At 41.1% G+C, this 57671-nt stretch carries 50 protein-coding genes and 1 tRNA gene (1 of these 51 running past the window's edge); 11 read left to right on the forward strand and 40 right to left on the reverse strand.

Annotated features, from left to right (window positions below; genetic code table 11):
- From G563_RS0111065 to G563_RS0111090, 6 genes are all read right to left on the reverse strand, one after another.
- Window positions 1-258, reverse strand: a 258-nt coding sequence (locus G563_RS0111065; RefSeq protein WP_037326525.1) for an IS1182 family transposase, incomplete at its 3' end; no start/stop codon positions are given.
- 69 nt (window positions 259-327) lie between these two features.
- Window positions 328-729 carry an Hsp20/alpha crystallin family protein gene (locus tag G563_RS0111070; protein ID WP_028665377.1) on the reverse strand — a complete coding sequence of 134 codons (402 nt, stop codon included), beginning with the start codon at window positions 727-729 and terminating at the stop codon, window positions 328-330.
- Between the two features lie 17 nt (window positions 730-746).
- A complete protein-coding gene (locus G563_RS0111075; protein ID WP_028665378.1) occupies window positions 747-938 on the reverse strand; it encodes a hypothetical protein in 192 nt (63 codons plus the stop codon).
- A gap of 35 nt (window positions 939-973) precedes the next feature.
- Window positions 974-1231, reverse strand: coding sequence for a hypothetical protein (locus G563_RS34395; RefSeq protein WP_037326528.1), 258 nt, complete (start codon window positions 1229-1231; stop codon window positions 974-976).
- A gap of 133 nt (window positions 1232-1364) precedes the next feature.
- Window positions 1365-1691, reverse strand: a complete 327-nt coding sequence (locus tag G563_RS0111085) for an HMG-box domain-containing protein (RefSeq protein ID WP_028665379.1) — start codon at window positions 1689-1691, stop codon at window positions 1365-1367.
- 12 nt (window positions 1692-1703) lie between these two features.
- Window positions 1704-2252, reverse strand: a complete 549-nt coding sequence (locus G563_RS0111090; protein ID WP_028665380.1) for an RNA polymerase sigma factor — start codon at window positions 2250-2252, stop codon at window positions 1704-1706.
- Between the two features lie 324 nt (window positions 2253-2576).
- On the opposite strand from G563_RS0111090, the gene hsdR reads away from it, so the two are divergent.
- Window positions 2577-4970, forward strand: a complete 2394-nt coding sequence (gene hsdR, locus G563_RS0111095; protein ID WP_028665381.1) for an EcoAI/FtnUII family type I restriction enzme subunit R — start codon at window positions 2577-2579, stop codon at window positions 4968-4970.
- 6 nt (window positions 4971-4976) lie between these two features.
- Window positions 4977-6473 (forward strand): class I SAM-dependent DNA methyltransferase, encoded by a 1497-nt coding sequence (locus G563_RS0111100; RefSeq protein ID WP_028665382.1) that lies wholly within the window; start codon window positions 4977-4979, stop codon window positions 6471-6473.
- Window positions 6474-6481: 8 nt separating this feature from the next.
- On the opposite strand, the gene G563_RS0111105 is transcribed toward G563_RS0111100, so the two are convergent.
- Both G563_RS0111105 and G563_RS38000 read right to left on the reverse strand, forming a co-directional pair.
- Window positions 6482-6889, reverse strand: coding sequence for a type II toxin-antitoxin system VapC family toxin (locus G563_RS0111105; protein WP_028665383.1), 408 nt, complete (start codon window positions 6887-6889; stop codon window positions 6482-6484).
- Complete coding sequence (locus tag G563_RS38000) at window positions 6886-7038, reverse strand: hypothetical protein (RefSeq protein WP_157585234.1); 153 nt, start codon at window positions 7036-7038, stop codon at window positions 6886-6888. Before G563_RS38000 ends, G563_RS0111105 begins: the two co-directional genes overlap by 4 nt.
- Before the next feature lie 85 nt (window positions 7039-7123).
- Between G563_RS38000 and G563_RS36910 the strand changes: the two genes are divergently transcribed.
- Window positions 7124-8794: a restriction endonuclease subunit S gene (locus G563_RS36910; protein ID WP_051210908.1), complete on the forward strand. Its 1671-nt coding sequence runs from the start codon at window positions 7124-7126 to the stop codon at window positions 8792-8794.
- A gap of 296 nt (window positions 8795-9090) precedes the next feature.
- On the opposite strand, the gene G563_RS0111120 is transcribed toward G563_RS36910, so the two are convergent.
- Window positions 9091-11394: a TonB-dependent receptor gene (locus tag G563_RS0111120; protein WP_229598487.1), complete on the reverse strand. Its 2304-nt coding sequence runs from the start codon at window positions 11392-11394 to the stop codon at window positions 9091-9093.
- 114 nt (window positions 11395-11508) lie between these two features.
- Complete coding sequence (locus tag G563_RS39060) at window positions 11509-12294, reverse strand: LuxR C-terminal-related transcriptional regulator (protein ID WP_051210909.1); 786 nt, start codon at window positions 12292-12294, stop codon at window positions 11509-11511.
- 328 nt (window positions 12295-12622) lie between these two features.
- Here G563_RS39060 and G563_RS0111130 point away from each other — a divergent pair, with 328 nt between their 5' ends.
- The 3 genes from G563_RS0111130 (at window position 12623) to G563_RS0111140 (ending at window position 15747) form a co-directional block, all read left to right on the forward strand.
- A complete protein-coding gene (locus G563_RS0111130) occupies window positions 12623-13108 on the forward strand; it encodes a phage integrase SAM-like domain-containing protein (protein WP_028665386.1) in 486 nt (161 codons plus the stop codon).
- Between the two features lies 1 nt (window position 13109).
- A complete protein-coding gene (locus G563_RS0111135) occupies window positions 13110-13691 on the forward strand; it encodes a type I restriction enzyme endonuclease domain-containing protein (protein ID WP_037326531.1) in 582 nt (193 codons plus the stop codon).
- A 469-nt stretch (window positions 13692-14160) separates the two neighbouring features.
- Window positions 14161-15747, forward strand: a complete 1587-nt coding sequence (locus tag G563_RS0111140; protein WP_169579746.1) for a Kelch repeat-containing protein — start codon at window positions 14161-14163, stop codon at window positions 15745-15747.
- 5 nt (window positions 15748-15752) lie between these two features.
- Here G563_RS0111140 and G563_RS0111145 read toward each other — a convergent pair whose 3' ends face one another.
- The 6 genes from G563_RS0111145 to G563_RS0111170 are packed head-to-tail and all read right to left on the reverse strand — an operon-like array spanning window position 15753 to window position 23656.
- On the reverse strand, window positions 15753-16316 hold the full coding sequence (locus tag G563_RS0111145) for a retropepsin-like aspartic protease family protein (RefSeq protein ID WP_028665389.1): 564 nt from the start codon (window positions 16314-16316) through the stop codon (window positions 15753-15755).
- A 6-nt stretch (window positions 16317-16322) separates the two neighbouring features.
- Entirely contained in the window at window positions 16323-17159 is an 837-nt protein-coding gene (locus G563_RS0111150) for a hypothetical protein (protein WP_028665390.1), read from the reverse strand.
- 5 nt (window positions 17160-17164) lie between these two features.
- Window positions 17165-20461 (reverse strand): acetate and sugar kinases/Hsc70/actin family protein, encoded by a 3297-nt coding sequence (locus tag G563_RS0111155; protein WP_157585240.1) that lies wholly within the window; start codon window positions 20459-20461, stop codon window positions 17165-17167.
- Window positions 20458-21927, reverse strand: a complete 1470-nt coding sequence (locus G563_RS0111160; protein WP_028665392.1) for a hypothetical protein — start codon at window positions 21925-21927, stop codon at window positions 20458-20460. The genes G563_RS0111155 and G563_RS0111160 overlap by 4 nt, the downstream gene beginning before the upstream one ends.
- A 10-nt stretch (window positions 21928-21937) precedes the next feature.
- Window positions 21938-22354, reverse strand: a complete 417-nt coding sequence (locus G563_RS0111165; RefSeq protein WP_028665393.1) for a hypothetical protein — start codon at window positions 22352-22354, stop codon at window positions 21938-21940.
- 15 nt (window positions 22355-22369) lie between these two features.
- Window positions 22370-23656, reverse strand: a complete 1287-nt coding sequence (locus tag G563_RS0111170) for a hypothetical protein (protein ID WP_028665394.1) — start codon at window positions 23654-23656, stop codon at window positions 22370-22372.
- Between the two features lie 143 nt (window positions 23657-23799).
- Between G563_RS0111170 and G563_RS0111175 the strand changes: the two genes are divergently transcribed.
- The gene (locus tag G563_RS0111175; protein ID WP_028665395.1) at window positions 23800-24729 is read left to right on the forward strand and encodes a hypothetical protein; all 930 of its coding nucleotides are present in this window, start codon (window positions 23800-23802) and stop codon (window positions 24727-24729) included.
- Window positions 24730-24746: 17 nt separating this feature from the next.
- Entirely contained in the window at window positions 24747-27068 is a 2322-nt protein-coding gene (locus G563_RS0111180) for a hypothetical protein (protein WP_157585242.1), read from the forward strand.
- A gap of 547 nt (window positions 27069-27615) precedes the next feature.
- Here the strand turns inward: G563_RS0111180 and G563_RS0111185 are convergent.
- The 4 genes from G563_RS0111185 to G563_RS0111200 form a co-directional block, all read right to left on the reverse strand.
- Window positions 27616-27689: transfer RNA gene (locus tag G563_RS0111185), tRNA-Ala, on the reverse strand.
- A gap of 206 nt (window positions 27690-27895) precedes the next feature.
- Window positions 27896-29281 carry a leucine-rich repeat domain-containing protein gene (locus tag G563_RS34405; protein WP_051210911.1) on the reverse strand — a complete coding sequence of 462 codons (1386 nt, stop codon included), beginning with the start codon at window positions 29279-29281 and terminating at the stop codon, window positions 27896-27898.
- Window positions 29282-29680: 399 nt separating this feature from the next.
- Complete coding sequence (locus G563_RS0111195) at window positions 29681-30694, reverse strand: sugar kinase (RefSeq protein WP_028665397.1); 1014 nt, start codon at window positions 30692-30694, stop codon at window positions 29681-29683.
- A 6-nt stretch (window positions 30695-30700) separates the two neighbouring features.
- Window positions 30701-31573 carry a hypothetical protein gene (locus tag G563_RS0111200; protein ID WP_211235265.1) on the reverse strand — a complete coding sequence of 291 codons (873 nt, stop codon included), beginning with the start codon at window positions 31571-31573 and terminating at the stop codon, window positions 30701-30703.
- 208 nt (window positions 31574-31781) lie between these two features.
- On the opposite strand from G563_RS0111200, the gene G563_RS0111205 reads away from it, so the two are divergent.
- Window positions 31782-32417 (forward strand): peroxiredoxin, encoded by a 636-nt coding sequence (locus G563_RS0111205; RefSeq protein WP_028665399.1) that lies wholly within the window; start codon window positions 31782-31784, stop codon window positions 32415-32417.
- Between the two features lie 93 nt (window positions 32418-32510).
- Here G563_RS0111205 and G563_RS0111210 read toward each other — a convergent pair whose 3' ends face one another.
- The 5 genes from G563_RS0111210 to G563_RS0111230 all read right to left on the reverse strand — a co-directional run bounded on the left by G563_RS0111210 (window position 32511) and on the right by G563_RS0111230 (window position 39064).
- Window positions 32511-33515, reverse strand: coding sequence for a PorP/SprF family type IX secretion system membrane protein (locus tag G563_RS0111210; protein WP_037326537.1), 1005 nt, complete (start codon window positions 33513-33515; stop codon window positions 32511-32513).
- Window positions 33516-33527: 12 nt separating this feature from the next.
- Window positions 33528-36932 carry a PKD domain-containing protein gene (locus G563_RS0111215; protein WP_157585244.1) on the reverse strand — a complete coding sequence of 1135 codons (3405 nt, stop codon included), beginning with the start codon at window positions 36930-36932 and terminating at the stop codon, window positions 33528-33530.
- Window positions 36933-37110: 178 nt separating this feature from the next.
- Window positions 37111-37614 carry a hypothetical protein gene (locus G563_RS0111220; RefSeq protein ID WP_028665402.1) on the reverse strand — a complete coding sequence of 168 codons (504 nt, stop codon included), beginning with the start codon at window positions 37612-37614 and terminating at the stop codon, window positions 37111-37113.
- 63 nt (window positions 37615-37677) lie between these two features.
- Complete coding sequence (locus tag G563_RS34410) at window positions 37678-38022, reverse strand: LytR/AlgR family response regulator transcription factor (protein ID WP_169579747.1); 345 nt, start codon at window positions 38020-38022, stop codon at window positions 37678-37680.
- Between the two features lie 604 nt (window positions 38023-38626).
- Window positions 38627-39064 carry a hypothetical protein gene (locus tag G563_RS0111230; RefSeq protein WP_028665404.1) on the reverse strand — a complete coding sequence of 146 codons (438 nt, stop codon included), beginning with the start codon at window positions 39062-39064 and terminating at the stop codon, window positions 38627-38629.
- Window positions 39065-39311: 247 nt separating this feature from the next.
- On the opposite strand from G563_RS0111230, the gene G563_RS36915 reads away from it, so the two are divergent.
- Window positions 39312-40121: an FHA domain-containing protein gene (locus G563_RS36915; RefSeq protein WP_028665405.1), complete on the forward strand. Its 810-nt coding sequence runs from the start codon at window positions 39312-39314 to the stop codon at window positions 40119-40121.
- Between the two features lie 39 nt (window positions 40122-40160).
- Here the strand turns inward: G563_RS36915 and G563_RS0111240 are convergent, their stop codons facing one another.
- From G563_RS0111240 to G563_RS36925, 11 genes are all read right to left on the reverse strand, one after another.
- Entirely contained in the window at window positions 40161-40598 is a 438-nt protein-coding gene (locus G563_RS0111240; RefSeq protein ID WP_028665406.1) for a hypothetical protein, read from the reverse strand.
- A gap of 12 nt (window positions 40599-40610) precedes the next feature.
- Complete coding sequence (locus G563_RS0111245) at window positions 40611-41564, reverse strand: hypothetical protein (protein WP_037326540.1); 954 nt, start codon at window positions 41562-41564, stop codon at window positions 40611-40613.
- Between the two features lie 31 nt (window positions 41565-41595).
- A complete protein-coding gene (locus G563_RS0111250) occupies window positions 41596-42090 on the reverse strand; it encodes a hypothetical protein (RefSeq protein ID WP_028665408.1) in 495 nt (164 codons plus the stop codon).
- Window positions 42091-42111: 21 nt separating this feature from the next.
- A complete protein-coding gene (locus tag G563_RS0111255) occupies window positions 42112-43059 on the reverse strand; it encodes a hypothetical protein (protein WP_157585246.1) in 948 nt (315 codons plus the stop codon).
- Window positions 43060-43077: 18 nt separating this feature from the next.
- Complete coding sequence (locus G563_RS0111260; RefSeq protein WP_157585248.1) at window positions 43078-43533, reverse strand: hypothetical protein; 456 nt, start codon at window positions 43531-43533, stop codon at window positions 43078-43080.
- 20 nt (window positions 43534-43553) lie between these two features.
- The gene (locus G563_RS0111265; protein ID WP_037326543.1) at window positions 43554-45164 is read right to left on the reverse strand and encodes a serine/threonine-protein kinase; all 1611 of its coding nucleotides are present in this window, start codon (window positions 45162-45164) and stop codon (window positions 43554-43556) included.
- A gap of 2 nt (window positions 45165-45166) precedes the next feature.
- Complete coding sequence (locus G563_RS36920) at window positions 45167-46582, reverse strand: Stp1/IreP family PP2C-type Ser/Thr phosphatase (RefSeq protein ID WP_084650835.1); 1416 nt, start codon at window positions 46580-46582, stop codon at window positions 45167-45169.
- The gene (locus G563_RS0111275) at window positions 46548-47498 is read right to left on the reverse strand and encodes a hypothetical protein (protein WP_157585250.1); all 951 of its coding nucleotides are present in this window, start codon (window positions 47496-47498) and stop codon (window positions 46548-46550) included. Before G563_RS0111275 ends, G563_RS36920 begins: the two co-directional genes overlap by 35 nt.
- A gap of 25 nt (window positions 47499-47523) precedes the next feature.
- A complete protein-coding gene (locus G563_RS34425; RefSeq protein ID WP_037326546.1) occupies window positions 47524-49029 on the reverse strand; it encodes an FHA domain-containing protein in 1506 nt (501 codons plus the stop codon).
- Between the two features lie 88 nt (window positions 49030-49117).
- Window positions 49118-50434, reverse strand: a complete 1317-nt coding sequence (locus G563_RS0111285; protein WP_051210913.1) for an FHA domain-containing serine/threonine-protein kinase — start codon at window positions 50432-50434, stop codon at window positions 49118-49120.
- A 47-nt stretch (window positions 50435-50481) separates the two neighbouring features.
- Window positions 50482-51351 (reverse strand): hypothetical protein, encoded by an 870-nt coding sequence (locus G563_RS36925; protein ID WP_028665414.1) that lies wholly within the window; start codon window positions 51349-51351, stop codon window positions 50482-50484.
- 315 nt (window positions 51352-51666) lie between these two features.
- Here G563_RS36925 and G563_RS0111300 point away from each other — a divergent pair, with 315 nt between their 5' ends.
- On the forward strand, window positions 51667-53586 hold the full coding sequence (locus G563_RS0111300) for a sensor histidine kinase (RefSeq protein ID WP_037326550.1): 1920 nt from the start codon (window positions 51667-51669) through the stop codon (window positions 53584-53586).
- Here G563_RS0111300 and G563_RS0111305 read toward each other — a convergent pair.
- The 4 genes from G563_RS0111305 to G563_RS0111320 form a co-directional block, all read right to left on the reverse strand.
- Window positions 53528-54229, reverse strand: a complete 702-nt coding sequence (locus G563_RS0111305) for a response regulator (protein WP_028665416.1) — start codon at window positions 54227-54229, stop codon at window positions 53528-53530. The two genes, G563_RS0111300 and G563_RS0111305, sit on opposite strands and share 59 nt — an antisense overlap.
- A gap of 202 nt (window positions 54230-54431) precedes the next feature.
- Window positions 54432-54983 (reverse strand): hypothetical protein, encoded by a 552-nt coding sequence (locus tag G563_RS0111310; protein ID WP_157585252.1) that lies wholly within the window; start codon window positions 54981-54983, stop codon window positions 54432-54434.
- 135 nt (window positions 54984-55118) lie between these two features.
- The gene (locus tag G563_RS0111315) at window positions 55119-56525 is read right to left on the reverse strand and encodes a matrixin family metalloprotease (RefSeq protein WP_084650836.1); all 1407 of its coding nucleotides are present in this window, start codon (window positions 56523-56525) and stop codon (window positions 55119-55121) included.
- A gap of 18 nt (window positions 56526-56543) precedes the next feature.
- On the reverse strand, window positions 56544-57671 hold the 3' portion of the coding sequence (locus G563_RS0111320; RefSeq protein WP_028665419.1) for a M48 family metalloprotease. It continues 384 nt past the right edge of the window; the window shows 1128 of its 1512 coding nt (coding positions 385-1512); its start codon lies off the right edge, out of view; the stop codon is at window positions 56544-56546.

A 57671-nucleotide genomic window follows, 5' to 3' on the forward strand; every position in this document is an offset into this window, starting at 1 on the left:
TTCTAATTGCCTCGATGAGTAAATATTGCTCAAATAACCATAGATCAACACTTTTAAAAGCATTCTTGGATGGAAACTTGAGGTGCCCCCACCTTTATAGTTCTGCTCTAATTGGCTTAGTTCCAGCTTGTCTATGACCGAACTTACTACTCGAACTGGATGATTTTTATCTATCAATTCGTCTAAACTCGGTGGCAGAAGGCTTATTTGGTTGGGCGTATAGGGCTTAAATACCACCCGATTTCTTGAGTGTTTCATAGCCCTAATTTACAAAAAAATCTGCCCACAAAAAAGAGGCTGTCCCTTTTGAGACAGCCTCTTTTTTTACTAAGCTACAAAAATCTCCTGCGTGGGCTGTTCCGAACCGGGGATGATGGGCAAAGTCACCTGCAAAATCCCTTTTTGATATTCGGCTTTGATATTGGCGGTATCGACGGTCTCGTCGATCCAAAAGCTTCTTTCAAAAGACGCTTTCCTAAACTCATTACGAATCCAATTTTTGTTTTCGTCGTCGTTTACAGCCTGATACGAAATCGTCAACTCGTTGCCTTTGAGATTGATTTTGAAATCTTCTTTGGCGCGGTCGGGAGCGATAACGTAGATTTCGTAGCTATTGTCGGTTTTTGAGACGTTGACGGGGACCCGGAAATTTCCTCCGGCGTGTCGTCTGCCATAATGGCCAAATCCCATTCCGGGATGTCCGTGGCCACATCTTCCATGATGATGCATATTGTTAGGTTGTTTGGTTACTTATTAGATGGATTTTCGGTTTGTGGCTTATCGGCTTGTCCTCGCTCTTGATGAGGGGACTTGTGATGCTGACAAGCATGTGGGCCTTTGTGGTGATGCCACCCGTGATGCCCTACGGTAAAGCGCAAAGCTGCCGCAGTAATGAGCGCGACTGTCACGCCCAAAACCAATTTGGTTCGTCTTTTCATGAAATGATTTCTAAAATGTAGGGGTGGTAGTAGACTTAAATTTTAATTGTAGGACGTTGGTATTCGTCTCTCAACCCTTCTTTGCGGTACTGCTCTGTTAGATCTTCATAAGGAACGTAGTAGGGTTGGTAAGAGCGCCCCCAACGACGGCGGCGGCGACCTAAAAACAACCGAAACATCAAGCCCGCAAACAAGAAGAACAAAAAGGCTTTCAACAATAAAAATGGTAACATAAAAAGGAAAAAACCGCCGAGGAGACCTGCTCCAATTACTCTCAAAATTTGTGTAAACATAGCTGTAAATTGTTTTAAGTGATTTTTTGAAAAAGTACAAATGGGTGTACATAAAGGATGACGGATGAAAGAGAAAATTACTTTAAACTTTTTTGAAAAATTTTGTTTTTTCTCATTTCGTAATTGTAAAAGCCTAACGACCACAGCGTTTGCGCCATTCTTCTTTGAATTTGGTACGTTCTTCATCGCTCATATTCGCCCATTTTTCGCGCCAAGGATTTCTCTTTTGGAAATGCTGTGAGTTTCGTGAACCAAACCTTCTACCAAAATTGCCAAATAAAATACGGCACAGCACTAGTAGCCCTACCGCTTGCCAAAACGAAATAAAACTTACGCCTAGCAATGCGGGCAGGATGGCATTCCAGAGCCATTGCACTACTCCTCCAAGTGCGAGGACAGCAATGATGGCAAATGCTGGAAACATCCAAAAGCGACGGCGGTAGTTGGGATAACGATTCATATTTTTTTGCATTTAACTGTTAATCAAATCTACATATAAACTTTCCAGCCGTTGGCGGAGGTGTTGCACCGCGTAGCGCTTGCGCGAAATCAACGTTTTGATGTTTTCGCCAGTGCGGTCAGCAATCTGCTGAAAAGTCTGGTCTTCAAGTTCATTCCAGACAAACACTTGGCGTTGGTTTTCGGGAAGTTCGTCGAGAGCTTCGAAGAGTTGTTGCCAAAATATTTCGCGCAGGTAGTCGGTTTCGGGCGTGCCGTCGTCGGCTAGCAAAAGGTCTTTGAAATAAAATTCGCCTTCATCATCTTCATATCCATAATCTTCGAGGCGTTCGGGTTTTTGTTTGCGATAGCCATCGACGATACGATTACGGGCCACTCGGTAGAGCCAACTCCCCATTTGTTCGATGGCTTCAATCTCCGGCTGACTACTCAACTGATACCATACATCTTGCATGATGTCTTCGGCATCTTCGTCGCTACTTACGCGTTGACGAATGAAGCCAAACAACTGCTTGCTGTATTTTTTGATGGTTTGTACGATATTGTTTTTTGATGCTGCCAAAGCCAAAATAAAATGGATTATTTCTACAGACGCATAGCTACGGAAATTACTTTAAAAAAAGATAAAAAAAATAATGGAGGAAGCGAGTCCGTCATCTTGAAGCTATTTCTGTAGATAAAATTTCCTGACAATCTTACATCGTGACGAAAGATTATCAAGTGTTTGTCAAATTTTGGAATAAAGTTCATGATTCTATTACCGTCGGATAAATAAAAGTATGATTTCATTTATAACTATAGGTAAAAGACTAAATTGCAATTCTTTATACATTCCTTCCGCTTCTAAACTATATGTTAATTAAACCCCGAAGATTAGTGTATTCTAATGGATAAAAAAAACCTCTCCGAACGAGATATTTGTACTAAATATATTACGCCCGCCATTGAAAAAGCAGGTTGGGATAAAATGACCCAATTTCTAGAAGAAGTGTTTTTTACCGACGGAAAGATTTATGTCCGTGGAACACTTACGGCACGTGGCGAAAGAAAACGCGCTGACTACATTCTTTACTATAAGTCAAATATCCCGATTGCGGTTATTGAAGCCAAAGATAACAAACACTCCGTGCGAGCTGGGATGCAACAAGCGTTGAATTATGCGCAAATCCTGGACATTCCTTGCGTTTTTAGCAGCAATGGAGATGGCTTCCTATTTCATGACCGTACCGCAACGAATGAACAAATCGAAACGGAACTGGATATGGATAGTTTTCCGACTCCTCAACAACTTTGGGAGAAGTACAAAAAATACAAAGGCATCGACACCATAGATGCCGAAAAAATTGCCTCACAAGACTATTATTTCGACGGTAGTGGGCGCAAGCCAAGGTATTATCAACAAATAGCCATCAATCGGACGGTGGAAGCTATCGCGTTGGGGCAGAAACGTATTTTGCTCGTGATGGCTACTGGTACTGGCAAAACGTACACGGCTTTTCAGATTATTTATAGACTTTGGAAAAGTGCTACCAAAAAACGTATTCTTTTTCTTGCCGACCGAAATGCCTTGATTGACCAAACGCGCCGGGGTGACTTTAAACATTTCAAAGATAAAATGACGGTTGTGAAACACCGTCAGATTGATAAAAGTTACGAAATCTATCTTGCACTGTACCAGGGACTTTCAGGGGCTGACGAGGCTGCCAATGTCTATAAACAGTTTTCGCCTGATTTTTTTGACTTGATCGTCATCGACGAGTGCCACCGTGGAAGTGCCAAAGAGGATAGTTCGTGGCGCGAAATCCTGACCTATTTTAAAAACGCTACGCATATCGGCCTTACGGCTACCCCCAAGGAGAGCAAAGAAACTAGTAATATCGAATACTTCGGCGAACCAGTCTATACTTATTCGCTCAAACAAGGCATTGACGACGGTTTTTTGGCACCGTATCGCGTCATACGTGTGACGCTCAATGTCGATGCCGAAGGGTGGCGACCCGAGCAGGGCAAAACCGATAAAGCCGGAAACTTGGTGGAAGACCGCATGTATAATCGAACGGATTATGACCGAAACTTGGCCATTGATGAGCGTACGGATACCGTAGCTCGAAAATTGACCGAGTTTTTGAAAGGCTATGACCGCTTTGCCAAAACCATCATTTTTTGTGAAGATATTGATCATGCCGAACGAATGCGGTCGGCTGTTGCCCGTCACAATGCCGACTTGATGACCCAAAACTATAAGTATGTGATGCAAATCACGGGTGATAATGAAGAAGGTAAGCGTGAGTTGGATAATTTTATTGACCCCGAACAACGGTACCCCGTCATTGCAACTACGTCAGAGCTCATGACGACGGGTGTAGATGCCCAAACCTGTAAAGTGATTGTGCTGGATGCCAATATCGGCTCCATGACCAAATTTAAGCAAATTATTGGCCGAGGAACGCGCATCAACGAAGCATTCAATAAGCTCTATTTTACCATACTTGACTTTCGGAATGCCACTGATTTGTTTGCCGATAAAGAGTTTGACGGAGAACCCATCCGAATCAAGCCCATCAGTGAAGAGGGAGATTTGAGCGGGATTATCAAGGAAGAAGAAACCAATGAGGCACCGCTCTTGGATGAAAGTTCAGGAGAGGAGATAATCATTCAAAAGCCTGTCATAAGATACCCCACAGCTTCGGGGGCTGGAGGCGAAGTACGGGAGCCTCGCCAAAAAATCTACGTCAACGGTGTAGATGTATCTATCTTGGTCAGTCGTGAATTGTACTTTGACCGCGACGGCAAACCCATCACCACTAGCCTCAAAGACCATACACGTACGATTATTCAAGGAAAATTTGCTTCATTGGATGATTTCCTTCACCGTTGGAACAGTGCTGAACGTAAGGAAGCTATCATCAACGAACTGCTCGAACAAGGTGTTATGGTAGAGGCATTGTACGAGGCAGTAGACCAAGAAGTGGATTTATTTGATTTAATTTGCCATGTGGCTTATGACCAGCCGCCCCTTAGTCGGAAAGAACGGGCCAACAACGTCAAGAAGCGGAATTATTTTACCAAGTATGGGCCACAGGCCAAAAAAGTACTGGAAACCCTGCTGGACAAATACGCCGATGAAGGCATTCAAAACATCGAAAGTATGGATATTTTGAAGGTAAAACCCCTGACCGATTTTGGTTCTCCCGTAGAAATCATTCGGGAGTTTGGCAATAAAGCTGAATACCTTAAGGCAATCAAAGAATTGGAAAACGAACTCTACAAATTAGCGTAACCTTTTATGAGTAATATTTCTGGGACGATTAAGAGCATCCGCGACATAATGTGGCAGGATACGGGCCTCAACGGCGATGCCCAACGGATTGAGCAACTGGGCTGGATGCTTTTTCTCAAAATTTTTTCTGACAAAGATTTAGAACTAGAGCTGTTGGATGACTCCTACACGTCGCCGATTCCGAAGGAGTATCATTGGGTAAGAGAAAAAGGCAATTGGGCGGGCGACGACGAGGGCATCACGGGCGATGAGCTACTGGAGTTTGTGGATCGTAAACTCTTCCCTGCCCTGCGCAACATCAATATCAGTACAGGAAACCGCCGCGCGTTGATTGTGCGTGAGGTGTTTGAAGGCAACAACAACTACATGAAGAGCGGTATCAACATCCGAAAAGTGTTGAACAAGCTCAACGAAATTGATTTTAACGTCGCCAAAGACCGACACGCCTTTGGTGAGCTGTACGAGGGGATTCTCAAAGAACTCCAAAGCGCGGGCAAAAGCGGTGAGTTTTATACGCCCCGCGCCATTACGCAATTCATTACGGATATCCTTGACCCCAAAATTGGCGAGAAGATACTCGACCCCGCCTGCGGAACGGGAGGCTACCTGACTTGTGCCATTGAGCACCTCAAAGCCCAAGCCAACAGCGTAGAAGAGCGCCAAAGCATTGCCGAAAACGTGCGCGGGTGGGAATACAAACCGCTGCCGTTTTTGTTGGCCACGACCAACCTGATTTTGCACGACATTGAGGTGCCCAACATCCGTTTTGGCGATGCACTCGACCAGCCTTTGAGCAATTTTACCGAAAAAGACCGCGTTCACGTGATTTTGGCCAACCCGCCGTTTGGAGGTATTGTGGCCAACGGCAACGAAAGCAATTTCCCCCAAAACTACCGTACCAAAGAAAGCGCTGACCTGTTTCTGATTTTGATGATTCATTTGCTCAAAACAAACGGACGTGCGGGCATTGTCTTGCCCGACGGCAGCCTCACGGGCGAGGGCGTAAAACAGCGCGTACGCGAACGCCTCCTGCGCGAGTGCAATCTCCACACCATCATTCGCTTGCCCAACAGCGTGTTTCAGCCGTACGCTACCGTGGCGACCAACTTGTTGTTTTTTGAGAAAAAAGACATTCATTCCCTGCCCTTTAGTGGCTCGGCAGAGCAGGCGGGTGCTGAGGGATTTGCTACGCAGGAAATCTGGTACTACGAACACCGCCTGCCCGAAGGTCAAAAATCGTATTCTAAAACCAAGACCATTCAAGCCAAAGAGTTTGACCCCATCAAAGCATGGTGGAACAACCGCACCGAAAGCGACGTGTGCTGGAAAGTAGACATCCAAACCATCATAGATCGTAACTTTGACTTAGACATCAAAAACCCCGTAAAACAGGAAGAAACCCACGAGTACAGCAGTGCCGAATTGATGCAGCTATTGCAAGCCTCGTTTGCGAAAAGTCAGGATTTGTTGGGACAGTTGAAAGGAGCGGTCGTCAATAATTAGGGGCTTAATTAGTCGAAGTCAAATAAGCGAATGGGATAAAGAGGGAAGTTCCTGTCGGTAGAAACCATCGTGAAACCTGTACTGGCAGCTTGCGCTATCAACATCCGATCATAGATGTCTTTATGGTCTTTGATAGGCTGAATTTCATAAAAGCGCTGGGAATGTTCAGCAGTAAGGTTCAAGACTACGATTTGGAGGCTTTGGACGGCTTCGTTGATAAAGGTAGAAAGGGGGACTTTTATTTTGAATATATGAGGCTTGGTATCCAACAAATAGGCCATTTCCCAAAAAGAAACCGAACTGACATATTTGATAGAACGCGGGTCTTCCAGAAGTTTGATTACCTTCTTTGGTAAAAGTTCAGGCTGTTGAAATCCCTTGATAAATACCTGAGTGTCAAGTAAGTAGTTTTTCATTTGCGCGGCTGATTATCAAAGACAGCATCGTAATCAATTTCAGCCAATTGTCTGCCCCCTCCCAATTTTATCTTGGGAAGAGTAGTTGATTTTTTAGATACTTTACCGTTATCAGCGGTTGGTTTGGTTTTTGAAATCGATGTTTTCATCTTTTATTTGGTGGTAAAGCCTTTCAACAAAGATAAATGAATTTTAGTTTTAAAGCATTTTAAGTAGTCATTGATATCAGCAATTATGAGTAGAGGAAGAAAAAAAGCTAAGTCAAGCGGATTAGATTGGGAAGGTTTGTTTCATAAATCACAAGGTGTTTATTTTCAATTCATTCTATCAGAATTGGGTAAAAAAGCTGATTTTACAATTACTAACGACACAGGAGCGGCACTACTGGAAAAAATTAAAGCAGAGAAAGCTCAACTCATAAAAGAAAAAAAACTTAAAGTAGAAAAAGGCTTTCCACCTATTAAACCCAATGAAATTCCATTTGAAATACCCAAAAATTGGATTTGGGTTAGACTTGGCGATATTTGTAACTTTGGAAGTAGTCCTAAAGCCGAACCAAAATATATTGAAGCTACGACTTGGGTACTTGATTTGGAAGATATAGAAAAAGATACTTCAAAGCTACTTAACAAAATAAGATTTGCCGAGCGAAACTCTTTAAGTTCTAAAAGTATATTTAAAAGTGGACAAATTCTGTATTCAAAATTAAGACCATATTTGGATAAAGTTATTATTGCAGATGAGGACGGAGTTTGTACAACAGAAATCCTGCCAATAGAATTTTATGGGGAATCAAATCCTTTTTTTAATTTACTTGCTCTTAAAAGAAAGGATTTTCTCGAATATGTGAATAGCGTAACTAAAGGAATGAAAATGCCGCGTCTTGGCACTAAAGAAGGCCAAATGTCTCTTTTTCCATTAGCTCCACTTTCTGAACAGAATAAAATTGCTCAATTCCTTCAAGATTTCTCCAATCAAAGCCTTATTGAGGGTAAAGAGTATTTCGATTCAGAAACTGAAAAAAAGGTCATAGAGCTACACGAATCTCAATTGGCAGGCAATCAACTCTCAACCGAACTCACCCACCAACTTGATTTAGTCAAACAACTCCGCCAAGCCTTTCTGCGCGAAGCCATGCAGGGCAAACTCACTCCCTCTCTCTCTCAGGAGAGTGGGCAGGTTGAAACGGGTCAGCAGCTTTTAGCCAAAATCAAAGCCGAAAAAGCCCAACTCATCGCCGCCAAAAAACTCAAAAAAGAAAAAGACCTGCCCCCCATCAAACCCGAAGAAATCCCGTTTGACATTCCTGAATATTGGACTTGGTGTCGGTTGGGAGAGATTGCTTATATAGCGAGTGGAAGTACGCCGAAACCAGAGGCTTTCGTCACAAATGGCATTCCATATCTGAAAATGTACAATTTAAGGGGGCAAAAGATTGATTTTGATTATAAGCCCCAATATATAAAGGAAGAGATTCATAATGGACAATTGAAACGTTCTAGGACTCAAATTGGGGATGTAATTATGAACATAGTTGGGCCTCCTCTTGGGAAGCTTGCACTCATTCCAGATTCATTACCTGAATGTAATTTTAACCAAGCCGCAGTACTAATCAGACCTTACAAATATCAAAATTTAAATAAATGGGTTTTCTGGTATCTAAATGAAATGTCAGAGATTAATTCAATTGTGACTAAAGGCGTTGCAGGCCAAGATAATATCTCTATTACGCAATCAAATAATATGAAGTTGCCTCTTCCCCCCCTTTCCGAACAGCAACGCATTGTAGAAAAGCTAGAGTCATTGATGCAAACCTGCGATGCGTTGGAGGCGAGCATCAAAGACGGGCAGCGCCAAAATGAGCAGCTTTTGCAGCAAGTGCTGCGGGAGGCGCTGAAAAAGTAAAGCCCGCAGTTCTCGGAGGTGTGTAAAAACGATGCCGATATTTTTGACATCACCGACACGTTTATCGAAAAGCTTTAGCAGACCAAAAGAACTCACCAAAGAAGAAATCAAGCTTCGCTTAGTGCCCTCAAAAATCTTGAAAGTTACTGAGGATGAGAGAGTGAAGATGTTTTATTGGCACGCCCTACCCGAAAATTGGGAACAAATGCCAAAGGAAGACGGGGTTTTTAGCACTTCACTTTCGTAGAAGCACCAAAACCCCGCTTTTGCAAAAAGGCTGTTATAGGTTCGGATTTTTAGAATTGTATTTTGTAGCTCAAATTAGGCAGGAGAACCGTCTCAACATCTTTGTCAACCCCTCCTGTTCTAAAATTGTATTGGTAGCCAAAGAAATCGGGCTGTTGGGTCAGATTTACTATTTTCAAAGCGATTTCTCTTGAGCTTTTTGCTTTGTTTTTTGTGTAGGCAAGCGTCAAATGCACATTCGTAATGGGGTCTGAATGAAGGGAATAGGCGCGGGTTTCATCATATACAATCGCCTTTTTGGCTTTTGTAGCTTCTTCATCAATGGGCGAAAATCTGTCTCCACCCTGAAACGTTAACCGACCATTGATGTTAAATGTGTTCTGCTTATTTTTACCGACTTTCCACTCTTTGCCGGCCAGTAAATTTACTACGTAGTTTCTATTAAACCTTGTATCTCGCCACACGTCATCACCTCCTTTGTATTTTGATTCAAAAATGGAGGTAGTAGCCATATAATAAAACCCATTCGAGATATACTTCTCCAAGGTTATGTCCAGACCATAATTTCTGCCTTGCCCTTCATTGATGAGTTTCTCGGCAAAAAACCAATCTGACTGAAAATTAACAGCAGAAAACGAAGTACCCGCCATGACAGGCACGTTGAATAGTTGTTGGAAATAAGGCTCAATTTTTAGGTGCATTAGAGCGGTGATATTCCAATCATAACTCAACACAAGGTGGTGAGCCTTAGTAAAATCCAGGTTTTTGTTTACCGCTTTCTCGTCGGTAGATAATGAGTTGTTATAATACATATACAAACTCTCTATTCGGCTATGTAGCCCATAAGCCAATCCCACCGTATGCTTTTCGCCTATGTTTTGGGCAAGCGCCATTCGTGGTTCTATGGAGTACCTGTTGTTCAGCGAAAAATATTGGGCCGTAGCACCCACATTCAGTTTTAATCCAGCAGTAAGAAATATAGAAGAGTTAGTGAATGCAGAAGACAGTACGCTGTTTCCGCTTGCGTTTACAATCTCTGTAGGGTTTTCCCCTACACTGGCTGCACGGTTCAGCAGTAGATTATAATTCAAGAATCTTACCCTTATCCCTGTTCTGTTTGTATGCTTATTTCCAAATCTTTTGTTTAAAAATGTGGATAGTGCATACTCCCAATTGGTATTCGAAATATTGCTAAAAGGCACTAATTGCTCCGACTGATTGAGAGCCTTCGTTTGCCAATCGGTCTCGTTGACTGTGGCGGATAGCGCCGTTTGTATATAGGCATTGTTTTTTAGAAAAATCTTATGGTTTACTCCCAAAGCGCCCGTCCTCATTCTGATTTTGTCTTCCTGACTATCATCATAATATTTCCGGTCTGTGCTCTCTTTTTTAGGATTGTTGTTGGCGCTATCTATAAATCCCAAACCCCAAACGGAAAACACACCTGCTTTTTTGGTTGGAAAATGGAGTTTGAACGACAAATCCTGATACGTAATAGACGACGCACCGTCGGGTAATACAGGAGCTAATAAACCCAGCGTCGAGTACCTGTAGTTGTACACATACGATGATTTTCCACCTTTTTTGAAAGGGCCTTCCTGAGACGACTCCAGCCCTATAAGCCCCAATTGAATGGTTCTTTCTGTTTTTTCGGTATTTCCTTTTCGCAAATTCATATCAAACACGCCTGAAAGCGCATTGCTATATTCGGCTGGAAAGGCTCCTGTCAAAAAATCGGAATTGGCCAGCATCTGAGCGCTAAGGGCGGTTAGGGTACCACCTCCGAACGAACGCAAATCATTGAAGTGATTGGGGCTTGGTATCTCTGTGCCTTCCATTCGCCATTGTAAATAGCGGGGCGCATTACCTCTCACCACGATACCATTGTTACTATTGTTGGAGGCTACCCCCGCAAAAGCCGAGGCTAGTCTTGCGGGGTCATCAAATCCCCCTGCATACCTCGACGCTTCTTCTACGCTTAGCATCCGCGCACTCACAAGGGCAAATGGATTCAATGATTTTTGTTTATTTACCGAAGGCGTTATGGTTACTTCGTCAAGCTGTATCCTACTTTCTTCCAGCCCAATAGCCAATTGTGTTTGTTTACCCGAAACGACAAGCACTTCGCGTACTATCCTTTTGTGATAGCCTATACACGACACTTCTATGTCATATCTGCCGGTAGGAACAGGAGCTACTACAAACGCCCCTAAACTATCTGTGACGGCCCCGATTAATGGCTGACTATTGACGATAGAAACAGTAGCAAACTGTATAGGTAGTGAGGTGGTTTGATCCGTAACTATACCACGTATAACCTGGTTTGATTGGGCCTTTACAAGATGAATGCTCAAGGTGAAGAGCAAGGAGCAGAAAAACTTTTGCATCATTTTAAATAGAATTTTGATGATGCAAAACTATCTGCCCAGCGAGCGGGATTCAATACTGATTATTCAGTATTTATTGGGCTATATGAGTCCGAATTTGGTAGCAAATATGATGGCTTCAATGGTGTTGTTAGCGCCAAGTTTTTCCAGAAGTCGTTGCCTGTGGGTATTGACCGTATGTACACTGATAAACAATTTATCCGAAATTTCTTTGCTCAACAAGCCCTGTTTGACAAGCCTTAGAATCTCCATTTCACGCTTGGTCAACTCCAAACTTGGTTTAGTTTCTACGCCTGAGGATATTATTTTACCTGTCCGAAAATTGTGGATTTGGCATTTCACGGAAGATTCCTCATCTTGATTCGGTGACAAATCGATCGTGCTCATCATAAGCCACATCTGACCCATTGCATCTAATTCTAGCAATTGATATTGATCAATCACCCGAACATACTTCCCACTAGAGTTAAGCATTCTGAATTCATATACCGCTTTGTGATTTAGCTTTTCATCACTCGACAATTCTTTGAATAACTTTAGCGTCGATAGTCCAAGCATTGCCAAGTTATATTTATCATCAGGATGTATTTTTGCTTCAAAAAATGCGTAATTGAGTTCCTCAAACTCTTCTCTACTGTAGCCTAACAAATGCGCATAATTCTTAGAAAAGAAAGCAATTTTGACTTCATTCAAATCAAATATCTGAATGGAAGAATTGGTCAATGCCGCCAACGTTTCCACCACAGGCTTATGTTTTTCGAGTTTTTGGTAGTCTATATTTTGAGGTTCAAATTGCAAGCTGCTCATATATTTCATTACTATTTCATATATGGCATTTCTTTGGTCAATACTTTCGTTATTTGTCATGCTTTGTTGGCTACAATTTTATGTAAAATGGTTGTATTTTCGGTCTCTTTTTAGGCTGACCGATGAGGGTTTGAAGCTTTGTATTCGGGTGGGGTTTTGAAGTATGTTTCCACACGTATAAAAGTCAAAAAGAGTACATGAGTTTAATTTAGTTTCTTTGTCCCTCGCCTTACCACAGATACAATGTTGGTGGCTTAATATTTTACTCAATAAATACTATTCTGTACTTTTTATCTTTAACCATTCTGAATATAAAGTTTCTTCTTGTACTTCAGTTGGGTTTCAAAGAGGATATTGTAGTCATCAGGGTATCTAGAAAATAACACAAATGGCAACTAAAAAAGTATACATTGACATGCGTCGCCCGCTCCAATTAGGCCAATACCCCCTTTACCTTCGCGTCACCAAAGATAGAAAATCCCGCTATGTGTCGTTAGGCTTTTCATGTAAAAAAGAATTATGGGATGAGGCTAACAACCTCCCCAAAAAACGCCACCCCCTCTATAAAGAAATTACGATTGCCATCGAAAAGGCAAAACTGGAAGCAAATCGGGAGATTCTCAACTTACATAACGGCGACCAAGACTTTTCTACGGAAGAACTCAAAAACAACCTGCTGGCCGATAAACGCAAAAGCAAGCTGACTGTTTTTGAATACTTTGATAGTTATGTAGGACAACTTAAAGCCAATGACAAAATCGGTTCGGCCAATATCTATCATTCCACTAAAAAAAGTATCATGGACTTTCGTAACGGGAGAGACATGGAGTTTTCGGACGTGACACCATCGACGAGTCCAGTCCAAACAGATTGATTTGAGTCGGCTGAATTTTGAGCAATTATGCCTTGAATTCCCCGAAAAGAAACAGAAGAACATTCAATTTGCCGACCTGTGGGAACGGTTGGAGATCAAGCTTAAACAGATGCTGGCTCAAAATAAAACAAGAGGGTCGTTTCTGGCCAACTTCCAACAGGTCATTGACGATTATAACTCGGGCAGTCTTTCCATTGAAGAAGCCTACGAAGCTCTCATCCGACAGGCGGAAGCCTTGAATGAAGAACAACAGCGTGCTGCCAAAAACGAAATGACGGAAGCGGAGCAGGAGTTGTTTGATTTGTTAAAGAAAGAAAAGCTCACCAAAGAAGAAGAAAAAAGCGTCAAGCTTGCCGCCCAGACCTTACTTGAAAAACTGTTTGACGCCAAAAACAAAATCCTGATTCAGGAATGGCACAAAGAAAAAACCACGCAGGAAAAGGTGAGATGGGAAATTCAGCAAATCCTCGGACAACACCTGCCCGAACCCGGCTATAACCGTTTGGTCTTTTCTCAAAAAGTGGATGTCACCTTTCAGCACTTCTATGGACTGGCGCAGATGGGACTGGGATTTGTGGCTTAAAAAAACAGGAATACTTATGAAAAGTAAAAGCGTTTCAACATAATTCAGGATGCACTGTGTATACGGAACAAAAAGCAATATATCATATGCCTTAACTACGGTTGGATAACTATTTCATTCATTTTTGTATGTCCGATTAAGAGTATCCAAATGTTATTACGTATCTTGCTGTGGAATCACCTATGAAAAATTTCTATTCCGTTCGTTCCTCCTCAACTTTATGACCTGGACTTCTAATAAGATTCTATTTCTTTTTTTTCTTTTAGCAATTAGCCTCATAAGCTGTGTTGAAAAATTTCCGTATTATCGGGGTGATACGTTAGTTATGAGTCAATCTATAGCGACACGGCCGACCATAAGCGGCTGCCAGGTAAGTTATAGTATCAATATAACAGGGGTGCAAAATGCGTCTGCCATCAATGGTTGGATACGCAGCAGCTTCAGCAGCTTCGCACAGGCGGGCACCTATTTGCAGTTTATAGAACGCACCGGCGGAAGTGTTGTCCTGAATGTAATTTTCAGAGAACAGGATGCTTTGCCCTATTCAACCACTCCCGGTGTATTTGCCTTCAGAAACTATACATTAGGCACACTCGAAGGCAACACCCTTACGCTCAACCGAGACTATGCATGGACCGAAGCGACCATCCGCAAGGCCGTCATGTATCATTTAGGTTTGTTTTTGGGAATGCCTCCTAATCAACAGGATGCGGCAAGTATCATGTCTCCGCTTCTAACTATAAACCCGTCAGCTACTGTCCTTACAACCGGTGATATTGCGAGTCTTAAAACATTGTATCCTCAGACGCTTCCCATTACAATAACGGGTCGCAATGCGGTTGTGAATCCCAGAGGAACCTTATTTACGGTCAGTTTACAAAATCCGCAAAAATTTCTCATAAAAGAGGTGGGTATTAGCTGGACTGATGAATTTGGAAATACAGGCACTGTCAACCGATCACTCAACGGGAGCATCGAGGTATTGTCTCAAACTTATCAGGTTCTCTCTCTGCAACCAAACCGTACCTATACCTGCCGTCCCTATATTCAAACGGAATGTCAGACCATCATGGGTAATGCCTTTGTTTTGCGTACTCCTTCTTCCGGTTCATGGAATAATTTAGGCAGTTTACCTTTCAGTGAGCGTAAAGGGAGTACTGTCATTACAACCCCTGAACTATGGGGAAGTGCCTATATAATCGGAGGAGAGTTGGCCGGTGGACAAACGACCAATGAAATGTGGCAATTTTCGGCTCAAACAAACAGTTGGCAAATCCGCAAAGCATTTCCCGGAGCTGTCCGAACCGGAGCGGTAGGGTTTGCAATAGGAACTAAGCTGTACTATGGATTGGGGAATGCACCCAATTTACTTGCTTCCCAATTGCGCGATTGGTGGGAATATGATACTTCAACGGATCTATGGACACAGAAAAAAGACTATCCCGGTACGTTACGTTCGATGGCCAGTGCTTTTTCGTATCAAAGCAACGGCTTGGTTACCTTGGGCATTACCTGGACACCGTCGGGGAGTAACAGTTTATTCGGTTCCTATAATCGAACGACCTACCGGTATACTGCCGGCAATGACACATGGAGCTATGTAGGGGATTCGCCCATCAATGTAGCCTTTCCCATCGGAAGTTTTCGACTAAAGGGAGCCGGATTTATATTATTAACCAATCGTGAATTTTGGCGATTGGATCTTCAATCTGCATCTTGGAATAGTTTGGCAAGTTTTCCAACTGACATAGTCATTAACCAAACTCAGCCAGTCGCAATTACCGCCGGTACTTCTGATGCCGTAGCCATCAATACGAATGGCTTTTTTGGATTATCTGCATTTATCAACAATGCCAATCCATCGTATTTGAAGAAATGGTGGCAATATTCCATGTTAAATAATACATGGACACAATTGCCGGGTTCAACGATTGACAATCGTCATAACTGTATCACCTTCTCTCTGGGTGAAAAAATTTATATACTCGGCGGGCAGCACACCACCCAAGGCGGTGGCCTTACTAATTTGAGGGATTGGTGGGAGTATAATCCGTAAGAATTTTATGGATTGAAAATAACCTGATGATTTGTATTGTCAATTGAGAAAGAACCAAACCTTTGTAACGCAGATTGACCTAATAAAAGAGGTGCCCTTTCATTATCTATAATTGAAGCTTCAACATTTTTTAGTTCAGATGGACCAATTTTGACCGTACGGAGTCTGATTTTCAAACCCACATTTATGCTACCATCAGCAGTTTGATAGGATTGTTCCCCAATAATATCCTCTCTCGCAATGCTTCCTTGTTTAATTAAAAATGCTGCTTCAATAGTGGAGATGGTAATATCAGACGCCCCTGTGTCAAAGATAAAATCCATTTTAACGCCATTAATTTCAACAGGAATTGTATTTACGCCTCCTTCGCTATTTAAAGGAATACTAAATCTTTCTGATATTAGGTTGGATTCAGGTTCTTGATTTTTAGTATTTTTTTGTTGTGTATCAGGTGCTTCTGCTTGATTGATATTAGAATTTTGTAAAGATGCACGTCGACCAGAGCCTGAGCAGTTCTTACAACTGCTAATACCTATCAGTAAGAGTAAATAAATTAATAATCGGAGCATTAAGTGTTATGTTTTACCCAGCCGAACCTTTGTTTTTTCTGTCACCTGCCATCCATTTGTGGTTTTTTTAGCCTTACCGGGCTTCTGTGAGTCTATATAATTAGCCTCAAAATTAAGCTCAGAAAATTCACAAACTGCTTCGAAAACAGGACTGTTATTAAGTATAGTATTTAGTGAATATGGAGTCATTAAAACACTGAATTTAGCTTCATGGGGCATATCGGTATTAACTATAAATTCAAACAATGACTTATTAAGTGTATTTTCTTGATGTTCAAATTCTGAATGAAAAAAATCTCCATCCGGACCGGCATAATATGTTCTGGATAGTGATGGTGTTGGTATAGATGCTTTCACTGCACTAATCCTTTCCAATGGAACTTCATCAGTAATTTTCAAAGGTAAATTACTTGTTGAAGTATTATTCGATATACCTGATTCAGTGTCATTGTTTATCTGATTGCTTAAAAGAGAATTTTCTTCTTCCAATTTACGGATGCGTTTCCGTAAATGATTGATTTTGGGAGTAAAAGATAAATAAGTAAATAAAATGGATATAATTATTGCAATGATTATAGCTCCGGCAAAAATAAAATACATTTTTTCTAACCTTTTTTCAAAGTCTTCCTTTACCAGGTCTACTACTTTGAGGTCAGCTTTGTCATTTTGAAGAGAATTTATAGCAGTATCTAATTTATTAATATCACTTCTAAAGTTATCACTTGATGACAAGGGCCTTTGTAGTTTACTATTGGAGTCTGGCTTTGCTGTTTTTAAGTTATTTTGTCCATACAGATATATGTTCCCAAAGTATATTCCCAATATTATGAATAATACGCGCATCAGATTTAAGGGTTTGTTTCGTTGACAATTCGATAAGCAATACGATTAATCATTCCTAATAATGGGTAGAAAAAAAGGGTTTCCTTTATTTCTTCATCAGGGCGATTTTTATCTATACCCATTTCGAGAAAATTTGATAAGTCATTGGTTTTATTGAATTCTTCTTTAATTAAAGCTAGAATAACAGGGTTGTCTAACCCTAACCACTCCCGTCCAACCTTTCTAATAAAATCATCAAAAAAGTTAGCAAATTTTGATACTGCCTGAATTACACCCTCTTTTTGTTTACTGACAATATCTTGATAGGTTATCTCTGTAATTAAATCTGTATCAATGCCTAGCAAGTTATTAATGGGCACTTCGGTCGCGTTAGCAAACAAAATTCCTTTAGCTGTAAGTAATTTTGGATTATCTTGATGCTTAATTTCAAAGTTATTTGAAGTGTTTTGAAATGCACATTTAGTAAATATTTCTCGAACTATCCGCTGGATGATGCTATCACTTCCAATAAGCTTGAGGATTAGAGATCCGTTTCCGCTGAAAGAGATATATCTGGGTGCATCTAATTGGTTGGCTTTCAAAAATTGAGCTAAATGATAAATTAAAGCAGTTATATGAAGGACGATTACATACCTCAGTTCATCTTTTTTAATTGCTTCAGAAATAAATGCTGTTTTATTAGGGTCTCTCTGAGTTAATTCTTCTGAATTTTCAATTGCAAAGAGAATATTCAAAATTTCAGAGGAACTCTTTGCTTTATCGGTCATTATAAAGGCCGTATTCAATTTTAAATCTTCAAAAGCTTTCTTGATCTTTTGCCGGTAACGTAATACGAAGCCATTGTTGTTAGGATTTCCTGCAAACCCATCTCCAAAAAGAGCAGATGCTGCAAATCGAAACGAAGTTGAATGAGTAGGCTTTGAATTGTCAAAATAAACAACATCTGTCGTCCCTCCGCCTATATCGACTGAAAGTACCTTTCCCATCAAATGTTCAAAGCGCTGTAAGTAATAGAAAGGTGCTATAGATTCTGTACAAGCTTGTATCTGAGAATTTCCAAAATATTTTGACCAGCGTTTCTTCCAAAAACCTTCCAACTGCCCCTGCTGATAAATGGACATACTAGTAGGGTATGACCACCGTAACGAGGCCGCAGCTAATGTCCCGCTATTAAGTAAGACTTTGTTGCGAAGCATGAAAACTAATTCTTCCAAAAACATCTCTGCTTGGGTATCCTGATTACTGTTCCATTTTAAGTCACTTTCAATGACGGTATGGATAGGCAGTGCTAACGTTACCTCCCGTCCATAGGCAAAAGGAATGCTACAGTTTCCCAGAGAGCGAAGTTGGTTGATATGTGTGCTGATTGGCCTTGCAACAACAGTGCGTTGGGGCAGCTGATAATGTTTATCCACCCCTAATTTCTCAGGTAAAAAAGTCCAGCCAAAACTGTTCGGTATTTCAAGTAATGACATTCCACTGAAATTGGTCCCTTTTGCGTGCAAATAGGCAATTTGGGTATCATAGTCACCAATATCGAAAGCGTGAGGATTTGGTTGCAGATTGGTTATATACTCAATATGTGTGTTAGTGGTACCAAAATCTACAGCAAAAGTATAATGAACCCCTCCCGTAACGTTGACCTTCTTAAAAATCGGGATAACAAATGCTTTGCCTTCTGTTAACCCCTCAAGAGATATTTCAAATAATCCGAAGCGCTTGTTTTCAAGGAGCTTAAACTCCACTGGTGCGGCGGCATCGACACGAATTAAATCATTGGGGCTCTGTATTATTTTTGCGTCATTGTTTGCAAAATTGATACGTAACGGATGGCTACTCGATTTACAAACAAGAGCTGCTCGATAAAAAGAAGACTTGTCTTCGCCTGTATCAAGCAAAGGTGCAACGGCCAAACTCATTGGCACCTCCATCATTCCTCCTTTACGGTAATCATTTGAAGGTTGTGAATTAAGTTGGTAAGTTCTCTTTAATTCAATCCTATTGGCAACATTGCTAATAGGAATCGAAAGAATTACTTCTACAATATCCCCTTCTTCTTTTATACTTAATAAAGGTTTTTGAGCAGCATCAAGTTCTTGAGGCTCAAAAAACTCAAAAAACAATTCAGTGAGAGGCAATAAGTAATCTTGCTTCCTACCTTTTAATACCTTAAACTGGATATCATTTGTTTTGAAAGGTAACCTGAAAAGGTAAGGCTGTAAAAAATCGTTAACTGTAAGGTAAGGATATTTTATTGCCGTTCCCGGAAGTAAACGGGTATCAAGCGGTATTGGATCGTGTGCGGGGACTGAAATACTTGGGTTCCACTTTGAAGTTGTTCCTGTATAGTTTAATGACAATGGAAATCCCTCCGCCAAAACCAAGGGCTTATTGCCTTCCCATTTAGTGGAAATGATAGCAAAATCACTATTAACATTAACAATAGGGTGGCGGTTTAAAATAGAAAATCCTAAAACCTCCAACCCATTAACCTGTGAAGTGTATTGCTGTGAGTAATAGCTTCTCTGATGGCTATTACTCATGATCTTATTCCACAAGACGTTATTGCCTGTTTGTAAATAAATTAATGTTTGGGTAAGATAACTGTCAAATTCTGCAAAGTGAGTGGAAAACTGTCCATTTTGTTTAATATTGTACTCATCCTTTAAAGCAAATAGATATTCAACAAATTCACTATCGCGACCAAATAATGGAACAAAATGGCTTTTACTCAACGGCTCATTATTACCACTCAGCTTAAACCTAAAACTTACCTCATTGTTAGTCGCCATAAATAATGTAACCGGCGATGTACTGCCTATTACCTGATAGTTATATTTGATAATCCAGATATTCTTAACTTTATGGAAATTAAAAGTTTCTGCATCTTGATTCCAGTAGAGCCTTAATGTATCCGATAATACCTTTTGACCTCCAAGTTGTAAATTATTAAATGAGTTTTCAGGGTGCCAAGGTATAAATTCTAATTGGTCTCCATAAGTACTATTATTAAATACCAACTCAGCAATATCCAAAGCATGAGAAACCAACCGATGGTACATCGTTGACCCTGCTAATGGCATTCCATTGACTCCTAATTTAGCAAAGGCTGCTCTTACCATTTCAAAAGCTGCAAAAGGACTTGGAATGGAAGTGACAACGCCCGTAATTTGCCCCGCTTGAGGATCTTCAATAGAATCAATTTGATTACTGCCGTAACGCCCTTGTATTTTTTCCCAATGTTTGACGGGTGGTAAATTCGTACTTAATCTGAAACTCTTCCCCATGTCGATAGATTTCAAAATATTTTTTCCTTAATGATTTCATTCAAAGCGGATGAAACTCCTTTAATGAATTTATTCGGAATTGAGTCTGCTCGGTAATTACTCGTTTGATTGTTAATTGCTTTAACAATATGGTTATCATCCTTTCCAGATAAAAATCCACGTCTTCCTTTAAATCCCTCTATACTATCGAAAATTTTATCAAATACAACTCCTTTGAATGGCTCAAAAGCAATTTGACTCTTTTTCATTTCATCAAGCCAAATACCGTATTCACTGGTTAGTTCTTTCAATACTTTGAAAAAGGGCATTTGTGAATAATCAATTTTAGATATTTTGGGTACTGTTGTAAAAAATACTTGGCTGAAAGCATCATCTCTCTTCAATTCATTTTCTAAGTACTGGTTCAATAACCAAAACTTAGTAAGTGGTTTGTTGATAATATCTTGAGTTTGACGAGAGAGGTGTGTAAGGTGGAGCGTTGGGGCTACATGTTCGATGCCAAATTCGCGATGGTCTTTATCAAGTACATCGCCATTACTGTTTTGTAGAAAATCAAATATGGATATTGCACTAACCAGTTCTACAAAATGAGCCTGATTTTTTTGAAAAGCACCTCCAGGATTATTTTCAAAAACGGATTGAGGCTCGTCGCCTATGTAATAGAGAGAGTTTAGGCCTCTTAAATTAGATTCATAATAACTTAATGCGGCTTTAGTTTTAGTAATAAATTGCTTTGAATCTATTGGACTTTGGGCATTGTTTGGTAAGTTAAAATAGGGTTGGACAGCAACAGCTCCTAATGTTGCCTGATTAATGTAATTAAAATTAGGCAAGTTAGGGTTTGCACTCCTTAGGTTTTTAACAAGTAGGGGGAAACCTGCCGCACCCGTTCCACCAAAGATTGAACTTACAATAAAAATACGATCTCCTTGATTGAAAGCGTTTGCAAATGACTGGAAAGCTGGCATTGAGGCAAACTGATTCAAGACAACTGCCCCCATATTAGGGTAACCTTGAAAACCAATCTCCAGATTTGTTTCCAAATTCTTTTTTGTATAAAGAACTTCTAAAAGCTCTTTTGTACCATCCCCTCCATGCGCTTTGACTGATAGTTGGTTGTAGCCAATAAACTGCCCAAAAGTACTCCCGTCAACGTTTGGAATAAGTAATTTATATCCTTCGAGTCCTTGCGATTTGGCTGTTCCAGATAAAGATGAAAGTTCACTTATAACTCCGTTAAAAAAACAATCATTAGTTAGATTAACATCCAATTCTTGTCTCACTGAACGATAGTGATCTAACAAATTCATGGTTTGTGCCACGTTTCCGTTCGCACCATCAGGGTCAATGATTAAAGGTATAATTTCATAGCGGTTACCTTGGCTGTCATTAGGCTGAACCCCAGCCGCCAATAGCATTGTAAGGGAACGTAAAACGCGAGCCCCAGTTCCACCAATAGCAAAAACAAATAAGCGTGGCATAAAATAATATTTAGTGTGGTGTGTTCCCTCCTGCGCCTTTTTTAGGTATTTTTCTCACAAAAGAAAATAAATAAAATAAAACCATGATAAAAATAGCGTTGATGAAGGATAGTTGAGTGAGGGCGGCAGTACTGTATATTACGGGAGGATTGAGACTATTAAAGTAAGAGTCAGCTTGAATAGTCATCATAAAATACCCGATAACTGCACAAACCAGCATTACTCCAGCCCAATGAAACCATCTGTTACAACGAGTATTAATCAAGCAAATACCATAATAGTATATACATACACCAACTAAAGTAAGAACTACCGTGTATATTCCTATCTCTGAATAAAATTCGTTATAAAGTATTGAAGAAAAATTACTTACATATGCAAGCCCCCAAAGCTCATAAATTGGCGCAAAAAAATCTCTAAAAATCATTGCGTTTTTTAATTTTTAATGGTGAATATTAACTTTAAAACTTGTCATTATAGCATCTCCATCAGGTAAAAAGGCACTGGTAAGACCATTGATTAAGTACTTAATTGCGTATGTCTTCCCTGATTGACTTGAGTTAGCTGCATCATCCGTATTGTAGCTTTCTACCCATGTTGGTTTTCGATATAGTAAATTTATGGTTAATTCACCATTACCAAAGGGTTTGAGAGATTGTATGTGAATCACATAGTTTGGATTAGCCACTTTAGATTTCAATTCAATTACGGCCCCTGAGTTAGCTGCTTTTGCATTGGCCTCGTTGTAAGGCTCCACCTTCACTACGTTAAACGGCCCTCCCTCCACCTTATAATTATTAATATCTCGCATGTAGGCATCAGGAATCAAACCTTTAGTAATCGTAGCAGGAATCGTAAATAGAATGGATTGGTTGCCATCTACTTCAATTTCAGGAAGCGCATTACGGTGCTTTACGCTAAAACGCCCGGAAGAATACAAGTTTGATGCTGTATAAATCGAGGTCACTGCTGGTTTTGCTGTCAAAACCAGCATTTCTCCATAACCAGGTAACGTAGTTGGCCTCACTTCAGCCATCAACTTTTCTACTAAACCTTTTTTCCCGATAAAAATAGCATAGTAAGGACGGTCGTTGTTGATTTTAATTCCACCGTCTGGAGGGTAAAACAACCCTTTAAAATCTGAATGTAAGGCAACCATAACAACCGTTAAATCAGATAGTTTCTTCTTTTTGTTGTTAAATAAGCCTCGTACATTTTCTACTTGTAGAGACAGATTTTTCCCAGAATAAATACAATCTGATAAAAATATCGAAACATCATTGTTCTGATGTTCACTCAAAATCGTCTCTAACATAACGTTTAAGTTTGTACCACTTCTATTTCCTACTTTCCAAAAAGGAATCTTTGGGTCTAATTGATTAATGAATGGAAGGACTCCAGAGAAAGTTTTGGGAAATATTTGGTCATTAATAAGGCTAACATTTAAGTTAGAACTGTTAAATGATGCATCAACCCCCCAAAGTAATTGGGTAAGTGCCTTCTTATATCTTGTATTTCCATCATGAATATACCCATCCATGCTGCCTGAATTCTCAAGGTAGAGTTTTACTTTGCTGGAAACTGGTGGTGCGGTCTCAACCTTTTTAGGAGGAGTAGATTTAGGTACGTCGGTGCTGGTACTTTCTCCAGATGGGCGTGAATAGCAGGCTGCCAACGTAAAAATGCAAAGCCATAATAAGGAAAAGGTAATAGATAATCTATTTTTCATTACAAACTAAACTTAGGAAATTTAGGGAAGGAATAAATTAAGTACACAATAAAGTTCTTTAAAAGATATAAAAATAGTTTTTATTAAAATTATTTTTCTGATTTTTACATTTCAACATTCATGCTTCTTTTAAGTACTTAGATATGCCATTTCAAGTAGGTGATTTCTTCGGTAAGTTCAGTTTAGTCAACAAAATAAATAGGGGTACAGGATTGGCAGATAGCGATCTATCTAGGTGGGAAGCAAATGACACCCAATCAGGTAAAACTGTTATTCTGGATATTGTTGAACAGAAGCCGGAATCTAATTGGTTTAGTACGTCTATGCCAGCCGAGATCGCTGAAATGGGATACGATCAGGTACTTGGGTGTTTTTTTTGGGTTTGGAAAGACAAGGATAAAGCGCAAGTAGAAGAAGTTAGAACTGGGGGCGTATCAATAGAAACCGCATTACAGGTGGTTGAATCGCTTAATCAAATACCCTTAACTCTGAATGAACAGTGGGGAAAGGAAGCCCCTAAACCTTACCTATTCAATGATTCGCATTTAGTAATCTTTTACCAAAAAGAACTCACTGTCCAAAACGATGAAAAAATCAACCAAAAAATCATGCAGGGGTGGATTGACCTTTACTCCCCAAAAGTTGTAAATCCACTACCTCCTCCGCCACCACTACCACCACCACCACCACCTCCGCCGCCGCCAGTATTAAAATGGCTACTTGTAATTTCTGGTGTTTTGCTTGCAGGCTTTTTGCTGAGGAAATGGGGTAGCACCCCACCACCAGACCCTTCTGTCAACTTTAATTTAGCTCTTGACAATGGAATAAGGGCTTACAAAAACAATCAAGATAAGCAGGCAGAAGCCTATTTTAGAGAAGCGGCTGAGTATGCTAAATCAATAAGACCTGCGCCTCCAAGGCTGGATAGCTTGGTACTTTCACTCAAAAAGGAAGCTAATGAGAAATGCGCTCAATTTAAAGCTGTACAAAGCCCTAGCTTATTTTATATCCCTAATCAATCCTACAAATTTGTTGAAATTTTAACCGGAGAGCCATGCCAAACTTGCAAATAAAAAGGTTATTGATATATATGATTATTTCGACATTTTCATATACTTCCTGGGGACAGTTATTTACAGATCGTAATTTATATGAGGTGCTTCGTGAAGTTGAAGCAAAATTGAATCAAGGTAAATTTGACGACGCCATCAAACTTTGTCAGATATACCCTAAAGAGCGGGTATTTAATGACTTGGCTCAAAATGCTAAGATATTAAAAAACCTTTATATAAAAGGAACAGAGTTATTAAGAAATAAAGACTATACCCGTTCCTATGAGTTATTTAATACTTATCGAAAATATTCGGGTAACAGCTTGAGGATATTTGACTTAGCGATTCAAAAGTCGTTAGAAGGTATTGGGAAGATAAAAGATACTCAAATTACCGTTGCTGAAAGAAGAATTTATGGCTTAGGCAAGGTAATAGAGGGGCGAAATCAACTGAACGCCCTTGATACAAGCCGTGCTGAAATTTCATTTCGTAGCGCCCGTGACAGGGCTGCTAAGTATGATCAACAAGTAGCCATTGAAACACAGAAAGGCTTAAAGCAAGTAGAAGGATTAAAATTGTGGGGAAGACGTTTAAGAGAGCTACAATCAAAGCCATTATCTCCAGAAGAGCGTATTTCCCTGCTTGAAGACTATAGAAAAGCTACAAGTAATGAAGTAAGTGTGAAAAGTCTTGAAGAAAAAATTGAATATCTAAAAACCTTATCACAGCCCGATACTGCTATAGCTCCAATCACTCCCTCACAAAAGATGTTGTATTTTGCTCAGAATTGCAAAACAGAATTATTAGTTGCTTATATCAAAGATAATGATGCAAAGATTCCAGTAGCGTCACAATTGAGTTCATCTTTGACCATGTATCACCAGACTGAATTAGATATTATTCAATTTAAGCAAGATCCTGGCAAAAGAGAATTTGCTAAGGCTGCTTATGAGAAACTAAAAGAGATAACTAATACAATTCATGAAAAATCGGTCGGATCAGCTCTAAATATCTGTGCACGTAAAGCTTACTGTGAGTACTTAATTGAAATTGCTGCAAAGTCTGAAAAAGCTGCCGACCAGAATAATAACTATAAGTCCTTATATGAAGATGCGCTACGAAATTTAACAATAGCCCTCAATCAAAAGGTGCCAGAGTATGAGCAGACACTGAAACAATCGCAAAGACGAATATCAGAGCGATTAGGGTGCGATACTTTTGTTAGAGATTTCAAGAGGTCTATAGTATCGGTACGTCGGTCATTATCAAACTGTCGTGTAAAAGAAGCTCAACAAAATTGGCAACAAGCTCTTGCAAAGTTGTCAGGATGTGAAGCAAATGGAGGAATTTTGAAGCTCTATATGGGTTTAAAAGACTCTATTTTAGTGGTTTTAGTTGCTGATAGTATTATGAGTCACAATGAGAAAGCAGCAAAAGAGCTTCTTTCAAAGCTTGAATGTAAGGAAGCTGAAAGTATCTATAAAAGGTTGTCAAGTTTAAAGACATGCAATCAAAATGAATTAAAGAAAATAATCTCTGAAGGATTAATTGCCTGTGAAGAATGTACCCGAAAAAAATGCTATATAACCAATAGGCAGGCAGCTGAAAAATTAGAGGCTAATTCGCTATGGAAAGACGCTTATTCTAATTATCAACAAGCCCTAAGTTGTGCTTCTGAAGCTGATAAAGAAGAGGTTATAGTGAAAATGAAGCTGATAGAATGCGAGGCCTTTCCTGAACGTTGTAAGAGTGAAACCACTTATTTCCGTCCCGAAATAATCGGGGCCTATTCGTTAATCAAGCCTACCTATACCATTGGAGACAAAACGCAGGAAATGACCATTTGGTATCATATAAGTGGGGGGCTTCAATTAAGCCTGATCAGTCATTCGTCTCCCGTTGATTTCTCTATTGGGGCGGAATATTTCCAAACCCAATTTCAATCGTTGGGAACGATCAAGGAGACCAAATATGTGCTGGAAGACTTTTCTTTGAAAGGAGTTAATGGATTTGCTGTGATGAAACTTCACAAGGGAATTACCGACCCTAATCGGTGGAGACCTTATGTAAAACTTGGAGTAGAAGCGATGGTGCCGCTTTCCTATCGTTATGAGCATTATGCAACGGGTAAAGTCATTGATAACAGGGAACAGTTAAATTCTCAATCTTTTTCAGGCATTGGAGGAATTGGGATTGAGCTTCAACGCAAGCACGTCGGTTGCTTTTTGGAATTGTTCGGCAGTTATAATTTTACCGGAATTTATAACGCCAATGCCACCAATCCATCCATAACCCTAAACAGTTCAATAAGTGCTAATATACATCGTGCGGGTGTACGGCTGGGTTTTAGATTTTGGTGATAGAAATACGTAATAGAAGGAAAGTGTAGAGTAAGCTGAATCGGACCCTGTCTATTATAGATGGGGCTCTTTGTGATTATATTATTTTGTTATGAAGAACGTTCTTTTGTTGGTTTTTGTATCGATTTTTCTATTTTGTGATACTTTTCAGCAAGTTTCTCCTATACAATCATCTACTTCGTATAAAAGAGTAGAGAAAACCCGAACCCGTGTTCAAGAAGCGAGAGTATATGTATGTTATAGCAAAAATGCGTATGCTTATCATGCCTATATGTGCTCTGGTTTTAAAAGATGTAAGGCGAGTAGAGGAGAAGTTAACATCTCACAAGCGAGGGCAATGGGTTATGTTCCTTGTAAAATATGTTATTGAATTGGAGAGAAGGTGGTGAAAACACAAAAGAAATTAAAGAATCAATAAATACACGGCCACAAAAATTAAATTTTCATTATTCCTAAGCCACTCAGGCAAATCAAAATTGTTTGAGCAATCTTTGAGCAAAAACAAAAAAGAGTTACGATTGTAGTCGTAACTCTTTGATAATGAGGGTGGAGAAGATGGGATTCGAACCCACGGCCTCTTGCATGCCATGCAAGCGCTCTAGCCAGCTGAGCTACATCCCCATGATTTCAAATTTACAAGTGCTCTAGTCAGCTGGAACGCAAGTCCGATGGAACGCCAGTCCGATGAGCTACATCCCCGTTGGATGTCCCTTGATTTGGGAGTGCAAAGATGAAATTCAATCATGACTTTTGCAAATGGATTCTAAAAAAGATTTTTAAAGCAACTTTGGCAAGGGGCTTGTCGGCAAGCCCCTTGCCAAGGAGAATTAATACGCCACTTGAATACGATTCTCTTCTAATGACTCTATGGTAGATTTTGAACGACTCAGTAACATGCTGTCATTGGCAAAAGGATTGTTTCTTAGATAAAGCTTTTTGAGTTGACGGAGTTGAAGGGTTTCGTTGGGGACTTCGCTCAGGTTGTTGTAGCTGAGGTCAAGTTCCTCTACTTTTCTCAATCGCCCGATTTGCTTAGGAAGTGTACTAAATTGATTGTAGCCTATGTCAAAAATTTTGGTTCGACGCAGCTTTTTGATACTAGTGGGTAAAGTGTGAAGGCGGTTGTGGTGAGCATACAGCGCCCGTAAACGCCTCAAACGACCAACGTGGGTGGGTAATTCGGAAAACTGATTGTGCGAAATCGCTAATTGTTGTAGTCGCCTCATGCGTGAGAGTGAAGCCGGTAAACTCGTGAGTTCATTATAATACAAATCCAGTACTTCCAAACGACGCAATTTGGAGATGCCGTCGGGGAGGCTTTTGAGCTCACACGAGTAGAGATTGAGGTCTTGCAGACGTCTCAATTTTTTTAAAACATCGGGATTAAGTCCCTCAAGTTTGTTGTAACCAAGCCATAGACTTGTCAAACGCCGACAGTGGCTCACTGCTTCTGGAATATCCGTAAAACGATTGTTTTGAATATTGAGAATTCGGAGGGTTTTATTAGAAGTAAGTTGTAAGCTGTTGTTGGTCAGCTGATTTTGATTAAGCCATATTTGTCGAAGCTTGGGTAGGCGAGCCAAGTCGATAGAAGCTGCTGTAAGCTCATTGCCGCTTAGGTTGAGTTCTTGTAGTTGGGTAAATCGGTAAATACACTCCGGGACTTGTTGGAGCTGTAGCTGATTGAGGGCTAAGATTTTGACGGTGTCGGGGCGAGTGGTAGCCTCGGCAAGCTCTAGGGTCGAAATCACCCCCTTTCCTTTCGTAATACTGCGGAATATACCTAATCGGATAAAATGATGAGAAACAAAAAAGTTTGAAAGTTTGAGTTCAGCTACATAAGCATCGGTAAGCACTTTTAATGAATCCAAAAAGCGGTTTTTGTTGGCTTCCGACACAGTGCCTTCGATGTTGTAAATCAGATAATTAATCTTTTTGTCTTCACTGACGTACATTTGATAGCCCATGAGAGCGTTTTCGCGTATCCCAAAGATTTTCTGACCAATAATCATTTGATTCTTCAAAAAAGCATCATCTCCTTTGCGGATAGTGGGAGGATTGCGGGCTACTTTTTTGGCTTTTGATTGCACTAAGCTATCCCAATATGCCCTCGTGAGTCCTTGCTGTTCGGCTTCTTGAGTCGACAAAATTGTCACTTGCGCGCTTACCCACGTAGTACACAAGACACCTAAAACTAAAAAAATGGCTTTCATGAGTTAATAAGTTTTGATTTGTTAACTACAATCTTAGGTTAAAAACTATATATATCAAAGTGTTTTATAAAATAAAATTATATATATATGTTTGAAGATGTATTTTTCTGGGTTTGTTGAATACTGATGATTGACAATCAGAGAGGAGAACTTTAAACTTACCAAGTTTGAAAGCATAATTAAGAGCAACTTGGCAAGTTTGAGAGCACAATTAAGAGCAACTTGCCAAGTTTGAAAGCATAATTAAGAGCAACTTGGCAAGTTTGAAAGCACAATTAAGAGCAACTTGGCAAGTTTGAAAGCATAATTAAGAGCAACTTGCCAAGTTTGAAAGCACAATTAAGAGCAACTTGGCAAGTTTGAAAGCACAATTAAGAGCAACTTGCCAAGTTTAAGGATTTATCGAGAGAGCTTGCCTGAAGTATCGCCTGAAGCCAGGCGTTCTACTTCTTCTACACTTACGAGATTGAAATCGCCTTCTACGGTATGTTTAAGAGCAGCGGCAGCGGTGGCAAAGTCGAGTGTACGTTGTATATCTTGTTTGAAATAATCATATCCATACAAAAAGCCTGCAATGAAGGCATCGCCACTACCGATACGGTCGACGATATGATGAATATCGTGCTCTACGGTTTTGTAATATTTCTGCCCGTCCCATGTTTTGCCTTTGAGGCGATTGTGGGAAGCGCTGATAGATTCACGTTTGGTATCTACGATGAGCTTAAGACTTGGGTAGCGTTCCATGACTTGCTTCATCGACGATACCCATTTATTTTTTTCTCCTTCGACAGGAAAAATCCCAAATAAGTCTTCGGCGTTGCTGTTACCGCATACAATCAGGTCACAGTATGAAACTAGTTCGGGCATGATTTCTTGGGGAGTTTTGCCCCATTGCCACAGACCTTTACGATAATTGACGTCAGCCGATATTTTGACCCCAAGCTGTCGGGCGGTTTTGACGGCTTCTAAGCAGGCTTGGGCGGCGCTTTCTGATAAAGCAGGCGTAATACCCGTAAAGTGAAACCAATCGGCTCCTTCAAGGATTTTGGGCCAGTCAAAATCAGAGGGTGATAGGGTACAAAAAGAATCATTGAGACGGTCGTAAATCACTTGGCTTGCGCGAGCTGTAGCGCCATTTTCGACGTAATATACCCCGAGGCGATCACCTCCAAACTGAATTTGTGAGGTGTTGAGACCATATTTGCGTAAGTACATGACAGCCGCCCGACCGAGGTCGCTATCAGGAAAACGGGTAACGTGTACGGCATCGATACCCCACTGAGCGGCGGCAATGCTGACATTGGCTTCTCCACCTGCATAGGTAATATCGAAACTGTGGGCTTGGCTAAAACGCGCAAAACCCGGCGGCGATAGCCGCATCATGATTTGACCGAAAGTAACAATTTTTTTCATATCCTCTTAAAGACGGGCGGGCGCTGCTTTTCCCCGTCGTTGTTTACGTTTTTTTAGATAATCATTCGCCCAGCGATAACCATCCATAAACAACGCACTTTCGAGCGTAAATCCTAAACTATAATAGGCACCGTTGTAATTGGTGGGTAGATTTTGTTGATAAATCGCGTAGCGATAGCCGCCTTGTATACTGAGCCCTACCCACCTAGTGGCTTTCCATTTGAGGTAAACGCCCGCCTGAGCAGGCATAAAGAAGTCGTTGCGTTTCCAAATCATCAAGTCGCTAAAGAGTTTGTTGCTCGTACTTTGAGTCGCCCCAATACCTAGCTCGACGGGCACACTCAAACGCCAGCGATGATTTTCGATGACATTGGGCCAATACATCAAGCTAAAATAATAGAGGTCTGTTTTGGTATAATAATTAAGATTGATAAGGCGAGAAGCATCTTTACGAAAATCAATGAGCCTTAAAAAAGAGTTGAAAGAAAGCCAATAATAGCCAAAAGTGACTTCGTGACGATTTTTGCCAAAAGCAATGCCTGTGTTGACTCCCCAGATATTGACGAGTTTTTTGTTGACAAAGGAGCTGCGGGCGTCCCAATTGACGGTATAGGTAAGTCTAGGGCGCACCTTGACCGTATCTCGGCGAGGATTAAAGATTTTGGTAATCTGACGAAGGTATTGCTTAAATTTTGAACTCGAATCGGCAGGAAGTGATTTGAACACCGCACTAGAGTCAGAAGCGATAATATTTGGGGAATTGGACAGTAAAATAGCCGACAAACTATCCTTTTCAAGACAATCAAAGCCATAAGCACTCTTGACAAAAATAAGACAGAGCAGAGAGAATAGGCGAAAAAAGCTGGCTTTTAGAGGCATTTTGGAATAATAACCACAAAATTTGTATAAAAACGTTTTTTATCAAAAGTTTCGTTTAAAAATGAAAAACTTGGAACAATTTTTTGTGCCCGATTGTATTACTTCTACAAGCGGCCTCTGAGAAGAGGCCTTCAATTATCGAAATTAAAATATATATTCGATAGAGTATAAATAAGTATTTTGTTTCACCAAAAATCGTCCCAATATTATGTCACTTAGATTAGGAGATATTGCCCCCAATTTCGATGCCGAAACTACCCAAGGTACGCTCAATTTCCACGAATGGTTAGGAGATTCATGGGGTTTGTTGTTTTCACACCCTGCCGATTTTACACCTGTATGTACGACAGAATTAGGCAAAACGGCTTTGTTGAAAGGAGAATTTGAAAAACGTAATGTGAAAGTGATTGCGGTAAGTGTTGATGATTTGGATTCTCATAATCGTTGGGTACCCGATATCAACGAAGTCAACAATACCGAAGTCAATTTTCCTATCATCGCAGATGGCGACCGCAATGTAGCTACGCTTTATGATATGATTCACCCCAATGCCAGTGAGAAAGCGACCGTTCGTTCGGTGTTTGTGATTGGCCCTGACAAGAAAATCAAACTTACCCTTACTTATCCAGCTTCTACTGGTCGTAATTTCAACGAAATCTTAAGGGTGATAGATTCGCTTCAGCTTACTGCCAATTATCAGGTAGCAACTCCTGCTGACTGGAAAGAAGGAGATGATGTGATTGTGGTGCCAGCCGTATCGACCGAGGATGCTCAAAAGAAATTTACAAAAGGACTCAATATCGTAAAACCATATTTGAGATATACCCCTCAGCCTAACAAGTAGGAGAGTGGAAAAATGAAACAAGAAGGGGGTAGCTTTTCGGAGTTATCCCCTTCTTGTTTTTGCTGAAAAATCAAGCAAAGCCCCCTTTGGTCGCTAATATTTCAGACAACGCGTACTACGTCGTTCACGGGTGTTTTTTCCCGCAAATTTGAAGAGACTGTCGAGACCGTACCACATCGATAGCTCAAAAGAGCCAGTGTCAGCTCCTAGTGATGATACCGGTACATCATAACTTACTTGAAAAAGCACATTGTCGCGGGCCCAGCCGAGGGTAGGGATGATAGCATCGCGACGTTTGTCGCCAATTACCAGTCCACGATACCAAACTCCTACCAATAGCGGTGAAAATATAAAATTGGTGCCCAAATCTAGTTGTTGATTTACTCCCTGTTTTCGTAATTGCATACCGACGCTGATGGCGCTTTCGCGATCGAGGTCGTGGCCATATCCATGGCCAAAAAGGGCAAATTTTACCGGAAATTGCGCACCTAATTGTAGCCCAAAGCGCTCACGAAGCCAATCGTTGTTGCGAATGCGCATATTGTGCCAACTTATACCCGCCCAGTAAAATGGCTCATCGCTGTCTTGAGGGTCATAATCAAAACGTACTCCACTCGAAAATACCACTTTATTTTGGGTGATACCCATATGTGATAGGGGGTCGGTTGTACCTAAATATTGAGCTACAAAGTTGAGATTGTTGGTGTTGAATCGATCCGAAACCCACGCGGCTTGCAAGCCGGGCGTAAGCCTAAGGTTTTGTTTGTCGTCTAAGTAAAACGATCTCGAAACCTGCCCTGCTATTTGGTTGCTGTTGAGGGTAGAACCGCGACGGTCGTGTAAAAGTTGTAGTCCTAGGCCTACTTGGGCATCTTCGGCATAGGTATCATAAGAAAAAGCCGCTGTTTGAAAAGGAATACCGACACCGGCCCATTGGTTGCGATAATTGGCAATAAACCGATGAGTACCTGCGTCGCCAACCAAAGCGGGATTTTGGAAAAGAGGATTGGTATAAAACTGTGAAAATTGGGGAGATTGTGCCAAAGTATCCCAAGAAGCAGCTAAACCCAAGAGACAGACCCATAAAAATTGTTTCATAAAGATTCAGGTTTAGCGAATGAGATAGAAGTTTTTACGAATACGTTCCCGTTTGGTGGTTTCTACAAATAGCACCTCAGCTTCGATGATGTACATATCGGCAGGCATATCCTGACCATTGAACTTGCCATCCCAAGCATGTTCTATACTTTGACGACTAGCAGGGATATTGTTTTTCTCAAAAACCACTTCTCCCCATCGGTCTCTTACTTTGAGGTGGATAATTTCTTTGATTCCGCTACCAAAGAGTGTATAAAAATCGCCAATGCCATCGGCGTTGGGGGTGAATGCTTGCGGTATCAAAACGGCACAACTATCTACCACAAAAGCAGTTACTCTAAAGGCCGAATCGACGCAAGCCCCTCTATTGCTTACCACGAGCTTTACGTCATATTGTCCTTTGGGAAAAGGTAAGGCAGGGTTTTGAGCAGTTGAAGTTTGCCCATTGCTAAAGTACCATTTCCACGAATCCGCATTTTGGGAGCGGTCGATAAGACGCACAGGCCCAGGCGAGCAAATGATAGAGTCGCCTTCTATTCTGAAATCAGGAATCGGGCGAGCCACAATCGGAACAGTTTTGCGGACAGGGGCACTTTTGCAGTTTTTGCTATCCCGAAATACCGTGAGGGTAATAGAAACGCCCCCATTTGGACTGCTGTAAATATGAAGGGGTGAATAATTGGTGGAGTCGATAGGAGAGCCATCACCAAAGTTCCATTCAAATTGGAGCGAAGGGTCAGAGAGATTGGTGATTTGGACAGGGTTGCCTTGGCAAGCGAGTGGAGATTCAATTCGGAAGTCACCCGTAGGAATACTCGTCACCCTGACGATATTGGTAGTAGAGCCTTCGCCGCAGGGAGTTTTGGCGGTGAGGGTTACTTCATATTCTTTGTTGGGGGTATTGTAGGTATGTGAAGGGTTAGCTTCGGTCTTGGTGGTGTTATCCCCAAAAGTCCATTTCCAACTAGTGGGTTTAGGTACGGTGGCATCTTTGAAGAGGATAGGTTCGCCGGGGCAAACTACCGATTTTGACATACTAAAAAGTGCTTTTACCGTAGTCGGAAAAATCTGAATCGGCACTTCTGCGCTATCGCTTCCACAAGCACTAAATACCGACAGCCGCACGCGATACGTGCGCGCGCTATCGGGCGACGCAAAAAAATGACCGACGGTATCAGCTCCCGTGGTTCGGAAGGTACCATCTCCAAAATCCCAGCGCGACTCGGGCTTGTTGTGACCAGCGGAGCGATTAGAAAAAAACAAAGTAGCGGGAGTACATCTTACCAAAGTAGAATCGACGCCTATCTCTGCTTGGGCGAGGGGGCGTACCACAATATCGCGGCTGCTAGACTGCTCTCCACAGCTATTTTTTACTTTAAAAGTGACTTTGACCGTGAGGTCGGTTTTGCCTCGATTATCAAAGATTTTAGGGCTAGGCTGAAATCCTGTAAAGGGTGCTTCGCTGCCAAATGTCCAAGTATATTCAGTGCCGTTGGCGGCTGAGCCTTCAGGCGTAAAACGCACGTTGAGAGGGGCGCATCCTTGGGGCTTGTCGGCGGTGAAATTGGCCGAAGCAGGTGGAGCGGTGATTGTGATGTCTTGGGTAAGGGTATCGGCACAATCGCCCGATTTGGCAATAAGAGTCACTTGGTTGACGCCTTGAACTAGCGACAGTGACGGGGTACGCTCGGTAGAGGTATTGGTTCCATTGACAAGCCATACATAGCTTGCCGCACCTAGAGAGTTATTGGTAGGTTTGAGGACACCGCCTACGCATCCGCTTCCTAATGAAAAATCGGCTTTGGGGCTTCCGATGGTGATGACAGCCTCATCAGTAGCACGGCAGCCTTTGGGGGATGTTATTTCATATGTCAGCCTGATTTGTGGCGTATTAAGCGTGCTGACTAGTAACGTGTCGCCTTTTAAGCAATTGTTGCACCCACTCCACCGCCCACCGCCCGGAGTGGCTTGAAGTTTAAGGAAGGCAGTGCCTTCACATGAGGCCAAGTCTTGGGCTTGGGGCTTGATGCCTTCAATATTGACCTTGATACTATCTCTGACTGCGCACGAACCCGTGCCAATGCTATATTTGATGGTGGCGGTACCCGTGTTTTTGGGATTAAATACGTAGTTGTTGCCTTGTTTTTCAATTAAATCAGAACCCGACCAGGTGCCATTTGGAATCGACGCTACTAAGGGCAATGCGTTGGTGCCAACGCACAAAGTAGTATCGCGCAAAGGAGACGTAACTCTAACCTGAGCTAGTGCATTGACAAAGAAGGTGTCGCGTTTGACCAATGTACCGCCGCAGGGGTTGGGCAGGGTAGCTTCTACGATATAAGGTGTAGTTTGGAAAGATAAGCTTTGGCCCACTGCTGGATTAAAAGCCATTCCATTTAAGGTATAACTAGCCCCCTGCTGAGGTGTAAATTGATACGTAAAAGGCAGTTGACATACATCGTCTTGTGTAGGCAAGGTAAGTGTAGGAGAATCAATCACTTTGTGAGGACAGATGTTGGGGACAGAGCGTCCACAATCATTGACCGCAATGAGGGTGATGTTGTAAGTACCTGATTTGGTAAACTGAATAACAGGCTTAGGGGAGTTGGCGTTGGTATTGTTGAGGTATTTATAGTCACTCGGGCTAATGCTCCATTCGTACCGTGTAGCATCAAGCGAAATAGTGCCATCTAAAGTAAGTGTACCTCCATTTGACAAACAAACAACCGTATCGGTATTGATGACCGAATAGCCCGTCATGTTGTATTTGGCTTCGGGTCGTTTTTTTAATTTAACATCTATTTCGGCTGTTTTTGAGCCGCAAGTTGCCGAAGTAGCGGTAAGTTTAACTTTATAAGTTCTTGTAGGGTCAGCGTAAGTGATGGAAGGAGATGTATTTTCACTTGTTTGACCATTTCCAAAGTCCCATAGGAATTTTATGTCTGAGATTGGACATGAATTGTTGCCAAAACGAACTGGAGAACCTTCGCATGCAAAAGTTGCTATAGGATTAGGTTGAGGGGTTTTATTGAATACCAACTCATATGATTTATTATCACTGCTACAACTAAGATTTCTAATCGAAAAAGGAAAGCTTTTTTCAGGAGTAGAGCAAGACTCTATAAATTCTCGCAACTTATAAGTATGCTCTAAAGTAGTATCTTTTGTCATCATAATTATTTGCTCCGCGCCATCACCCCATCTAATTCTGTATTCTTTCGTAGCACAGTAGCCTGGCTTGAATTTAAGACAGAGTTTGTAATTAGAATCACTGGGAGCAACACATAAATCACCTGTGCCAGTACAAAAAGTGAAATCTACTGGTATTTGTGCATGCGCTTTCTTAGAAAGAAGAAAAAAAGCAATAGAAAGAAAAAAGAAAATAGCGAGACGAATACCAAGTAGAGTTTTGTTCATAGTAGTAATGTGAATAGCATTGCTAAAATTAGAACATTTGATAGTTTTGGCCAATGGTGTGGATAATAATAGGGCCAAAACTTATCAAACGTCACAAAAATGTAAATCTCTAGTTGTAGGGAGATAGAAGGAGGTCATACTTGCATTAAAGTATGCTTGAGGAGCCTAAAGAGGAATGCTACTCAAATTTGGGTAGCTTAAATACCCCATTTTTTAGGCTAAGCGTTTTGTTCAGAACCTTAGGAGTGGCTAGTGTAGCGTTTATTTTTCCTTCCATAGATTTACCATCAAATTTTGTGATTTCAACCGTACCCTGCTGTGATTTCCATTCGATTGAGTCATCTTCATATATCTCAACATCGCCATTAAAAGTAACACTGACTTCTCCTTTTTCGACCGAGTAGGAGGTTTTACTTTCCTTAAAATCAAGAATAGTAACATTGATTGCATTGATAGTCAATAGCGATGCCGCATTGAAAAATGAAAGTTGGAGTTCTTGTTTGTTGTTGCTGGGTTGGAAAAGAACAAATCCATTGGAGGTCATCTCCGTTTTTTTACCGCTTACTTCAATCGTCAAATCGACTCGTTCGAGCTGATTTGCTTTGTCAATGATTTTGTTGCAGGAAAAAAAGGTAGTTATACTTAAGCAAACTACAAGAAGGGATAAGCTGGGTTTTTTCATGATAAGAAATTTATATGGATAGACGAGTTTTAAGATGAGTACATTTTTAAAAAAATTGAAAGCTTAGTGAGAGGGTTTGGTGAGCAAATCTCTCACTTTAGTCCACCTACTGGTAGATACTTTGATTTTTTTATCATTCAATAAGACACAGACATGATTACGTTTGTCAGAATGCTTGATATATTCTTGATTGATGATAAAGGAGCGATTGATACGGATAAAATCTGAGGGCAAAATTTGCTCAAAATGCCCTAAGTTCTTCGCCGTGAGTATTTGACGGCCATCTACCAAATAGATAATGGTGTAGTTGCGGGTCGATTCTAAGTGAATGATTTGCATCCAAGACACCGCTTCTTTATGGTTTTTGATATGTAAAAATAGCTGATTTGGAGAGCCTTGTTTTTGCATGGTTTGATGTAAGTTAAGAGGTTGGTAATGTGTTTTTATTTTTTGCATCCTATCACAATCGCTTTGAACGTATCGTGTAGGGCAAGCCCAGTGACGAGGTGGGCGGAGGAGTTCTTGACAGGGGGGCATAAGGAAAGTTGTTTGAAAAAATGAAAAAGTAGGGCAAGTAAAGTCTAACACTTAGGATACTCGACCCTGATAGTAGGTCTTGCTGATGGTTGCATGGTGCATCTTACAAACCTCCTGAGCCATCAAAATGAGAATAAAAACGAAGAGCTTTTTCATAAAAAATGTCGTCTATTGAATGGATGTAATGATTCGATTAGCATTACAAAATTGGACGAATGAGACGGGGCTTGAAATAGAATATTAAAGGAGAAGCCTTCTTTTTAGCTCGAAAAAAAGAGGAGAAAATAGTTAGATGTTAACAGCAAAATCCTACAAATTTCGATTTAAGTGTTCGATTTTAAATGAGACCTTCGTAATGGTTTTATGGGAAATATTTAATAATCAGCAGTGGCGAGTAATGGTATAATGCGCTTTGAAACAAAGTGTTGTAGTGAGGGAGCACCCCGAAATTCGGGGTGCAAAAGCGCATGTTAGCTCAATCTAGCCTCCAATTGAAGCTACTCAACACCGTATTTTTGGAAGAGTAGCCTTGTACCAATCGGATGGAGCAGCGGGAAGTAGTGCCGTTATCATCTATATTGAGGCAAGTCAAATTGCCATAGTCATCTTGTGAGAGATAAAAATTGTCGGGTTGATAATTAGGATGGCGCCGTTGGGTGTCAGCGTAGCGTGCATTGTAGCCAGTGAGGCGGTAACCATACTGGGTATTTTCTAACCGGATGGTTTGCTCAATCAAGTTGGTTTGATTGTTGGCATAATAGCGTACTCGCATTTGGCCGCTTCCATTGCTCCAAAGCACGAGTGCGGCACGGTAGCGAGTGATACCCGCCGTAAAGGTGATTTCATAAACATCTTGCGCTTTGGCAATCACAGGCAATAGTGCTACTAACAGTAAAAAAGTGAGCTTTTTCATGATTTTAGGTCAATTAAAGATGAACGCCTACTCTTGAAACTACGGTTTTCGGCAAGGCCGCATTAGTTGGTCATTGAATTGACGATTCAAAAGTAGTGGCTCACTAAAAAAATGTTGGAGTAGCAACTGGTTGCTAACTAGTTGTTTTCTGAAGGCTTTAGAGCGAATGATGTATGTTGGAGATAAACGGTATCCAAACTGAGCAAACAAAAATCTATTTTTTATTCAATTATACTTTATTGATTATATGGCAAACTTGACAATTTACCAACCTGAAATCCTTTTTTTGAGAGCCCAAATATTAACTCGTTATTGTGACACATTTGGCTATGAATTTGATAGCTATTGCCAAAGGCTCACAGGGACCTTAAAGCACTACGAGCACATTTGTGAAGTAATGCAAGAGGAAGTAAATCAATATGAAAAGTTGAGGAGATATTTAGCTTTAATCCAAAATAAGGCACTTCAGAACAGTCTAAAAAAACAAATAGGAGCAACGGAGGCTGAACAAAAACTCTTTTTGCGTAAGCATATTAATTCTGTTTCAGGGTCAGTGTTACGTAAACTTATTTTTGAGGGACAAAACGAAACTTCTCAAGGCTATAAAGATAATTTTATACAAACCTGCTATCTGTATATTGAAAAAGAGAGGAGCGAGTTTCTTGTCAATGATGCTCAAATAGAAAAACAAGACGGTACTATACCTCCTTTTGGGTATGCTTCAAAGCCCTCAAGCAATGGTACCGTTCCTGTTTTTCAAAAAGCATCTTCTTTCTCTCTAACCCCTCTAAAATCTACCGAAGACTCGATAGCGGAGGGGAAGGCTGTGATGGTTTTTAAAGGCAATAAAATACTGCTCAATCGCGAGAATCTTGATAGAAATAATACTACCATTACCAGTAAAATCCAGGCCGAAATAACCTTAGAAAATGGAGAGTGGATACTAAAGAATGAGAGTAAGCTGCGGACTACTTTCATTCAAGTCAATGGCCCTACCAAAATCAAAAAAGGAGATATTGTTGTGTTTGGGAATCAACGTTTTTTGTTTGAAGACTAGCTACTAATCCCTATTTTGAGAGTCGCCAAATTCTTGCTTTTAAGAGGCCTTTACATCTTTAGGTTGTGTTTTGAGGTATAAAAAATAAGCTATTAGTAGGGCTCCTAAAAGGAGCTTGCCGCCTATTTTATCCCAAAACGAAACTTGAAACTCGGAGGGAAGAGAAATATGGGCTGCAGTGGCTAATTCGTCTAGTTTTTCTTTTGAAAGGTCAAGGTACATTTTATCAGAAATGTAGCCACACCATTCTTGGTCGTAGTTCCAAACAGGAATAAAGAAAATCGAGATTTGCTTGTATCTCATGCCAGCATCTACATAATGCCCCTCTTGATTTTGAAATTCGGGCGTATCAGGAAAATCAGCGATTTTGGCGATGGTTTCTCCACCAAAAGAGAAGAAGATTGGCTTTGCTGCATAGGCACTACTGGCGCAAGCCAGTAGTGATACCACAATCACAGAAACAGAGAAGGTTTTCATAGTTTTTAGGGATTATTTAAGGCTTAATAAATAACCTATTGAAAAATTGGCGTCCCAATCAAAGATAAATTGGGGAGTATTCGTAGCGTCTTTGATCGCTTTGTAGAGGTTGAGTCCCGCTTTATCTTTAGCCTCCTCAAGGGTGTATTTATCAGGAGTATTTAGTATGGTAAAACGCTCGTTGTTTTGACGGATTTTTTTGGCTAGTTTAAACGGAACACCCCCGATGATAAAACAAGTTTTACGGTTGAAGGTAGGGATGGCACCGCATTTGTCCTTTACTTCCTGATAGACTTTACCGTCGTCGGTTTTATCTTGAAAATACTTTGAACCATAGGTTTCAAAAGCATTTATATTGTTGTCTTTTTTCCAAGAAACTTTAGTGTTACTTGAGCCCATATCCACTACAAATGCGTCATTTTCGTAGGCTTTGGGCAATACACAGGCCAAGGCTAAGGCTCCTTCTTGTTCGGGGGTTACGATATTGACTACATATTTTAAATTTTTTAGACCTCCGATAATTTTCTGAGTAACGGCTTCTTTGGCTGCTCCCGAGCTTACTACAAAGTGAATATGAGCAGCTTGTACCCCAAAATCGAGCATCGTGCTGATGTATTTCTTGAGGCCGTCGCGTATGTCGGTATCAGTGGCCATATTTTCAAGTACCAAGCTATTGCCAAAATCTGCTTTTTGTAACTTCCAGTTTTTGTTGGCATCTATATTGACTATGAAAGAGTTAAATCCAGAAGCACCTAACTCGACGACCCCTTTGAGGGTACCGTTGATGGGCTCAGGAGGAGCATAACTAAAACCAGAGGGAGAGATAGGCTCTACTACATTGGCTGGGGTATCTTCCACCATAGAGGAAGACTTTTTGCCAAAGAGATATTTACCGCCAAAAAATAGGCCAACCCCAAGGGTGATGCCAAATAGAATTTTGGCAATGGGAGTGAATTTGGATTGCATAATTGTTGGGTCTTATTAAAGGGTTAAAAATTTAGTATTTATCAGCGTTGGTGAGTTCTTTTTCGATTTCGTCGCCCCGCATAGCTACTACATCAATTATGTCTTTGAGGGTGGTACCTTTCGCATCGCTGGCGGTTTTTACCGAAAAATTTAGGAAATAGGCGTTCGTATTATCTTTTCCTATTTGCCACGCACCAAACTTGTAGGTAGCATTTTTGCTCAATGCCATATAGATATCACTTTCTTTGAGGTCTGATTTGCGGTCATAGATGCGTGCATAAGACCAAACTTCTCGCACTTCGATTCCCTTATAGTTCATAGATTTGGATTGGATATATACCGCTTGAATGCGGTCATTGTCTACCTTTCTCACAATCTTGAAGTCGCCATTTTTGGTGATGCTGTATTCAATTCCTTGTGTATCAAGTTCTTTTTTGACAAAAGGGTCGCACTCTACGGCAGGGCTACCGCCTATTTGCCCATAGCCAGCATAGGTTATGAGCAAAAAAAACAATACTTTTTTCATGCGAAAATTAATTTTAGAGGATTAGTAGTCGTCTTTTTGGGTGAGTTCTTTTTCCCGTAAATCAGCTTCTTCGGCCAGAAATTCTATTATTTTTTTCAAATCGTGCGAAGCGATAGAAGTGGAAGTCGTGATTGAAATATTGACCAAGTAGGGAGATTTTTCGCCGGCAATTTGCCAAGCACCAAACTTAAGGCTCTCGTTACGCTCCATAAGGAATAGACCATTGGTAAAGCCCAGCTCGCTTTTAGAAGTAATTTTTTTGATAGGTGACCAAATATCAAGCAGTTCCATATCTTTATAAGTTTGGGTTTTTCCAGTTATGATTATCAATTGTGTTCGGCCATCGTCTCTCTTTACCGTCAAATGATAATCTCCTTTTTCGGTGACTTTATAGGACAGTCCGGTAGCTTCTATTTTTTCTTTAAGATTTACATGGGCAGTAGAGCTAGAGCTGGCGCTGGTAGTAGCGGTACTCTCTCCTTCTTTAGCATAAATCAATATACTATACCTTCCTGAGCGGCTATTTTTTTTGTCGCTTATCAATACCAATCGGTATTCACCGTCTGATGCTATGGTAAAATCTTTCAGTATTTCATAGTCTCCCAGTGCATTGGTAGGGTCGTTGGAAACTTGTTTGCGTTTGTTTTCATTCACACTTTTGAGGGTTTCCCACTGCCCGTCGGGTTTTTGTTTTTGGAGGTGCAATGTAAAATCTTCAATACGTGCATCTGCATACGCAATAATCACATAGTGTGTGTTGGCCTTGAAAGGTCGATACAAAATATCATAGATAGATTCGGAGCGCTCGGTCATAAAGCCAGACTCATAGCGTATCAAATCGGCATTTGATGGGCCGTCCAATTCTTTGGAAAGACTCAAGGCGAGTGAGTTCATGGTATTCATTGAATTTTTTTGCCCCCAGCTACTCGTAGCTACTGCGAGCAAGAAAAAAAGAACGGGGAATTTCATCTTTGTGGTGATTTAGGGTTATTGTTCTTGGTCAATGAGAAGGCCAAAATGAGTATAGCTTTGACCTGCACGGAAAGTGGCCATTGCTTCGAGCTTATAAAAAGCAGATTCAGGCGCAGAGAAAGCGGTATTGATTTCTGAATTGCCACTATAAGTGCGTACAAAAGACCAAGTGTCGTTTTTGAGTTGGTATAGCCGTAGTTGTAAAGCCGATATTTTTTCAGGGTCTCCTAAAACAATAATGTTGGATAGCTCGCTTTTGGAAAAGAAATGGGTAGTGCTATTGCGGGCGTCACTCATGTCGCGTTGTAGGATATCGAGCAGCGATTTGACCACGTAGCGGTCTTTTTTTTCCAATGCTTTTGTTTTAGTATCCAGCAAAGTAATCATGGGAGTCATCGAACTGAATTTTCTTTGACCGAAAGCTAAGCCACTACCTAGTAGTAGCAAAAGCCCCAAAAGTAGGTGTCGCATGGTAATGAGGGATAGATGGTTTATGGTAAGTGTACGCCTCCAAAATTCCAGTAGGATTGTCCCGGAATACGCTCTTCGGCTTCTCTGATATCTACTATTTTGATATGGCTAGGTACTGGTTCAAATGTGGCGGTAAATGCGTGGTTTTTTCGACTTCCCCAACTGACCGACTGACCATTGGTGCCTCCCTCTAAGCTTTTTAATTTGTAGATATTTCTTGCGGCATCTCTCAAATAAAAAGCATACTGAGGGTTTTCGGTGCCGTAGATGGCGTAGGAGGAGTTGGCGGTCATATCTTTAGTACGAGTCATTAAAAAATTGACAGTCAGGGCCTTGGTGCTGCGTTTTATAGAGGTGATGCGAATGTTGGCATTTTGAGGAGGATTATCTACTTGGGGGGCTGAAGAAGCAGGTTTCGGGGGCGGAGGAGCCACGGTTTCTCTTTTTTTTGTAGATAAATCTGCTGTCACAAAAGCGGCATTTTTATTTTCAGTCACTTTAGCGGTATCTGTTGGTAGAGGTGTTAGTGTTTGGTTGTTATCAGAAGATTTATTCTCCTTTTCTTCGGGTATTTTGTTTTCTACAACTTCCTCCTGTTGTGCTTCTTTTCCAAACCAAAATGTATCTACTCCATAAGCCCCCAATATTCCTAACCCAATAATGGCGGCCCATTTGGCCCATTCCTTCGCGTGGAAAGGTTGAGAAGGGATAGGAGTAGGAATAGGCTCGGGGGTGATGAGTGGAGGAACAATGAGCTTTTCTTGAATGTTCCATTGGCCTGTTTCGATAAAGTTAGTAGCCCATTGTACCAGTTCGGTGGCCTTAGGACGATCCCAAGGGTCTTTTGCCAAACAACGTTTGATGATTTCGTTGAGGTCATTGCTACATTTAAAATCTGTCGGTAAGCTAGGTGGAGTAGGGTCGCTAAGCTGGTTTAGTCCTCCAAACTCCCCAAATGGGACATCCCCAGTGATGAGTTCGAAGAGTGTAGCTCCCAAAGCCCAAATATCAGTGGCTTTGATAGGAGGTTTATTGACGTTGTCTTTTCCCCATAACTCTGGTGCGCGGTAGGGGGGCGGAGTCATTCCAGATTGGATAGAATTAGTGTTGGATTTTTTGGCCTCCGTAAATTTCCGAATGGTAGCACGTAGTTTGAGGCTCAATCCCAAGTCGGCCAAAAAGATATATTCTTCACCATCTCGCAAATCAATCAGGATATTGTTGGGCTTGATGTCTTGGTGAACCAATTTTTCTTTGTGTAAGTAAGCCAGCGCCGCACCTACATTTTGCATTACCTTGGCGATTTCGAGTTCGGTATATTTGCCTAAATATTTGCTAGAGGCAGCATTACCGCCCGAACAATAACGCATCACTAAATAGGGGCGTCCTTCTTCATCCTTGCCAAAATGCCTAACCGTGAGCAAATTGGAGTGTGAAAGGTCTTTTTGCACATCGTATTCTTCTTCGATATTTTTGATGCCTTCTACATCAAGCATTGGATATATTTTGAGAGCCACCGTATGGTTTCTCGTTTCTTTGTCGCGGGCTTCCCATACATCGGCAAAGCCTCCATTGTCTATGAGCTTGACAAGGTCATAGCGTTTATCAAAGAGTTGGCCAGGTTTGAGCATTGTCATGGTAGGTTATTGGGATTGGGTTTATTGCTAGATTTTTTTGGAGGCAATGATTGGCTCTTATCCGTATTTGGGCTTGTCACCTCATTTATGATGGCAGCTTCAGTAGGAGTGGGTTTGCGATTGTCATTGGATTTTTCGTCAGATTTTGAGTTTTTATGTTTAGTAGAGTTTTCTTTGTCATTATTTTTGGTGGGTTCTAGAGCAGGAGAACCAATAGATGTAGAATTATCATCGGGTTCTGTGTCAGTGTTGGTGTCTGAGCCTTTATTTTTGCTACGGGTTTCTTTGCCGCTGACAGCTGGTTTTTTGTTTTCAGACCTGATAGGTATAGGCACTTCTGGTATATCAGTAGGCGTTACTACAGTATCAGTTCTTTTCGCGGGGGAGGGTGGGGGAGTGTTTATTGGTTTGGTTTCCCATTTTTTTTGTAGCTCGGGATAATACCACACCGCTAATCCGGCCGAGGCGAAGGTCATTCCTAAAGCTATCCACATGGCAGTGCTTATTTTTTTTTTTGCAGGAAAACGCGGGTTGGGCAGCGTGTTGTTGCCACCGTTGTCGTTTGATGGGGAAGTATTCCCTTTTACTACTCGATTTACTACTACAGTGATGTTGTCGTTACCACCGGCATCGTTGGCCTCTTTGATGAGTTTGTCAATGCAGAGCGCTAACTCTTTATTATGGTTTTGTAGTATATTCTCTATGGTATGGTCTTCAATCATTGCATTGAGCCCATCACTACATAGCATTACTACATCGTCTTGGTAGAGGGTTTCGGCCACAATATCAGGAGCTGGGGGGCGTTCACTATCGCCAAGGCTTTGCAAAATGACGTTGCTCTGAGGGTGATAAAATGCTTGATTTTTGGTAAGTTTACCTTCGTCTAAGAGGGTTTGTACGTAGGAATGATCCTTGGTAAGTTGCAACAATTTTCCTTCTCGTAGCAGATAGCAACGGCTGTCGCCGCTCCAAGCCACGTAGAGTTGGTCGTTGAGAATGTGCGCTATTACTACCGTAGTACCCATGCCTTCTGTTTCGGGGTTGAGGCTGGCATATTCCAAAATCTGTTGATGAGCATATTGAATGGCTCTGACCAGACGTTCGGAGGTGGGGCGCTCTTTGGCGATATTTTCTCGAAAAAAAGCACAAATACTATCTATGGTGATTTTGGAGGCTATTTCGCCCGCGTTGGTTCCTCCCATGCCATCGGCTACTACCATAATAGAGCCATTTGGAGGATTGTAGTAGGCGTGAGCAGGCACTACCCAATTGGCCTCTACATCGCTGGTTACGATAAAATTATCCTCGTTGTGTTCTCTTACTTTACCTACATTGGTTTTGGCTACCATTTGTAGTTGCAATACGTTTTGCGTCATGTCAGTAGTTATTTGGAGGTAGAGTTGAGTTTCCATTTTGTTTTGTTTCTTTTTTCTTACTCTCCCTTTTTTTGTTTATAGGCTCTTTGTCGGTTGAGATGTCGTTGGTAGGCGAGGGTGGCGAGGCTTCGGTACCTTTAGGCGGGGCAGCCGGAGGCAGTTTTCCTTTGAGAGGTGTCAATTCATCTGTAAGAGGGGTTTGTGGGCGCGTAGTCTGTGGTAACCGAACGATGTACCACTCATTGCCTTTGTTTTTGAGGATACCTGCGGCATGGTACCTTATTATGCCTGACTTAATCGTAGCTACAAAGTAAATTCCTCCAATGACATTGTCTTTGAGAGAGATACGTTTCAGCAAAGTCTCGTTTTCGTTATTTTGAAAGTTAAGATTTGGGGTATAAACGGCCACGTTAAGGGGACTTTTTTCATTGACATTTAGGTCGTCACGCGCCGATACTACCACAAGCCATCCATTTCCTTCTTGGGTGTTGAGAAAACTACCCACCGACAGGGGGCTTTCTCTATGATAGCTGATGATCCCGCTGCTGTCGTAGGTTTCGATAGGGGATATTTCCTCTGGTTGATATTCAGTAGAAAAAATAGGGCGTAAGGCCATAGAAGCTAAATGAGGGCGAATGGTATCATTCTTTTTGTATTGCTCAAACGCCTTGTCTCCTATCCAAGGAGTAGCTATACTGGTCAGTGCCCATATTTTATGATCAGCTACAACTCCCAGCGTATAGCGCCGTCCAAAGTAACTTTTGCCGGCGCGTCCGTATTCATTGCCACGGGTGCTTTTCATTACATAGTCTTGCCGCACGATACAGATAGAGCTATCCACTGCCATTCGGAAAAGTTTTTTATCATTTGAAAAAAGATTTTCTAAATCCAATTCATTTTGGGATTGCGCTGCCAAAGAGGTGAGCAGCAACAAAAAAATACATCGTAACATAGTGATGATTGATTTAAGGGTGAACTTATCTGATAGCGGTGATAGGAACGACTAACCCTTGCGCTCCTGCGCCACCTGATACAATCCCTACTACCACATAGCGATTGTTGGTTTTGGTAAAAACTGGCCCGCCCGAATTGCCTTGGTCAAAACCACGATTAGAGATATAAATTACGCCGTTGGAAAGGCCATCTCTGGCTACATTACACTCATTATAGAGAGGCTTGATGTCATTGGGGTTGTTAACGCCCATTCCAAACGAATAGCCCAAAATATACAAAGGAGTAGAGGCTGAGAGGGAAGCAGAGAGGCTTGGGGCGAAGTCTAGCCCTCCATTGCGAGAAGTACGACTGACGGCCCAGTCGGTACCGTTGTTGAGGGAGGCGATTCGTAAAATGAAGGACGTTCCGTCGTCGGCGGTGATTTGTTTTGTTTCATCGCCCGATTGATTGAGCATGAAATCCTGACTGCTCATCTGCATCGCAGTTCCAGAAGGAGAGTAGGCTTCTAAAAAGTGAGTTATCTTACCGCCATTGTTGGCCAAGATATTGAGCTTTATGAGCTCTTCTTGTGATTCTTTGGGCGCATTGGCGATGAAGTGCCAAGGCTCTAGCACGTGTCTTGCAGTCACAAAACGCCCATCGCTTAGTAAAAAGCCAGTACCCGACCCTCCAAATTCGACCTGTTTTTGGGTCCCACCAATTTCAACTATGATTTTGCTTGTTCGGATATAATAAACGTTTGGATATAACTGCGATAGATGGAGGTTTTCGGTAGTGACTGGTTGATCATTGGAATCGTTATGAGGAGCGATAGGAGTTGAGCCCGAAATTACTTTAATGCGGCGTTCTAAGGACGTAATTGTGTTTTTAAGTTCTTTTTGAGCCTTTTGACTTTTCTCATTACTTATGATAAGTTCTTGTTTTTGTTGCTCATTGATAATTTGGCTGTTTGCATAGAGGTCTTCAAAATTGTTGGCTTTGTTGAAGAAGTAATACCCTCCACTCACCGCTGCCACCAATAGTACTGCCAAAGTTGCCACCGCTGTTTTGTAGGGTTTAATAGCTTCATTGGCCATTGCTTTGAGGCGTATCGTCATGCCCATACTCTTTACCGAGTTGTTGGGAGGAGTCAGAAATGCTACCCTAGGGCCTTCGTAGGAGAGCTGAATATCGTCCCCGTTGTGGAGCAATACTTCATCTCTGAGCGATTGGCCGTTGACGAGGGTGGGGTTGGTTTTAGAGAGGCTTTTGATGACCCAGCCTCCTCCTTTACGAATAATGGCGGCATGAGGTCTGCTGACGGTGGTACAATCGTCACCAAATCCAACGGCAAAGTTGCTACCCCGTCCTAGCTCTATATAATCACCAATAAATTCGGTGGTTTGACCAGTGCGGTATTTTTGGGTAGTTGTTTTGTGTTCCAGAACAAAATAAGTTCTTCCTGAAGCACCTACCAAGGATTTAAGAGAGCCTCCCAATGATTTGGAAAACTTTTCGGTTGCGCGGGGTTGAGAAACGGTCGTTGACATAGGGCTGGGGTTGGGTTTTGATGAGTCAAAAGTAGAGGTAGACAAGGAGGTATATGGTATAGGTACTAGTTGCTAACTGGTTAGTAACTTATCGAACAGCGACCCTAAGAATCGTGTCGCCCAAGGTGATGATATCGCCAGGATGAATGACCTTACCTCCTGCTCCTACCAATTGGGAATTGACGTAAGTTTGATTGACTGATAGTTGCCACTTACTATCCCAAAACTGCCCATCTCGGATAAGCCATTGTTTAGGGTTTTGCCATTTTTCGAGCGTGGCGTGCTTGCGGGAGATATAAGTGGTACTTACTTCTACAATCTCCACATCATTTTTGATAGAGGCATCTTTACGGCCTAGGGTCAGGATCCCTTCGCTTTTATTGCCCATGAGTTGGGAGATATTATAGATTTTACCCATTTCCTCACCATAAGTGATTTGTAATATCAGTTCATTTTTGAGGGAATCATGCTTAGGATAATGAATATCAAGAGACTGATACCCTAAGGCATTGATGATGTGCCCAATCGACTGATAACGCTTATGTTGGTAATCTACTTCGATGCAGGTTTTGATGATTGTGCCCCAATTGTTGGGTAACTTGTTCCAGTGTTGGCGCAAACCTTCGGCATCTCCTTTAGCGGCATTTTTTATGTACTCCACTACATCGCCTTCGCTTGTGAGTTGAAAAGGAGCAAAAGGGTACTGACCCGTAAATATTTCGTACATCATCACGCCGAAAGAGTAAATATCGGCTACGGCATCTAGTGCTTTGAAGGCAGTTTTATTGTTTGCTTGCTCAGGGGCAATGTAAGCCCATGTACCAAAAATTTGATGAGCATGGCCAAAGATATTACGAGCCGTCATGCGGGAGTTTTTATGTCCTGCAATTCCAAAGTCGGCTAATTTGGCATTCCCGTTGGTATCTATTAGTACATTGCTAGGCTTGAGATCGCGATGAAAAAAACCTCTTTGATGAAGCTCTTGTAGCCCACAGAGCGTCTGATACGCTATTTTATTGATTTTTTGTGGTTCTATGACTCTGCCAGTAAATTGAGTTAAGTCGCCTTTGGGACAGAGTTCCATGGTAAAGTAAGGATTCCCTTCTACATTTCCACAATCAAAAGATTGAACTAAATGCGTAGATTTCTGATAGCCAATTTCAAATTCTCGCATGAATCGCTGAAAAATAAGCAAACGCTCTTTTTCGTAGGCTACCTCCCAAAGTTTAATCATTTTGAGGGCAAATGCCTCCTCTTTGCGATTGATTACTTTGTAAACAATGCCAAATGTCCCCTCGCCCAGTAAGTCAATGATTTGATAACCGTCTATCCATTCTCCTATTTTAGGTATTACCCGATGAGGGGTTTGGTAAGTAGTAAACTTTTTGTTAAGTATCTCATTCATTGGTGTTTGTAAGGTTTGTTGCGTGGGTTGTTATTTGTATGCATGGACTAGGTTCGTTGCATTTGGCGGATTTTTTCTTCCGATTCTGTTTTGAAAATGAGTTTTCGGTCGCCCATCAGTAGTATATCTCCGTCTTTGATTTCTGTTTTTTCGGATACTTGAATAAAGGTGGTTTGCTGTTCGCTACGATTTATCAAAAACCATTTGCCATTCTCAAAGCTCAACTCGGCTTGGGCTTTGCTAGTAATGCTCTGGTTGGTAGAGTCAAGGTTGTCTCGATTGAGTACAACACTTTCGTCGTTAGAGAGCTTAAATTCAGACCTGTGAATGTCAATAGTTTCTCCTATTTTGGGGATACGTTGTAAATAACATCTTTCTGTACTGCTCATTCTCATTCGGTAAGGATCAATGGTGCCTCCTATGAGAGGTTTTGGAGAGAATGACTCCTCAGTAGAATTGGGTGTTTGCGGTTTGTTCATGACAAAATCTGGAGGTTGAGGGAGAGAAGTGTCGTTTTTATGAGTGATAAGTTCACGCTGACATCGAATACAGGTAGTACGAGTGGCAATATTGACAAATCCACAATCAACGTCAGGACAGGTGATTGTTTTAGGGTCGTCTTCCAAGGTGGGAGAGGTGGGTGTTTTTGGTAAATCATCCACAACCGTAGGCGGAGATACGGCTACAGGAGTAGGTAGTGGCGAAGCTTCTTTATCAAAAGCTTGTTTACCAAGAATCGTTTTTGAAAAATTGGGCGCAGAAGACGCTACCGACGGAGCAGAATGTTCGGTCTTTTTGACCTCTATTTTTCCGGATAGCTTTTGGGAATGCGAATCTTCTAAAGGAGTGTGGCATTTGATACATAAATGCGCGCTTGATAAGTTGTCAAAGCCGCAGTTACTGCAAGTGATTGTCATGATTGAAAATATTGATTGGTTTGTGCAAAATTCAAGCAGCAACCCTTCATATTTGTTACAGCAACTGGTCCATGACCAGTATTCTTCTTTTTAGGATTTACTGTAATATCAATCAGAAAGGTTTGGGTAAGGAATCATGAATTCCTTAATGCAAATGTCCCTAAAGAATGCCTCCTTTGAAATCGAATAAATTCTATAAATGCCTATTTTTTGTCGAAGTTATTCTAGGTAAAATTGTGAGTGTTGATTGTTATTTCGATAGTATGACAACTCAAACCCCTAGATATTTGTAATCATTTTCAACTCTTATCAATTATGCCCTTTCGTTTTGTTTATGTTATTGTTTTATTAAGTATGATGATGTGGGGTCGTTGTGCTTGGGGTCAAGTATCATTAGTAAATAATATTAATGAGTACGCCTTGGGAAGAGAAGTGTTTTATTTAGAAGATGCCAAACACTCACTAACGTTTGAGCAGGTATATAAGCAAGGCAAAGGGTTTCGTCAGGTTTCATCAATCAATCCCAATTTTGGTTTTACTAATTCCTCTTATTGGCTCAAATGGTCGGTTGTGAATACGTCTGAAGATATTTTCAAAAATTGGCTCTTAGAAGTGGGGTATTCGGCCTATGCTGAGGTGGATTTGTACGTAATAAATCGACAAGGTAAAGTAGTACATCAAGCAGCGGGAGATTGGCGAGGCCGCTACAGCAGACCTTTATCGTATCACAATTATGTATTTGGCTTGCCTATTTTGCCGGCTCAATCGTATGAAATATACCTACGAGTGCGACCACTCGCGGGGCAGGTACTGCTACCATTGACTATCTGGGAAGGGAAGACTTTTACGCGATACGCCGAAGTTTACAATTTATTTTGGGGGATTTATATGGGAATGATGCTGATTGTACTTCTCTATCATGCTATTTTGTGGTTTGTAAATCGAAAGAGTGTCGGCTATCTTGGATATCTTTATTTGGCTTTGTATCTGGTATTATATCTCATTTTTGAGCTTACTCGGGGAAGTTGTATAGGGGTGAGGTATTTTTGGTCCGAAAACCGTTGGATGGTCAACAACGGTTTTCTTACGCTTTTTTTAATCATGCTTTTACTGTTTTATGCTTTTTATGGCATTATGCTCAATCTACCTCGCTATACTCCTAAGCTAATGAAAGTCATCAACGTATTATTTATAGCATGGATTGGGGTTGTGTTGAGTATTTATGGAGGATGGGTCGAAATCTCCAAAAATGCCTTAACCCTCATCTTTGGGGCGGTGGTAGGAGGGTTGATTATCGTGGCTTCTTACGTCAGTTGGCGAGCGCAAAAAGGGTATAAGCCGGGGCTTTATTATTTTTTGGCCGCTACTATGCTTTATTCAGGAGGGGTAGTGTTGCTATTGACACGTTCAGGACTGCTACCGTCTGGAAGTTTCTATGCCATGAATTCTCTCAATCTCGGTTCTCTCATGGAATATATCATGCTTTCAATAGGGTTAGGTATGCAGATTCAGTGGGAAAGGCAGAAGAATAAACAGCAAATTAAAGACATTCAGCGCGAACAGATTACGATGATCGAAAACTCCTATTGGCAGGCGCAAGAGGAAGAACGTAAGCAATTGGCTATGCTACTTCATGATCAATTTGCCAATGAGGTGCTGATGTTGCGCCAAAATATCCAAAAGCTCTATAAAGAATATATCGGAACTTTGAGCGAGGAGCGTTTTAAAGACGCGCTGAGTATTATCAAAAATATTTTAGAAGGAATCCGCACGATAGCCCATCATTATCGTCCCCCGCAGTTTGAAGAAAAAGGGCTTAAATGGGTGCTGGAAGAGCTATTGCAGCGACTGAATAGTTCTTCCAATGTGCATTTTTTGATGCATTTAGGAGGAAAAGAAGAAGAGCTACTTCCAAGAGTGCAAGAGCAATTGTACTATATTGTTTTTGAAATAACCTCCAATATCATCAAACATGCCGAAGCTACCGAGTCAGCCTTGATTTCCTACCGCGAAAGCAATTTTTATGTATTACAAATTAGGGACAATGGTAAAGGAATACCACAAAATATAGCTCACTCTACAGGACAAGGGCTGCAAAATTTGCGTCGTCGGCTAGAGAGTATTGGGGGGATCTATGAGATTGTGTCTTCTCAAGACAGCGGTACGGCGATTCTTATCAAGATGAACCTACTTCACTCATATCCACAAGACCATATTTATACGCAAAAAAAGTAATACCAGCGTCGCCTTCAAGGTTGATTTTGCGATAAATATTCTGCTTGTGTGTGGTAAGAGTAGTAGGGGCAATATTTAATTCTTTCATGATAGTCGCACTAGAATTTAGTTTAGCAATCAACACCATGATTTCTTTTTCTTTTTTGGTCAGGTTGAATGATTCGGGATTGATTTCTTCGTCTTGGGGAAGATTGGTATGGCGCTCTAAGTTGAGTAGGAGTTGAGGTATACTAGAACTAAAAAATTTTTTGCCTCGTATCACTTCTTTAATTCCAATCATGAATACTTCTTCGTCGTCGCTTTTAAAAATATAACCATCGACTCCGGCGGCTATAGCATCGTTGATGAGAGTGGGGTTTTCGTCAAAAGTATAAACAACTATTTTGATGCTAGGCTTGATTTGTTTGAGTTTCATGGCGAGTTCGATGCCCGTTTTTTGAGTAGCAAGGTGTAAATCTGTGATGACTATATCGACAGTATACTTATTGATAAAAAGCAGAGCTTCTTCTACAGTATCTCGCTGCGCAATGACTTCAATGTTTTTATTTTGGCTTAGTGAGAGGCCGATACCGTTGGAAGTGGCAAAGTGGTCCTCCACAATGAGAACCTGCAATGTATCAGGAATGGTGTTGAAGTGGGTCATCGGTAGGGAAAGGTTTGGAGAAAACAAAATAACATCTTTTGAGAAGATATACCAAAACTTTTAAAAAATATCTAGATAGTATAATTTGCTAGGATTAGTGAAGTGTTTAGCAACGATTTTTCTACAAAAAACATTGGGGTAGAAAAATCGTTGCTAAACAGTGTTTTAATCAAAAATAGGGGGTGTTAAGGGCCTAAAAAAATTAGAAAAGAAACATCCGAATATAGTTTAAAAAGCCAGGTAAGACCTCAAGACGAGTACAATAGTAAATCCATACATGATGGGAGGTGCCATAAAAATTGACTTCTCCCGAAAAGGCCAAATGCCGGAACACAATCATTTGAATGCGGCGAATCTTTTCGTGGGCTGTTCCGCCTAAAAGTATAGGGCGGCCTGTGAGTATGCCGTCTTGTAGGGCAAACCAATAAAGTTGGGCTACCTCGAAACCCTTGGGTTTTTGGTGCGGAGCGCGATTTTTCCAAATACAGCTAATCTCCGCTGTTTTGTGGGGTGGGAGGTACTTATCTTCAATAGCTTGACGCGTATCCTGAGGAAGTACATCAAGGTATCTTTTTTGATTGATACTTATTACATAGCCGCCTATCCAAATATCGGGATTTGATTTTCGACAAAGTACTCTGACTTGGGCTTGTAGGAGATAATCGAGGGTAACTTCGGCACCGCCATTTTCGAGTTGCATAGTGATGAAGCGATTGAGTTCTTCGGTGGTTTTAAGGATTTTAGTGGTAAGCATGATTGCGAATGTTTTGAGGTTCGCTTCACCATGCTGGTCTTTAAATTTTCCATCACTCAGCCGAAAAAAAAATCGACTATTTTTCAAAAAAAAATGCCCAACCTTAAGAGTTGGGCAGTGTTAGCAAAATTTGTTTTAGGGTCGGTAGTACCATTGCCGACCGTCGTTGGTAATTAGATAACCCCTACATTTTAATGACAGCCCAAACAAAACGGAATTGGGAGGGGAGGAAGGCGGTGTCAATGCAGTCCATTGAAGGGCATACTCCCACAGTTGATGAGAGGGGGTGTAGGCATAAGTACGAAACTTGGTACTCAGCAAAATGCTTGGTATATCTTTGTTTTTAAACCCCGGAAAAGGAGGGTCCTGAATCCAATTATTGGTGGTGGGGTCATAGCGGATTACTTCATTGTCTAGTGGAAGTACTAAAAGAAGTTTTTGGGTATGGGTAGCTAAAAGGTTTTGTTTTAAGCTAGTATTTGGTAAAACGGGATACGATTTTTTTGAAACCCAATTTTTAGTAGTAGGCGAAAACTCCCAAATATTTATACGACCTTGGTCGGTATACAAAACATAGCCTTTATCGTTGACCGAATGACTTATCAAGGGTTGGGAACTAAAAAAGGGAAGGGGGGTATTAAGGCGATTCCAGGTATCGGACGTTAAGTCATATTCCCACCATTCATGCTGATTTGTATTAGGAGTAGTGATGGCATAAGCTTTATTGTTGACCCCAAAAATTGTGAAGGGTATTCCCTTAAAATTGGGAGGAGTTTTTGAACTCCACTGAGGTGTAGCAAAAGGATCAAATGCCCACATTTCGCTACCGTTTACAATCACAAAGGCTTTTTCGTAGGTACTGAAAGTTTGATAAGAATGATTGGAACTAGGCTGAAAGGGAATTTTTCCTATTTCTTGCCAACTGTCACAGTGGGTGCTGTTGTAAAGGCTATCGATTTTATAACCACTTTGTATATCAATAATGGGTACAGGTAAATCTACCATATAAGGATACATAATGGAGCGAGGGTCATCAGAAACTGGCAAACCCAAAACCACTCCTAACTGATGAAATAAAATAGCCCCTAATCTATTTTCTGTCCAATCATGCGCTTGATTGAGATACAATATATAAGTGCCATCTTCTTTTCGGTGCACTAATCCAAGTGATTCTACCGGCGATGCAATCCATCCTCTGCGTACAGTGTCTATTTTGAATTCTACCATTTCTGGACTCACAAACTGAATTGTGAGGTCGGTTTTTTCGCCTGTTTTTCCTTTTGAAAAAGCAAAATTACCCATGTTGAAGGCCCACCCAATGATGCCTTGTTCGAGGAGTACCTCTTGTGTCAAGATAGGAAGGCGGTTAGTGTAATTGGCAAAGCTATAGGTGAGACAACAGGCATCAATATTTCGGGTGAGAGATTGATTTTGAAAAGCGCTTAGTCCTCGAATACGTGGGCGGGTATTTTCGATTTTTTCATAACAACCCATTAGTAGGCTTAAGCATAGAAGGAGGAGAAAAAGGGTGTATTGTTTCATGATGTACCTAAAGTAAATTTACCAAAGACTAACCGAAGAATGAATACCTACCTGAGGAACCTTGATAGTAGCAGAACTTGTAACAATTTTTTGAGATTGAAAGCTTACACCTAGTCGTATGTTTGGAATTTTGGGATCTCGACTGAGCTGGATGAATCCGATTCCCCAGACCAAACTTCTTGAAATACCAGAATCAAGCTTTTGATGCAGATGATTGGTAAGGTAGTTGCTATAGGTCATTTGGAAGGGAATATCTGCCGCAAACCCAACAGTAGCATAGGCTCCACGGCGGAGTTGGTCATAATTGAAACGCCCTGCTACAGTGTTGAAGTGGACTTGGGGGAGGATTTGTAGGCCTTTCCATTTAAAATCTTCGACGGCTGTCTTTAAATTTTCTTGTATTTCATAGGTCGAAAAATCCAATGATTTGTATTGAATAAGACCTTCAAACCAAATGGGTCTATACCAATTGAGACTCGTTATTTTGATACCTGCCGTGTAGTTGAGACGGGTAAATTGTGCCGGGAGGGCATTGGGGGCATTTTCCAGAGTAGGAGTAGGTAGGTTGAGACCTGGAAATTTGTACAAAAAAGCAGTAAATGTAGGCTGAATGGTATATTTATGTGTCTTTTTGATGTATTCCCAAAAATGCTGCTCCTCGGGACTTAATGAATCTCCAAAGGTATTTTGAGCCTGACTTGCTATGAATTGGTGCGTAAGTGATGTACTAATTTTACGGCTTTCTTTGATTGAACCTCGCGAGGGAGGGAGCAGGGCTTCTCCCTTCTTAAAAGATTTCCAGAGCATTGTTGCTTGTTTCTGACGTGTATAAATACTGGGATGTTGGCTAGTCCATGCGTAGGGATTTTTTTGGGTGACATTGGTATACTGTTTCCATATTTGATTGAGTTCGTCGAGAGTGATTTTTTTTTGATAAACCATCCAAGTTGCGGTGGCGTCGGCCTGAAACTCTTTGAGGTATTGATAAAAGGCCGCTAAGTTTACATACTTAGATTTATAGACTTTAATGGTATCTAGCATTCCACCGCGAAGGGTTTTGACACGATAGGTATAGAATACTTCTCGATCATTTATTTTTTCAACCAATATTTGGGGAAAACGTCGGTCGTTGATATAATTTTTGTT

The sequence above is a fragment of the Runella zeae DSM 19591 genome, assembly GCF_000423565.1.
In the GTDB taxonomy this organism is placed as follows: Bacteria; Bacteroidota; Bacteroidia; order Cytophagales; family Spirosomataceae; genus Runella; species Runella zeae.

Bases quoted from the DNA above. Each gene is read 5' to 3' on its own strand.
- G563_RS0111070 (WP_028665377.1), bottom strand. From the start codon at position 729: ATGCATCATCATGGAAGATGTGGCCACGGACATCCCGGAATGGGATTT.
- G563_RS0111075 (WP_028665378.1), bottom strand. From the start codon at position 938: ATGAAAAGACGAACCAAATTGGTTTTGGGCGTGACAGTCGCGCTCATT.
- G563_RS34395 (WP_037326528.1), bottom strand. From the start codon at position 1,231: ATGTTTACACAAATTTTGAGAGTAATTGGAGCAGGTCTCCTCGGCGGT.
- G563_RS0111085 (WP_028665379.1), bottom strand. From the start codon at position 1,691: ATGAATCGTTATCCCAACTACCGCCGTCGCTTTTGGATGTTTCCAGCA.
- hsdR (WP_028665381.1), top strand. From the start codon at position 2,577: ATGGATAAAAAAAACCTCTCCGAACGAGATATTTGTACTAAATATATT.
- G563_RS0111100 (WP_028665382.1), top strand. From the start codon at position 4,977: ATGAGTAATATTTCTGGGACGATTAAGAGCATCCGCGACATAATGTGG.
- G563_RS0111105 (WP_028665383.1), bottom strand. From the start codon at position 6,889: ATGAAAAACTACTTACTTGACACTCAGGTATTTATCAAGGGATTTCAA.
- G563_RS38000 (WP_157585234.1), bottom strand. From the start codon at position 7,038: ATGAAAACATCGATTTCAAAAACCAAACCAACCGCTGATAACGGTAAA.
- G563_RS36910 (WP_051210908.1), top strand. From the start codon at position 7,124: ATGAGTAGAGGAAGAAAAAAAGCTAAGTCAAGCGGATTAGATTGGGAA.
- G563_RS39060 (WP_051210909.1), bottom strand. From the start codon at position 12,294: ATGACAAATAACGAAAGTATTGACCAAAGAAATGCCATATATGAAATA.
- G563_RS0111130 (WP_028665386.1), top strand. From the start codon at position 12,623: ATGGCAACTAAAAAAGTATACATTGACATGCGTCGCCCGCTCCAATTA.
- G563_RS0111145 (WP_028665389.1), bottom strand. From the start codon at position 16,316: ATGCTCCGATTATTAATTTATTTACTCTTACTGATAGGTATTAGCAGT.
- G563_RS0111150 (WP_028665390.1), bottom strand. From the start codon at position 17,159: ATGCGCGTATTATTCATAATATTGGGAATATACTTTGGGAACATATAT.
- G563_RS0111160 (WP_028665392.1), bottom strand. From the start codon at position 21,927: ATGCCACGCTTATTTGTTTTTGCTATTGGTGGAACTGGGGCTCGCGTT.
- G563_RS0111165 (WP_028665393.1), bottom strand. From the start codon at position 22,354: ATGATTTTTAGAGATTTTTTTGCGCCAATTTATGAGCTTTGGGGGCTT.
- G563_RS0111170 (WP_028665394.1), bottom strand. From the start codon at position 23,656: ATGAAAAATAGATTATCTATTACCTTTTCCTTATTATGGCTTTGCATT.
- G563_RS0111175 (WP_028665395.1), top strand. From the start codon at position 23,800: ATGCCATTTCAAGTAGGTGATTTCTTCGGTAAGTTCAGTTTAGTCAAC.
- G563_RS0111180 (WP_157585242.1), top strand. From the start codon at position 24,747: ATGATTATTTCGACATTTTCATATACTTCCTGGGGACAGTTATTTACA.
- G563_RS34405 (WP_051210911.1), bottom strand. From the start codon at position 29,281: ATGAAAGCCATTTTTTTAGTTTTAGGTGTCTTGTGTACTACGTGGGTA.
- G563_RS0111195 (WP_028665397.1), bottom strand. From the start codon at position 30,694: ATGAAAAAAATTGTTACTTTCGGTCAAATCATGATGCGGCTATCGCCG.
- G563_RS0111200 (WP_211235265.1), bottom strand. From the start codon at position 31,573: ATGCCTCTAAAAGCCAGCTTTTTTCGCCTATTCTCTCTGCTCTGTCTT.
- G563_RS0111205 (WP_028665399.1), top strand. From the start codon at position 31,782: ATGTCACTTAGATTAGGAGATATTGCCCCCAATTTCGATGCCGAAACT.
- G563_RS0111210 (WP_037326537.1), bottom strand. From the start codon at position 33,515: ATGAAACAATTTTTATGGGTCTGTCTCTTGGGTTTAGCTGCTTCTTGG.
- G563_RS0111215 (WP_157585244.1), bottom strand. From the start codon at position 36,932: ATGAACAAAACTCTACTTGGTATTCGTCTCGCTATTTTCTTTTTTCTT.
- G563_RS0111220 (WP_028665402.1), bottom strand. From the start codon at position 37,614: ATGAAAAAACCCAGCTTATCCCTTCTTGTAGTTTGCTTAAGTATAACT.
- G563_RS34410 (WP_169579747.1), bottom strand. From the start codon at position 38,022: ATGCAAAAACAAGGCTCTCCAAATCAGCTATTTTTACATATCAAAAAC.
- G563_RS0111230 (WP_028665404.1), bottom strand. From the start codon at position 39,064: ATGAAAAAGCTCACTTTTTTACTGTTAGTAGCACTATTGCCTGTGATT.
- G563_RS36915 (WP_028665405.1), top strand. From the start codon at position 39,312: ATGGCAAACTTGACAATTTACCAACCTGAAATCCTTTTTTTGAGAGCC.
- G563_RS0111240 (WP_028665406.1), bottom strand. From the start codon at position 40,598: ATGAAAACCTTCTCTGTTTCTGTGATTGTGGTATCACTACTGGCTTGC.
- G563_RS0111245 (WP_037326540.1), bottom strand. From the start codon at position 41,564: ATGCAATCCAAATTCACTCCCATTGCCAAAATTCTATTTGGCATCACC.
- G563_RS0111250 (WP_028665408.1), bottom strand. From the start codon at position 42,090: ATGAAAAAAGTATTGTTTTTTTTGCTCATAACCTATGCTGGCTATGGG.
- G563_RS0111255 (WP_157585246.1), bottom strand. From the start codon at position 43,059: ATGAAATTCCCCGTTCTTTTTTTCTTGCTCGCAGTAGCTACGAGTAGC.
- G563_RS0111260 (WP_157585248.1), bottom strand. From the start codon at position 43,533: ATGCGACACCTACTTTTGGGGCTTTTGCTACTACTAGGTAGTGGCTTA.
- G563_RS0111265 (WP_037326543.1), bottom strand. From the start codon at position 45,164: ATGCTCAAACCTGGCCAACTCTTTGATAAACGCTATGACCTTGTCAAG.
- G563_RS36920 (WP_084650835.1), bottom strand. From the start codon at position 46,582: ATGGAAACTCAACTCTACCTCCAAATAACTACTGACATGACGCAAAAC.
- G563_RS0111275 (WP_157585250.1), bottom strand. From the start codon at position 47,498: ATGTTACGATGTATTTTTTTGTTGCTGCTCACCTCTTTGGCAGCGCAA.
- G563_RS34425 (WP_037326546.1), bottom strand. From the start codon at position 49,029: ATGTCAACGACCGTTTCTCAACCCCGCGCAACCGAAAAGTTTTCCAAA.
- G563_RS0111285 (WP_051210913.1), bottom strand. From the start codon at position 50,434: ATGAATGAGATACTTAACAAAAAGTTTACTACTTACCAAACCCCTCAT.
- G563_RS36925 (WP_028665414.1), bottom strand. From the start codon at position 51,351: ATGACAATCACTTGCAGTAACTGCGGCTTTGACAACTTATCAAGCGCG.
- G563_RS0111300 (WP_037326550.1), top strand. From the start codon at position 51,667: ATGCCCTTTCGTTTTGTTTATGTTATTGTTTTATTAAGTATGATGATG.
- G563_RS0111305 (WP_028665416.1), bottom strand. From the start codon at position 54,229: ATGACCCACTTCAACACCATTCCTGATACATTGCAGGTTCTCATTGTG.
- G563_RS0111310 (WP_157585252.1), bottom strand. From the start codon at position 54,983: ATGCTTACCACTAAAATCCTTAAAACCACCGAAGAACTCAATCGCTTC.
- G563_RS0111315 (WP_084650836.1), bottom strand. From the start codon at position 56,525: ATGAAACAATACACCCTTTTTCTCCTCCTTCTATGCTTAAGCCTACTA.